Annotated in this window: 27 protein-coding genes and 1 tRNA gene; 11 read left to right on the top strand and 17 right to left on the bottom strand. The window is 64.8% G+C overall.

What is annotated here, in order from left to right:
- Positions 1-98: 98 nt before the first annotated feature.
- The 6 genes from EX88_RS0110230 to EX88_RS0110250 form a co-directional block, all read right to left on the bottom strand.
- Positions 99-761: a hypothetical protein gene (locus tag EX88_RS0110230; protein ID WP_031371899.1), complete on the bottom strand. Its 663-nt coding sequence runs from the start codon at positions 759-761 to the stop codon at positions 99-101.
- 371 nt (positions 762-1,132) lie between these two features.
- Entirely contained in the window at positions 1,133-11,077 is a 9,945-nt protein-coding gene (locus EX88_RS27100) for a calcium-binding protein (RefSeq protein WP_031371900.1), read from the bottom strand.
- Between the two features lie 43 nt (positions 11,078-11,120).
- Complete coding sequence (locus EX88_RS25910) at positions 11,121-11,978, bottom strand: hypothetical protein (protein ID WP_152566212.1); 858 nt, start codon at positions 11,976-11,978, stop codon at positions 11,121-11,123.
- A 35-nt stretch (positions 11,979-12,013) separates the two neighbouring features.
- Positions 12,014-13,435, bottom strand: coding sequence for an HlyD family type I secretion periplasmic adaptor subunit (locus tag EX88_RS0110240; protein WP_031371901.1), 1,422 nt, complete (start codon positions 13,433-13,435; stop codon positions 12,014-12,016).
- A 4-nt stretch (positions 13,436-13,439) separates the two neighbouring features.
- Positions 13,440-15,599 (bottom strand): type I secretion system permease/ATPase, encoded by a 2,160-nt coding sequence (locus EX88_RS0110245; RefSeq protein ID WP_031371902.1) that lies wholly within the window; start codon positions 15,597-15,599, stop codon positions 13,440-13,442.
- A gap of 618 nt (positions 15,600-16,217) precedes the next feature.
- Positions 16,218-16,293: transfer RNA gene (locus tag EX88_RS0110250), tRNA-Thr, on the bottom strand.
- 212 nt (positions 16,294-16,505) lie between these two features.
- Between EX88_RS0110250 and EX88_RS0110255 the strand changes: the two genes are divergently transcribed.
- The gene (locus EX88_RS0110255; protein WP_031371903.1) at positions 16,506-17,753 is read left to right on the top strand and encodes a cation:proton antiporter; all 1,248 of its coding nucleotides are present in this window, start codon (positions 16,506-16,508) and stop codon (positions 17,751-17,753) included.
- 42 nt (positions 17,754-17,795) lie between these two features.
- Here EX88_RS0110255 and ispH read toward each other — a convergent pair whose 3' ends face one another.
- The 5 genes from ispH to murJ form a co-directional block, all read right to left on the bottom strand.
- Positions 17,796-18,746 (bottom strand): 4-hydroxy-3-methylbut-2-enyl diphosphate reductase, encoded by a 951-nt coding sequence (gene ispH / locus EX88_RS0110260; protein WP_031371904.1) that lies wholly within the window; start codon positions 18,744-18,746, stop codon positions 17,796-17,798.
- A gap of 259 nt (positions 18,747-19,005) precedes the next feature.
- Entirely contained in the window at positions 19,006-19,503 is a 498-nt protein-coding gene (gene lspA, locus EX88_RS0110265) for a signal peptidase II (RefSeq protein WP_031371905.1), read from the bottom strand.
- An 85-nt stretch (positions 19,504-19,588) separates the two neighbouring features.
- Positions 19,589-22,447, bottom strand: coding sequence for an isoleucine--tRNA ligase (gene ileS / locus EX88_RS0110270; protein WP_235186239.1), 2,859 nt, complete (start codon positions 22,445-22,447; stop codon positions 19,589-19,591).
- 89 nt (positions 22,448-22,536) lie between these two features.
- The gene (locus EX88_RS0110275) at positions 22,537-23,544 is read right to left on the bottom strand and encodes a bifunctional riboflavin kinase/FAD synthetase (RefSeq protein ID WP_051884900.1); all 1,008 of its coding nucleotides are present in this window, start codon (positions 23,542-23,544) and stop codon (positions 22,537-22,539) included.
- 166 nt (positions 23,545-23,710) lie between these two features.
- A complete protein-coding gene (gene murJ / locus EX88_RS0110280; RefSeq protein WP_031371908.1) occupies positions 23,711-25,345 on the bottom strand; it encodes a murein biosynthesis integral membrane protein MurJ in 1,635 nt (544 codons plus the stop codon).
- A 127-nt stretch (positions 25,346-25,472) separates the two neighbouring features.
- On the opposite strand from murJ, the gene rpsT reads away from it, so the two are divergent.
- Both rpsT and EX88_RS25915 read left to right on the top strand, forming a co-directional pair.
- On the top strand, positions 25,473-25,742 hold the full coding sequence (gene rpsT / locus EX88_RS0110285; protein WP_031371909.1) for a 30S ribosomal protein S20: 270 nt from the start codon (positions 25,473-25,475) through the stop codon (positions 25,740-25,742).
- Between the two features lie 76 nt (positions 25,743-25,818).
- Positions 25,819-26,004: a hypothetical protein gene (locus EX88_RS25915; protein ID WP_152566213.1), complete on the top strand. Its 186-nt coding sequence runs from the start codon at positions 25,819-25,821 to the stop codon at positions 26,002-26,004.
- A gap of 24 nt (positions 26,005-26,028) precedes the next feature.
- Here the strand turns inward: EX88_RS25915 and obgE are convergent, their stop codons facing one another.
- The 3 genes from obgE to rplU all read right to left on the bottom strand — a co-directional run bounded on the left by obgE (position 26,029) and on the right by rplU (position 27,877).
- Positions 26,029-27,096 carry an Obg family GTPase CgtA gene (obgE, locus tag EX88_RS0110290; protein WP_031371910.1) on the bottom strand — a complete coding sequence of 356 codons (1,068 nt, stop codon included), beginning with the start codon at positions 27,094-27,096 and terminating at the stop codon, positions 26,029-26,031.
- 187 nt (positions 27,097-27,283) lie between these two features.
- Positions 27,284-27,544, bottom strand: a complete 261-nt coding sequence (gene rpmA / locus EX88_RS0110295; protein ID WP_031371911.1) for a 50S ribosomal protein L27 — start codon at positions 27,542-27,544, stop codon at positions 27,284-27,286.
- A gap of 12 nt (positions 27,545-27,556) precedes the next feature.
- Positions 27,557-27,877 (bottom strand): 50S ribosomal protein L21, encoded by a 321-nt coding sequence (gene rplU / locus EX88_RS0110300; protein WP_031371912.1) that lies wholly within the window; start codon positions 27,875-27,877, stop codon positions 27,557-27,559.
- A 360-nt stretch (positions 27,878-28,237) separates the two neighbouring features.
- Between rplU and EX88_RS23690 the strand changes: the two genes are divergently transcribed.
- The 6 genes from EX88_RS23690 to EX88_RS0110330 all read left to right on the top strand — a co-directional run bounded on the left by EX88_RS23690 (position 28,238) and on the right by EX88_RS0110330 (position 37,623).
- Complete coding sequence (locus tag EX88_RS23690) at positions 28,238-29,704, top strand: OmpA family protein (RefSeq protein ID WP_036148534.1); 1,467 nt, start codon at positions 28,238-28,240, stop codon at positions 29,702-29,704.
- Between the two features lie 13 nt (positions 29,705-29,717).
- Positions 29,718-30,164, top strand: a complete 447-nt coding sequence (locus tag EX88_RS25920) for a hypothetical protein (RefSeq protein ID WP_152566214.1) — start codon at positions 29,718-29,720, stop codon at positions 30,162-30,164.
- A 445-nt stretch (positions 30,165-30,609) separates the two neighbouring features.
- Positions 30,610-32,685, top strand: coding sequence for a S8 family peptidase (locus EX88_RS0110310; protein ID WP_161786107.1), 2,076 nt, complete (start codon positions 30,610-30,612; stop codon positions 32,683-32,685).
- A gap of 278 nt (positions 32,686-32,963) precedes the next feature.
- Positions 32,964-33,860, top strand: coding sequence for an OmpA family protein (locus tag EX88_RS0110315; protein ID WP_081930857.1), 897 nt, complete (start codon positions 32,964-32,966; stop codon positions 33,858-33,860).
- 278 nt (positions 33,861-34,138) lie between these two features.
- A complete protein-coding gene (gene uvrA, locus EX88_RS0110320; RefSeq protein WP_051884905.1) occupies positions 34,139-37,060 on the top strand; it encodes an excinuclease ABC subunit UvrA in 2,922 nt (973 codons plus the stop codon).
- Between the two features lie 152 nt (positions 37,061-37,212).
- On the top strand, positions 37,213-37,623 hold the full coding sequence (locus EX88_RS0110330; RefSeq protein ID WP_031371916.1) for an acyl-CoA thioesterase: 411 nt from the start codon (positions 37,213-37,215) through the stop codon (positions 37,621-37,623).
- A 178-nt stretch (positions 37,624-37,801) separates the two neighbouring features.
- On the opposite strand, the gene EX88_RS0110335 is transcribed toward EX88_RS0110330, so the two are convergent.
- A complete protein-coding gene (locus EX88_RS0110335) occupies positions 37,802-38,251 on the bottom strand; it encodes a copper chaperone PCu(A)C (RefSeq protein ID WP_031371917.1) in 450 nt (149 codons plus the stop codon).
- A 79-nt stretch (positions 38,252-38,330) separates the two neighbouring features.
- Here EX88_RS0110335 and EX88_RS0110340 point away from each other — a divergent pair, with 79 nt between their 5' ends.
- Positions 38,331-39,914: a DUF4139 domain-containing protein gene (locus EX88_RS0110340; protein ID WP_152566215.1), complete on the top strand. Its 1,584-nt coding sequence runs from the start codon at positions 38,331-38,333 to the stop codon at positions 39,912-39,914.
- Entirely contained in the window at positions 39,911-40,669 is a 759-nt protein-coding gene (locus tag EX88_RS0110345; protein ID WP_031371919.1) for an enoyl-CoA hydratase/isomerase family protein, read from the top strand. Before EX88_RS0110340 ends, EX88_RS0110345 begins: the two co-directional genes overlap by 4 nt.
- A 93-nt stretch (positions 40,670-40,762) precedes the next feature.
- On the opposite strand, the gene EX88_RS0110350 is transcribed toward EX88_RS0110345, so the two are convergent.
- Together EX88_RS0110350 and EX88_RS26510 are read right to left on the bottom strand one after the other, a co-directional pair.
- Positions 40,763-42,142 carry a substrate-binding domain-containing protein gene (locus tag EX88_RS0110350; RefSeq protein ID WP_031371920.1) on the bottom strand — a complete coding sequence of 460 codons (1,380 nt, stop codon included), beginning with the start codon at positions 42,140-42,142 and terminating at the stop codon, positions 40,763-40,765.
- Between the two features lie 263 nt (positions 42,143-42,405).
- Positions 42,406-42,601, bottom strand: a 196-nt coding sequence (locus EX88_RS26510) for a hypothetical protein (RefSeq protein ID WP_235186238.1), incomplete at its 5' end; no start/stop codon positions are given.

Below are 42,601 nucleotides of genomic sequence, written 5' to 3' on the forward strand. Positions count from 1 at the left end.
GGTGCATTCGTAAGGGACCGCACAAAGCCCCGCTCCGGCGGGGCTTTGTTTTGGCGACCGTCGAACGATTCCGTTGCGCGATTCGCGAGTCCTCAACGCTAGGCGATATAGCTCTTGACCTGATCCCGGGTGATGCGCAGAAAACGCGCGATGGCATCGAGGTGCTCGTTGTTCTCGCGCAGACGCGATTCCTTCGGTGCGACCACCACCGGCTCGAATTCGTTGGGCTTCTTGGAGTTCTGTACCACGTGATAACCCCACACCATGCCCTGGTCGAACACCTTGCCGCTGGGCATGTCGACCACGTAATTGGCGAACTTGGTGGTGGTGTCGCCCTCGAAGCGGCCATTGACGAAGCGGTTGTTGAACTCGCGCGGCGTATCGATCAGCCAGCATTCGGTCGGCGACAGATGGCGGGTCGGCTGACCCGCGTAGTACTGCGAATGCGCGCCTATGAAGACGCCCGGCTCGCTATACAAGCAATTGCGCATCGGTTGCTGCCCCACAGTGGGGTCGCGCTTGTCGACGTTCCACTGACGGATCTGGGTATGCGGGAACACCGCCGTCTGCGGGAAGATCAGTTGGATCAACCCGATCTCGCTGTTCTGAGGCGCAGCGCGTGCAAAACGCGTCTTGAAGTCGCCGCCGTACTGCAAGGCAGCGTCCGGCGCGAACACGTTCTCGGGCGCAGCCAGGTAGGGATGCAACTGCAGGTGAAACTTACCCGCATCGAAATTCTGCTCGGGCCAGTAATTGCTCATGACGGTATTCCTCGTGTCGGAACGGCGAAATCTCCCCGCTCCGTCGCCGTCCCTGCGGTCCGCCCGCCAACGCCGCGCCGGCCGGGGGCCGCTATTACCAACGCGGTGCTCGAGCATCTGTGAAAGCGAGCCGCGCGTACAACAATAAAGCCCCCGTATTGGCCGGGGGCTTAAACTTATTTCTGCTGATATCTGCCGAGCCGGTGGCCAGGCAGCTCGCTCGCCTCCGGCGTTATTTGATTTGGGCAGAAGAGTCGAACCTGCGCCCTACCATCGACCCTGCGCGGCTTCCGCAACAAGGCGGAGCCGGTGCGGTGAACGATGCAGGAAAACGGAGCCGCCATTGGCGGCTCCATATCCAAAGTCCGGCCTCAGAGCAAGGCCGGCTCGTGCTGACGCCACTGCAGCCGTTCTTCCCGCAACGCGGCAACGACGAGCTCTCCAGCGGTCGGAAGCCTGTCGAGACCGTGGTCCACCGCGGTTGCGGCGGGATAGGCACTCATCGCACCGATCAGCGACTGAAGCTCGGCATTTCCTTGCGGAGCGGCAACCTCCATCTTCCTCATGCTCCACTGCTGCCAGGTGATACCTCGCAAGTCCGCCCCGCTATCGGCAGTCGGCGCGGAAAGCATCTGCTGCGCCGGCAACGATCCGCTCATCGTTGCAGAAGAACCGCTTCCGACCACGGCTTCGATATCGGATTGCGACCAGACGGTACCATCGGCGAAACGGATACGCTCGACCGCATTCGGCAGACTGGCGGACGAACGCGACAGGTAATAGGAAGCGACGACGATCGCATCCGCGCTCTCGTTCAACTCGACTCGCAGATCGTCGTTCACCCGAGACAAGCGCACATCGGAAGTCGAGATGCCGGCACCGAAAACGATCTCGTCGGTATCGGTCGGCAGCGCCGAATCGACGTAATCCGAGATCCGATCGAAGCCGAAACCCCGCTCGAACAGATAGCTGTCGCTACCCGCACCGCCGAACAAGGCATCGTTCCCGCTTCCGCCGATCAGGGTGTCGTTGCCGGCGTCGCCCGAAAGCAGATCGTGACCCTCGCCGCCTTCGATGCGGTCGTTCCCGTCCATACCGGACAGCACATCGTCACCGGCCAGGCCCGCGATGAGGTCGTCTCCGTTGAAACCGCCGATGGTGTCGTTGGCTGAGTCTCCGGTCAACAGTCGCTGCTTGATCTGGTCGTAGCCCCACTCGCTGCCGTCATGGAAACGGACGACATCGATCGAAAGATGATCGCGGTCGCCGTTGTCGTCGAAATACCCCTCGACGGTCAGCTGATCGGCAGTGCCGCGGATCTTCAGCAACAGATCCCGTCCCTGGCGCGAAACTTGCAGATCGCTTGCGACGATACCCGAACCGAGGCTGACCACGTCGGTGGTCGCATCGCCATTGCGAGTCGCCCCGGTGTCGCTTGCTTCGGAAAGGATGCGATCCCGACCGTAGCCGCGGGTAAAGAAGAAGGTATCGCTGCCGCTGCCGCCGAGCAGGGTATCGTCGCCTTCGTCGCCGCTGAGGTGATCCATGCCCTCGCCGCCGGCCAGACTGTCGTTGCCCTGACCGCCGAACAGCATGTCGCTGCCCTCGTCGCCAGCCAACGAGTCGTCGCCGAAACCGGCGTTAAGGACATCGACTCCCTTTCCGCCGCTGAGACTATCGCCCCCGCTTTCTCCGTTCAGGAAGTCGTTACCGGAGCCGCCTGAAAGCGAGTCGTCGCCGATATTGCCCAACAACCGATCGTGGCCCGATCCGCCAGACATGAAGCTTCCATGGATACTGGCCCACAGTTGATCGTCGCCGACCCCGCCAAACAATCCGTCATCAAAACCTCGGCCATAAAGCGTGTCGTTGCCTTGACCGCCCGAAACCGCGGACCGGTGGCCCCCATCGGTATACATGACATCGACGCCATCAAGGTCCTTGCGTATGGGCCAGAACGGCCCCGTATCGGAGCCCTGCGCGTAACCCGATGCGTCTTCTTCGGCTTCTTCGGGCGGGACATCGCTCGCAGATGCCAGATGCGCGGTGATCTGCGCGGTGCCCCAGACCGTACCGTCGGCAAAGCGGATCTGGCTGATGGCCCGAGCCGTTTCCCCGTCGGCGATGTAATGACCCTTCACGGTCAGCGACTCGGCGCCGCCGACGGTAGCGATGATCAGATCCAAACCGCTGCGGCTCAGAACGATGTCGGCCGGACCGATGTCCGCCTTGAGCTCGACGGAATCGACATCCTCCAGACGCCCCTCGCCATAGACGACCGTATCGTGTCCATCACCGCGGCCGAAACGAATCACGTCCCGGCCGAAACCGCCATCGATCTCATCGTTGCCGGCACCGCCGTCGAGGATGTCGGCATCCAGATCGCCCGCCAGAGTATCGTCGCCCGCCCCACCTTCCAGAAGATCCTGGCCATAGCCGCCAAGCAGCCTGTCCGACCCCGCATCGCCCGCGACGTGGTCGTCGCCGTTTCCGCCATCGATGACGTCGTTTCCTTCGCCGCCCACGATCTGGTCGGCCCCAACGAAGCCGTTGAGGACATCGTCGCCGCCTGTCGAAGCAAGCAATTTCGCCCGCACATCCGCTGCCAACCAACGCGTTCCATCGGCGAATACGATCTCGTACGGGGTTGCGTTGTCCTGCCCCTCGACAAACGCGTAATCCCAGATATACAGCAGATCTTCGGTGCCACCGATTCTCAGGGTCAGACCGCCCGTTTCGCGCGACAGGATTATGTCGGCGGATGCAATGTCCGCTCCCAACTCGATAGTGCCGATTTCGCCCGGTTCGCTACCGCTGTATCCGTTCTGGACGTTGTCCTCACCGGAGCCACGACCGAAGCGATATACATCGTTACCCGCTCCACCGAGCAGGAAATCCCGGCCGGCTCCGCCCTCGAGGGTATCGTTGCCCGCTCCGCCATCGATGCGGTCGTCGCCGCCCAGCCCGACAATCACGTCGTCGCTCTCGAAGCCGAGCACATCGCCACCCTCTGTGCTCGCAGACAAGAACTTGGTTCTGATTTGCTCGCGTCCCCACACCGTACCGTCGGCGAAACGGATCTCGGCGATACTCGAGCCCTCGAACCTCAGGAAGTCATCGGTGCCGAGGATGCGCAGCGCATGACCATCGCTGTAGTACTTCGATACCAGCGCCACGTCGTCCGGAGAAACGCCCGCGCCGAGTTGAATGATCGAATCGCCGCCGTGGTCGACGATCTCGTCCATGCCGTAACCGCGACCGAACACATAGGTGTCGGTGCCGCTTCCGCCGAACAGTTCGTCGTTGCCCTCACCGCCATTCAGGACATCGTTGCCCGCATAGCCCGCCAAATGATCCCGCCCGCCGCCGCCGGACAAATTATCGTCGCCCGAGCCACCCAGCAAAGTATCTGAGTCGTCGGTCGCCGATATGCGCATCAGCTCGCGGATCTTGTCCTCGCCGTAAACGGAGCCATCGGCGAAACGAATCTGAACAGGCGTCGAGCCGCTGATATCCAGGAACCCATCCATGCCGCGGAGACGCACGATAGCGCCTGGCTGGTCGTTGCTCTTTCCCTGCAGGATCAGGTTCGAGAGCGAAACCCCCTCGCCGAACTCGATAACGGCTCCACTACCGGCGTCCTCGGCATAGTCTTCGCCATAGCCGATGCCGAAACGGTAAACATTGCGGCCCTCGCCGCCGTAGAGCCGGTCGTCCCCGGTGCCGCCATCGAGCACGTCATCGCCCAGGCCTCCGTACAGGGAATCGCGACCAGCCTCACCGTAAAGACTGTCGTTACCCGTCTTTCCACGCACGGTATCGTCGCCGTCGCCTGCCCGAACTACATCATCGCCTCCGCGGCCCAGTAGGGTTTCGCCGTCGGCCGTTCCCTGCAGGTTCAAACCGGCGCCTACGGCCTGCTCGGCGATGTCGGTCGAGTACCACACCGCGCCGTCAGCGAAGCGGATCTCGTCTATCGCCTCAGCCGGGCGCGAGAAGTAGCCGCTGATCGTAAGCACCGAACCTTCGTACTCATTGCGTAGCAGCAGATCGTCGCCGACCCGCTGCAGCGACACGTCTTCTGCGTACTCATCGACTTCGACAACATCATAGCCGGCCTCCGAACCGCTCTCGACCGAGTTGTCGATGACGTCATTGCCCCGGTCGTAGCGATAGGTGTCGTCGCCAGTGCCGCCCTTAAGCACATCGTTGCCGTAGCCATCTTCACTCCAGGACTGGAACTGCCCGCCGTCGAGCGTGTCGTTACCGGAGCCGCCGTGAATGACGTCATCGCCCACCGTTCCGCGCAGCGAATCGTTTCCGCCTCGCCCAGACAGCACGGATGTGTCGGCGTCGCCGTCATCGCCATACAGCACGTCGTCGCCTTCCGTCGCCAGCTCACCGTTGGAACTGAAAAACGAGTGAATCCGTTCGCGATCCCAGACCACGCCGTTAGCGAAGCGGAAGAACTCGACCGCAAGATCCTGATGGCGTGCGACCGACTCGCCACCGTCGAATAGCGCGGCCGCAAATGCGGCACCGCCGCCGTCGCCGTCGCCTCCTCCAACCTGACTATCGTCCATCCAGCCGAAGTAGTGCGGAATACGCAGCACGTCGTCGGTGCCGCGAATAGACATCACCAGATCGTTGCCTTCGCGGCTGACGACGATGTCGCCGTCGGTAACATCGGCACCGAATTCGACCGCATCGATTCCTTCCGAAGCCTCGCGGAACAGAGCGATGTAATGTTCCTGCCCCCATTCGCCATGTGGCTCGGGAACGATGCGCAGCAAGGAATCCTGGCCCGAACCGCGACCAAAACGGTAGACATCATGACCCTTTCCGCCTGCGAGGACATCGGCGCCGGCGCCGCCATTCAACACATCGTTGCCGAGCTGGCCATGCAACTCGTCATTTCCCTGCCCGCCCGACAAGATATCGTCACTGTCGTAGCCGAATAGGCGGTCGTCGCCATCGCCGGACTGCAGCACGGTCGCCTTGACCGTTTCGATATCCCATACCGTACCGTCCGCAAAGCTGATTTTATCCACGGCGAACGCAGATCGGCCATCGTCGCGGAAGAAATTCTTCACGGTCAGCTCATCGTCGCTACCGGCGATGCTGAGCACCAGATGGTCGCCTTCGTAATCACGCAGATGACGCAAGGATACTTCAGCCGGAACGATGCTCGCCCCGAACCGGATCTCGTCCAGATAGCCGCCATTATCCCTATAGACGGAAACATTCTCGATCCTGTCGCGCCCGAAACCGCGCTCGAACCGATAGATATCGTTACCGCGGTCGCCCACCAGCTGATCGTCGCCGGCCTCACCGACGAGGACATCGTCGCCTTGACCACCGTTCAAGCTATCGTCGCCCGCCCCGCCGTACAGCGCATCATTATTCGGGCCGCCATCGATAATATCGTTGCCGGTTCCGCCATCCAGATAATCGTTCCCGAAGCGGCCATAGAGCTGATCGTCACCACCGCCGCCGTAGAGGCCTTCCGGTCCGTTCTGGCCATAAAACACATCCGAAGCCTCGCCGCCTTGATAAGTGTAGACGAGCTTCGAATCGACTGCGGTAATGCGCACACCATCGAGGAACTCGATCGTGTGGCTACGCCCCGGAGTCATGAACCCCTGCAAGCCCAGACTATTGATGCTGCCGAACTGCAGGAAGTTCAGCACCAGATCGTTGCTCCCTTCTCCAACCACGCCGAACGTCATGTTCGAGCCGACATAGTTGAAGTTGAGACGGATAATGTCGTTGCCGGAATCCGGCTCGCCCAAGCCGAGCACGGTATCGATACCGAAGCCTACGTCGAAGCGATAGATATCGTTGCCGGTCCCGCCATCGAGCTGATCGTTGCCGCTGCCGCCAATGAGCATGTCGCCATCGGCACCACCGCTCAGGTAGTCGTTTCCATCGAGGCCGTTCAAGATGTCGGCCCCGTCTGCGCCGTACACATTATCGTTGCCCGACGTTCCGTTCAGCACATCGTCACCCGAGGTTCCCGTAATCGGAGCGGTCACATTGAGATCTTGCTCCAATCTCAAGCGATCTATTACCGTTCCATCGATCAGCACCAACGTCGCGTTGGCTCCTGGAGAGAAGTATCCAGTGACGGTAACAGCGTCACCGCCTGCCACATCGACTACCAGATCCTGGCCGACGACTCTGTAGCTCAAGTCGGATTCCAGGATACCGGAACCGAATTTGATGGCGTCAGCCCCATCGTTTCCGTCCTCCCGGATGACGACGCGGTCGTGACCGAAGCCACGTTCGAAGATGAAAATGTCATCGCCTCTTCCGCCGACAAGAAGATCGTCGCCCACGCCGCCGGTCAGAACGTCGTTGCCGACTCCACCTTCCAGGGTGTCTGCGCCTTCCTCTCCCAGAAGAATATCGTCGCCGGCGCCACCGTCGACGTAGTCCGAACCGGTTCCGCCGGAAACAGTGTCGTTACCGGAGAACAAACGTTCGAAGTCGTCGCCGAACAGAACGTCGTTTCCGTCCCCGCCGCGGATCGTGTCGTCACCGCCCTGCCCGTGTACGAGATCGTCGCCGGCGCCACCGTCGATGACGTCACGCCCGTGCTCTGAGGCGCTAACAGCCGAATCGTCTCCGAGTATCTGATCGTTGCCGTCTCCGCCGGAGAGGCGGTCGTCGCCCGCACCGCCCCACACAGCGTCGTTATCCGCTCCGCCGTCGATGACGTCCTGCCCGTCGTTGCCGCTCAGTTCATCGGCCCCGCTTCCTCCATCGATCTGATCGTTACCGGCCTCACCCCAGACGATGTCCTTGCCCGCGCCACCGACTATCCTATCGGCGCCGTCACCGCCGGTTACGCGGTCGTCGCCCTCGCCGCCGGCGATATGATCGTCACCCGCGCCTCCGTGCAGCAGGTCCGCTCCCGTTCCTCCATCAAGTTCGTCGGAGCCTTCTCCGCCCTGCAATTCGTCGTCGCCGGCGGCACCGAATAGTCGATCGTTACCGTTCTGGCCGACGAGCAAGTCGATGCCGTCGCCGCCATTCAGATAATCGGCGCCGTCGCCGCCCTGCAGCTCGTCGTTGCCGCGCCCACCAAGCAGGTTGTCGTCGCCCGCTTCGCCGGCCAGCAAATCGTCGTCGTCGCCACCGTCGAGCGCGTCGTTACCGCCTCCGCCCAGCAGTTCATCCTCACCGGCACCACCACTGAGGCGATCATCGCCATGGGCGGAAAGCGCGAGATCGACGACGGCCGCGTCGCCGACAAGCTTGTCGTCGCCATCGCCGCCGACGATCGAGTCCGAGCCGCCCCCACCCCAAATAATGTCGTTGCCGGCCCCGCCGTCGATGTCGTCGTCGCCGTGTTGAGCGCTGGGCGTGACACCATCGTCGCCTTCGATATAGTCGCTGCCGCCGCCGCCACGCAGAGTATCGCTGCCCGCATTGCCGAAGATACGATCGTCGCCCTCTCCGCCATCGATGAAATCGTCGCCGGGAGCCTCGCGCACGACATCGGTCGAGCTGGCGTCATTGCCCAGTCGATCTCCGAATAAATTGTCGTTGCCCTCGCCCCCCCAGATGAAATCGCCACCGCCTTGGCCGAAGACCTGATCGTTCCCGGAACCTCCGAACAAGAGGTCGCTGCCGGTCACCGCTTCTTCCGGTGCGTACTTATCGAGCGTTCCGCGGATACGATCGCCGTAGATGATGTCGTCGCCATCGTCGCCGCTGATGTGATCGCCTTCGTGATCGCCGGCGAGGACATCGTTACCCGTACCGCCGTTGACGATATCCACACCGCGACCGGATATGACGATATCGGAACCGGCGCCGGCGTCGATAACATCGCCTTCGTCGCGATAGAGATCCGGGTTGCTGGTGTAGTTCTTGACGAAACTCGCCATCTCGGCGCTTCGATAGATCAAGCGCGCATCGTCCCTGACCGCAGCTCCGCTGCGCAGCAACCAAGCGGAACCGTGCGTCACGTAAGTGTCCGGATGCTGGGCCGCAAGCTCGGCCATGTAGTCGGCCGTCGCTACGTTCTCGTATCCCCATTCGCGTTGAACGCGCACGGTTTCCGCCCAGCTGACGCTGAGATCGGATTCGCTGATGAAGTCGTTACCGCCACCGCCACGTATGACGTCGGACCCGGCGCCGCCTTGTATGAAGTCGTCACCCTCGCCGCCATCGAGTTCGTCGCTGAGATTGCCTCCAGAGATGCTGTCGTTGCCGCCAAGGCCTTCGATACGATGGCGAGTACCGAAGTGGTCGACCCACTGCGAATTCTCGATCGCATGTGTATCGAGAGAATTCGCTGCGTCGTCGCCGACCTTCTCGACGATGCCCGTCCCCGGCTCCGCCGATCCCGCGCCGAGACTGAAACCCAGCGCGCCTTCGACCCAGTCGTTGACGACAATATGAGCGCCGGTCGCGGCGATCGTGAGGACCAGGAAGGTACGGCCATCGTTCTCGATCTTGGCCAGACGGAATTTGCCGTCGCTGCGACGCCAGGACGTTTCTGTTACACGCTCGAAACCGCTGATCGAGAGCGTCTCGCCATCCACGATGATTCGACCAGCGCCGTCGGTATCGACGATAGTGTCGGTAGCCACGGTGTCGGCCGAAGAAAAGTAATAAGCATCGTCCCCGGCACCGCCATCGAGATAGTCCGCGCCTTCGCCGCCGCGCAACGTATCCGCACCGGCCTGGCCATACAGGCGGTCGCCGCCGCCGGCTCCCAGCAGTTCGTCGTCGCCACCGTTGCCGTAGACAGTGTCGTTTCTAGCGCCACCGACTATACGATCGGCATGAGCTGTGCCGCTGATGACTTCCGCGTTCTTGACCGTGAGGGCATACCCATTTGAGCCTGCACTTGTAAGCAAAATCGAGTCGTCCGCGGTTCGAGTTATATCCGCGGCTTCGGACATCCCGCTCAGATCGAGCGTGTCGCCCATCCGAGCGGAATTTCCACCCAAATCGATTGACTGCAAGCCCTGGAGCTTGCTCCCATCCAGACTGCTTAACTTAAGCGTATCGCTACCGTTGCCGAGAACAACTCGCTCGAATCCGAACAATTGGGAGTTGGATTGAGTAGCCAAGTACTCGTCGTAAGTTGGCTGCTCGCTTGCGACCTTTATCTTGTACTTGTAGTCGGCACTGGCAGCCAATGACGAATCGATCTCAATCAGTTGATCGACCCCCATACGCCCGAAATCCGCAGTATCAATGCCGCTTCCGCCGTCAAGAAGATCGACCCCCGCCGAGCCCATTACCGTATCGTCGCCGAGCCCCGCATGCACGACATCGGAGAATGGGGAAGTGGATTCGATGAGATCGTTTCCGTAGCTACCGATTGCATAATTCTCACCAAGCATGAACGTGGATCTAGCAAACAGCAATCGCTTACCGATCTCGAAGCCGCTATCTGCAGCAAGACCATAGTGCTTGCGGAAAAATGCAGTTGTTTCCTCGATTAAGTCGTCCTGCTTCTTCTCCGGCAGCTCCGCAAATAGACTAAGGAAAGCGTCGATCGGATTCGAGACGCCCGCCGCGAGGGTCGCAGATCTCGCTATCGATATAGCGGAAATCAGGTCATACGTACCCTCGATATGCTTGACCGTCTTGGTCCCATACTTGGTTCCGCCCCCCTCCTCGGTTTTCTCGTATATATTCGCTACAACCTGCTCGTCATTAAGCAGGAAATCCTTAAAGAAATCTTTGCTACCGAGGAACGGAAAAAGGAGAGTTCCCGCCCACGGAGCATAGTCCCCTTCGGCAATCGGCCCGATATTCCGAAAAACAGTGGATGCCGCTGCACCGGCATCGATCGCACCAAGCCCAGTTATGCCCGGCAGATCGCCCTCATGATTAAGGAGATCCGTCACCAGATTGAAGGCAATCAGATTGGACGCAATCTGATTTGCCGCCTCGGCATCACGATTCAACTGTTCTTCTTCGACTGCGTTACCGATTCTCTGGCGATACTGGATCTTGGTGTACTCGCGAATAAAATCGGCAAAGAACCCCACACCGCGATTGACATCGACCGCGCCCTTGACCCAGAACCAGACTCTTGGATCGACCCCAGCTTTCGGAACGAACTCTTCGGTAGTGGTCACGCCATGCGGACCGACCACCTTATTGATCTTGATATCGCTGATAAAACCAAGAATCATCTGATACAGCGGAGTGCCCAGACCAAGGCCGTCCTGGTGCTGACCAAACTTAATCTGTTGATCTATGAACAGCGAAGACAGCTGATCCCGCTGCTCTTTACTCAACTTAAGACCACCATAGCCGCGCTCGTAGGTAACATTGACAGTCACTTTTATCTTCCTTGTTGTTCAAGCAATAATTGAAATGCGCAAATCAGTGTTTCTCGACAACTGCTAATGCACTGACTTTTCTTCTCAAGGCAGCATCCACTTCGAGTATCTGATCGACGGGAAGCCTGGATTTATCGAATCCGTAGCTCAAACTGACACCCTTATACAGGCGGTAGTAAACGTGGCAGTCATCAGGAGAAATTGACGGCCCAAGGCCGCAAAGAACAATGTAACGACGACCCAGCGGCGCCGTGTAACCACTTGAATCACTGCGAAACGTCGAGACTTGCGCATGCTCGAAATCGCTGCCGACCGAGCATCCTCGAAGCCCGTTCGCCAACCTCTCGCAGACAGCTATATTGATGAAGCGATCCGAGGTTCGTTCGTTGACGTCTTGCATCGCGGACGGTCCATCGGGAGTTCCAATCAGACTTATCGAGGTGAGCAGACCAAACTGCTGCGCATAGGGCCCTTGATCTCCCTCAAGTACGTCTTTTAAGTCCAACACCTGGACGCGCGCGGGAACTTCTGCGCAGTAGCCCAAATCGTTCGCCCCCCCTTTTTCCGACTCATGCGTATTGCTTGGTGGACGCCCCAACGATTGAGTTGGATTCGAACGTGGGTACTTGAACAGCGTGGCACCAACCAACACATAAGCAGCAGCGATTTCTTTGCCATGAGGACAGCGGCGAGTATCGGAAACGGATTCGTCCGAGGACTCCGTTAAAGAGCTCTGCGATTGCGGTTGTGGCGACGATATCGAGCTCGGCCTCCGGGCCGGAGTCGGCGCCTGAAATGAACCATCGCAAGCGCTCATAAGAACCGATGCCAGCAACGCGCCGCCAACACTCAGGACCTCACGAAACCAAAGCCTGTTCTTCGCACGAACGCCCATCTTCACCCCATGGCAATTTTTGATTTTAGGGCGCGACAGAATTACCGCTCTCGCAACGCCTCACCCGTATGCTGCTGCAGCGGACTCAGCAAGTAGTCGATCACCCTGCGCTTGCCCGTGCTGATCTCGACGCTCAAGGCCATGCCCGGCGTCAGGCGAACCTGCACGCCGTCGATATCGAGTGCGGTCTGGGCCAGCCTGACCCGCGCGGGGAATACCAGCCCCAGCTTTTCGTCCTGTGCGGCGTCGTGCGAGACGCTTTCGACGGTGCCGGTCAGGTAGCCGTAGCGGGTATAGGGAAAGCTTTCGACTTTCACCGTCACCGGCTGGCCGGCGCGCACGAAGCCGATGTCCTTGTTCAACACCGTCGCCTCGACCTCGAGCGCCTCTTCGGCCGGCACTACCGCCAGTAGCGGCTGCGCCGGGGTGACCACGCCACCGACGGTATGCACGGCGAGCTGCTGGACCGTGCCCGCTACCGGCGCCCGCAACTGCATGAGCTTGTCGCGCTGACCGGTCTTGGCCACTTCGGGCGTGAACTGCTGGACTTGTTCGCGAGCCTTGCGCAGCCCGTCCAGGGTTTGCTGACGGGTATCGGCGACCAGCACCTTCAGTTGCTCCTGCGCACCGCTCAGAGCCGATCGAGTCTCGTGCAGCCGACTGCGTTGCGCGGCGAGGTCGCGTTCGGCGGCGATGCGTTCCTGCTCGCGCAGCAGGTATTCGTGCCGGCCGACATACTTGCCCTCGACCAGCTTGGCGTAATCGTCAGCGCGCCCTTTGGCGATCACGGCGCTCTGCTGCAAGGGGCCGATCAGGGACTGCACGGTCTGCAGCTCGGCCTTGCGCTGGCCGATCGCCGCTTCCAGGTTGTCGCGCTTGGCGCTGAAGGCCTGGAATTCGCTGTGCGCGAGCTGCTGCTCGGACTGGAAACGCACCGCCGGCAAGGCCGGGTCCGATGCCAGGATCGGCGCGCCGTGCCCATCGATCGCCGCCGCCAACGCACTCAGGCGCAATTCCGCAAGGCGCGCGTTGACCAGGGTTTCTCCGGCCTTCTCGTAATCGGCGGTGGTCGCGGTGGCGTCCAGCTCGATCAACAGCTGCCCCTGTTTCACCCGCTCGCCGTCGCGCACCAGGATGCGCCGCACCACCGCGGTTTCCGCCGGCTGCAGCACTTTGGTGCGCGAACCGACCACGGTCTTGCCTTGCGCCACCGCGACGATGTCCAGTTTGCCGATACAGGCCCACAACAGCGCCACGCAGAAGAACGCGACGATGATGCGCATCGCCCAGCGCGGCAGCGGCGCCAATGGCGTTTCGATCAGCTCCAGATGCGCGGGCAGGAATGCCAACTCGTCCTGGCTGCGTTTGGGCGGATCAAGCGTCTGGCGCACCGACCAGGCCGCCTTGAAGACACGGCCGTAGCGCGCGACGAAATCGCCGACGGCTTGAAAGACATGCTTCATCGACTTATCCCTGCTGCAGGCGATGCAGATATGCGTAATGGCCGTCCGGTCGCGCGAGCAACTCGGCATGCGAGCCGCTTTCGACGATGCGCCCTTTCTCGACCACCACGATGCGGTTGGCGTGACGCACGGTGGAGAGACGGTGGGCGATGATCAGCACGGTGCGCCCTTTGCAGATTGCACGCATGTTGGCCATCACCGCGTGCTCGGACTCGTAATCGAGCGCACTGGTGGCTTCGTCGAAGATCAGAATGCGCGGATCGGTGATCAACGCTCGCGCGATCGCGATGCGCTGGCGCTGGCCGCCGGATAGCCCCGCCCCTTGCTCGCCGACCTTGGTGTCGTAGCCTTCGGGCAGTTCGACGATGAAGTCGTGCGCGCCGGCCAGTTTCGCGGCGTGAATCACCCGCTCCAGAGGAATGCCCGGATCCGACAGGGCGATGTTCTCGCGCACGCTTCGGTTGAACAGGAAATTCTCCTGCAACACCACGCCGAGCTGACGCCGCAGCCAGGCCGGATCGGCCAGGGCCAGATCGTGGCCGTCGATAAGGACCCGCCCTCGCTCGGGCACGTACAAACGCTGAACCAGCTTGGTCAGAGTGCTCTTACCGGACCCGGAACGACCGACAATGCCGATCACCTCGCCCGCGGCGATGTTGAAATCGATGCCGCTGAGCACTTCGGCCGCGTCGGGCCGATAGCGGAAGGTCACGCTCTCGAAAGTCACCTGGCCGCGGATGGGCGGCAGGACCATGCGGCTACCCGGCAGCTCGGTGCGCGTGTTGAGAATGTCGCCGAGACGCTCGACGGAAATGCCAACTTGCTGGAAGTCTTGCCACAGCTGAGCCAGCCGGATGATCGGGGCAGCGACTTGCCCGGCGAGCATGTTGAACGCGATCAGCTGGCCGATCGACAGATCCCCTGCGATCACCAACTGGGCTCCCCAGAACAGGATCGCGATGCTGACCAGCTTCTGCACCAACTGCACGCCTTGCTGGCCGATCGTCGCCAGTCGGGTGACGCGGAACGCGGCACCGACATAGCCCGCGAGCTGGTTGTCCCAGGTGCGGGTAACGCGCGGATCGACCGCGGTGGCCTTGATGGTGCCGATGCCGGTTACCGTCTCGACCAGGAACGATTGATTGTCGGCGCTGCGGGCGAACTTTTCGTTGAGGCGCTTGCGCAATACCGGCGTGATCGACGCGGACCACAGGGCGTACACCGGTAGCGAAATCACCACGATCAGGGTGAGCCAGCCGCTGTAGTAGAACATCACCGCGAGAAACACCACGGTAAAGAACAGATCGAGTACCGAGGTCAGCGCCTGCCCGGTAAGGAAGGTACGGATGTTCTCGAGTTCGCGCACTCTCGCCATGGTGTCGCCGACGCGGCGCGACTCGAAGTACGCCAGCGGCAAGGCCAGGATGTGCCGGAACAGCCGCGCACCCAACTCGACATCGATCTTGCTGGTCGTGTGCGCGAACACATAGGTACGCAAACCCGACAAGACCACGTCGAATATCGCGATGGATACCAACCCGACCGCGATCACGTGCAGGGTGGTAAGGCCGTGATGCACCAGCACCTTATCCATCACCACCTGATAGAACAGCGGCGTGATCAGGGCGAACATCTGGATGAAGAACGATACCGCGAACACCTCCAGCAACAGCTTGCGGTACTTCACCACCGCCGGCACGAACCAGCTGAAGTCGAACTTGGCGAGTTCGCCCAGGACGGAAGCCCGCGATGCGACCTGCAGCAATCGCCCTGCATAGCGCGACTCGAACTCGGCCATCGACAGGCTGCGCGGCCGCTTCTGCACGAGATCGTGGATCAGTACCGTGTCGCCGCTGACTTTGGCGACGATGAACGACTCCCCGTTCTCGACCAATGCCAGGGCCGGCAGGCTCGCCATGCCGATACGCCCGGCAGGCTGCGCATTGATGCGCGCTTTCAGCCCGAGCTGTTTGGCGGCAAGCAAAAGTCGAGTGTCGTCGAACGCTTCGCTACCGGCACCGTGTTGGTGGCTGAGCTGAGCGGCATCGGCGGCGATACCGTGAAACTGGGCCAACAAGACCAGCCCGGCCAGAGCGAGATCCGGCGGATTACCAGGCGCAACGACGGTGTCTACGACCGCAAGCGCCGCACTTCCCTGTGACATTCGAACCGCCCTTCAAGTGATGCTATGGCACTGCAATGAATGCCTTCCCCAATACGATCAGCGTCACATCGGGAAGGTTCGACTGTCAAGAAATAATCGGCAGTTCGCATGCATATTCAGCTTGTTCATCAAGCGACCTGCCAGATGAATGTGCTTACTTGCGACCCCCCTGACCCCGATAAGTCTAAGGCGAGCTCGTGTCAGGACTTGAGATCGGGCGATGGAACAAACTGACCGAATCAAAATCGCCCGGACGAGTTTCTTTCATATAAATGCTTAAGAGGGCGTTCCGTTGAGAACTGCTTAAAAGCACAGATGACGATTGCTCTAAATCGGCCCTACACAATCTGCCACGAGCGTCATGCGAGTGGAGTAGGCGAAGACTGGGGCCGGGCTCCAAAATTCATGGAGCCGCCCCTCACAAAAAAAGTCCCTGCTGGACTATGGACTGTCTCAGGAAGGCCGGCTATCGGAACCTTTGGCTGGCAACTGTATCTTTCCAAGCCCGCATGCCGCTCCACAAAAAAGCCCCGCTTTGGGCGGGGCTTTGAAGCGCTTCCGGAAGGCGACCAGCCGTTGGATCGTTGGCCGGGCGGTTGGCTTGCCTTCTGGGTTACGTGGTGCCGGAAATAGGAATCGAACCTACGACCTACGCATTACGAATGCGCCGCTCTACCAACTGAGCTATTCCGGCTAAGACCGCAATTCTAGGCGGCGACGGTCTGCGCGGTCAATCGACCGGGGCCGGAACGGCCCTGGCGAGCGAATGGGAACCACCGAGGTACCTACCGCGGCGGCGCCGCGCATATCGACTTCGATGAGCTCGGCACGAGTCCCTGCACTGTGGAATGAGCCCAGCAACGACGCTGGCACAGCACATTCCGCGGCGCCGTTATCATCCGCGCCATGCAACCCATCCTCGCCGCGCTCGTCGATTCGTCGATCTTCATCCTGTTGTCCTGGGGCATCTGGCGCCTGTTGGGCCGCTCGATACCGCTGGCGGTAGTGCCGATCGCGATCGGCCTCGGGCTGGCAGCGATGGGCGGCCTGCCGGCGCAGGTCGGCGTGCCCTCGGCCGTCGGCGACCGGTTCGGCTGGGTCGGGGTGCTGGCGCTGGCCTTCACCGCCGGCCTGGAGACCCGCCACGGCGGAGATCCAGCCGCGCCCTCGCCGGCGGCCGCGCGTGCGCTCGGCTCGTCCCTGCCCCGTTTCGTGCTCAGTGCCGCGCTGGCGCTGGCGCTGCCGTTCCTGGTCGGCACGGTCGCCGCCCATGCTTATTTCACCGGCCTGCCCGGCTGGGCGGCGCCACGGGGCCAGGGCTGGCTCGGCGCGGTCGCGATCGGGCTTTGCGTCGCGGTCAGCGCCTTGCCGGTCCTGATCGGCATCGTGCGCGAACTCAAGGCCGAGCACCGCGCCTTGACCCAGGTAGCGGTCGGCATCGCGGTCGTCGACGACGCGGTGCTGTGGGTCGGCCTGGCGGCGTTACTGTTGATCGCCGACGGCGGCGCCGGTTTCGCCGGCTGGTCGGGGCTGGATGCGCTCGCGGTCGTGGTGCCGCTGGTTCTCGCCGCGGCCGCCGCGGTGGCCGAACGCAAGGCCTGGATGCCGCCGAAAATCGCGATCTGGCTGGCCATGCCGCTGTACCTCGGCGCCTGCTCATGGGCCAGTTCGCAACTGGGGCTGCACGCGCTGCTAGGCGCCTACTTCGGCGGCGCGATCATGGCGCCGAGCTGGATCCGGCGCTTGCCGGTCGAACGGATCGGCCAGTTCGCCCTGGTCGGCCTGGCGCCGCTGTTCTTCGGCCACAGCGGCCTGCGCATCGACGGCGACGCGCTCGGTTGGAGTTCGCTGCAGGCCACCGTGGCCCTGCTGGCCCTGTCGGTCGCGGCGAAGCTGGTCGCCTTGCTGATCTGCCCGCCGTCGACGCGGTTCTCACGCCGCGACGCGCTGGCGATCGGCGCGCTGCTGCAATGCAAGGGGCTGATGGAGATCGTCGCGGCGACCGTGCTGCGCGACAAGGGACTGTTGTCGGGACCGGCCTACGCCGCGCTGGTCATGCTGGCGGTGCTGTCGACCGTGCTGACCGGCCCGCTGTTCCGTTCGATCGTGGGGCGTCGCAGCGCCGCCCCGGATGCCGATCGCGAATACGTCTGAGCGAGCGGCCGAAGCAACCGCTCGAGCGACCGGGCCGAGCCCTCAACCGACCAATTGCAGGCGCAGTTCCTTGGGCAGGGCGAAGACCATGTTCTCGGGCTCGCCGTCGAGTTCGTTGACGCGCTCGGCGCCGAGTTCGCGCAGGCGTTCGATCACGCCGCGCACCAGCACCTCGGGCGCCGAAGCGCCGGCGGTGATGCCGATGTGCTTGCGGCCGCGCACCCAGTTCGGGTCGATCTCGATCGCGCCGTCGATCAGGTGGGCCTCGACGCCCTCGCGCTCGGACAGCTCACGCAGGCGGTTGGAATTGGAGCTGTTCGGCGAGCCGACCACCAGCACCAGGTCGCAACGCGCGGCCAGCGCGCGCACGGCGTCCTGGCGGTTCTGGGTGGCGTAGCAGATGTCGTCGTGGCGCGGGCCCTGGATCGCCGGGTACTTCGCGCGCATGGCCTCGATGACCGCGCGGGTGTCGTCGACCGACAAGGTGGTCTGGGTGGTGTAGGCCAGGTTTTCGGGTTGGTCGACTTCGAGCGCGGCGACGTCGTCGATGTCCTCGACCAGATAGATCCGGCCGGAACCGGCTTCGCGCCGCCATTGGCCCATCGTGCCTTCGACTTCCGGATGGCCTTCGTGGCCGATCAGGATCACGTCGCGGCCGGCGCGGCAGTGGCGCGAGACTTCGAGGTGGACCTTGGTCACCAGCGGGCAGGTCGCATCGAAGACCTTCAGGCCGCGACGATCGGCTTCCTCGCGCACGGCCTTGGACACGCCGTGGGCGCTGAAGATCACCGTCGCGCCGTCGGGCACTTCGTCGAGTTCTTCGACGAAGACCGCGCCGCGGTGTTTGAGGTCGTCGACGACGAAGCGGTTGTGCACGACTTCATGGCGCACGTAGATCGGCGCGCCGAGCGTCTCGATGGCGCGCTTGACGATCTCGATCGCGCGGTCGACGCCGGCGCAGAAGCCACGGGGGTTGGCGAGGATGACGTCCATGGGGGCATTGTACTCCTGGCTGAGGAGCTGAGGAGTGAGCTAGGAGGAGTGAGGAGTGAGCAAAAAGCGCTCCCGCTCACCTCTCGTTCCCGGATTCGCTGAACGAGCCGCAGGGACCGCGATCCCGATGGCGCCGGCAACGATGGTCGAGTCCGCGATGTTGAACGAGGGCCAGTGACAGTCGCGCCAGAACGACGGGATGAACTGAGTGGAAGAAATCAAGAGCCAAGGCTTCAACTCACTCCTCACTCCTCTCCGCTCACTTCTCGCTCTCGGGCTTGCTGAACAAGCCATAGACCGCGATCCCGATCGCGCCGGCGACGATGGCCGAGTCGGCGATGTTGAACGAGGGCCAATGATAGTCGCGCCAGTACCACTGGATGAAGTCGACGACGTGGCCGTGCAGCATGCGGTCGATCACATTGCCGATCGCCCCGCCGATCACCAGGGCGTACGGCAGCGCGGTCTTCCAGTCGCCGCGCGCGGCGCGCGACAGCCAGTAGGCGAGCAGGCCGCTGATGCCGACGGCGAGAATCGCGAAGAAATACTTCTGCCAGCCGCCGGCGTCGCTGAGGAAGCTGAAGGCCGCGCCAGTGTTGTAGCTGCGGTACCAGTTCCAGAAACCGTCGATGACCGGCACCGCGGTGTATTCGGGCAAGGAACTCAGCACCCAGGCCTTGCTGAGCTGGTCGAGCACGATCACGACCATCGAGACGATCAGCCAGGGCAATGCGTTCTTGCGGGGGGTATCGGTCATAAGCCTTCGGTTCTACGGATCGGTGCGAAACCGGTGGATTGAAGCGGCCGCGCGCGATGCCTCGCCGCGCGCGGCCGTGTTGCGGTCAGAACCAGTGCCGATCCTCGCCCTCGCCCGCCACGTTGTCGACGCAGCGGCCACAGAGCTCGGGATGCTCGGCGACGGCGCCGACATCGGCGCGGTAATGCCAGCAGCGCACGCACTTGCTCTTGGCGGTCGGTACGGCGAGCACCGCGATGTCCTTGATGCCGTCGTCGGCGACCACTTCGACATCGCCGCTGATGAACAGGAAGCGCAGCTCCTCGGCCAGCGGCGCCAACCAGTTCTGGTCGGACACACCGCAGCGCAGCGAGATCTCGGCCTCGAGCGCGGCGCCGATCTGGCCGGCGGCACGCATCGGTTCCAGGGTCTTGGCGACGCTGTCGCGCAGCGCGAGCAAGCGCTCGAACTCTTCGTTCGACAAGGCGGCGTCGGCCGGCAACAGGGCCAGGCCGTCGTACCAGGTGGTGAACAGGACGTTGTCTTCGCGCGCGCCGCGTTCGGTCTGCACCGGCAGGTGACGCCACATCTCGTCGGCGGTGAACGCCAGGATCGGCGCGATCCAGCGCACGAAGGCTTCGGAGATGCGGTACATCGCGCTCTGCGCCGAACGGCGGCCGCGCGAATCCTCCTGCATCGTGTACAGGCGGTCCTTGGTCACGTCGAGGTACAGCGAGCCCAGGTCGACGCTGCAGAAGTTCGACAGCAGTTGCACGATCTCGGCGAAGTCGTAACGGTCGTAGGCCGAGGCGATGCGGTCCTGCAGTTCGGCGGCGCGATGCACGATCCAGCGGTCCAGCGCGACCATGTCGGCCAACCCGACCAGATGCTGACCGGGGTCGAAGCCGGCCAGGTTGCCGAGCAGGAAGCGCGCGGTGTTGCGGATGCGCCGGTAGACGTCGCCGTTCTGCTTGAGGATGGCGTCGGACACCGTCATCTCATTGCGGAAATCGGTCGAGGCCACCCACAGGCGCAGCACGTCGGCGCCCATCGCGTCGGTGACTTTCTCCGGCGCGAGCGCGTTCTGCATCGACTTCGACATCTTCTTGCCTTCGGCGTCGACGGTGAAACCGTGCGTCAACACCTGCCGGTACGGCGCCGCCGCGTCCATCGCCACGCCGCTGAGCAGCGCGCTGTGGAACCAGCCGCGGTGCTGGTCGGAACCTTCCAGATACAGATCGGCCGGCTTGCGCAGCCCGTCTTGCGGACGCTGTGCCAGCACGCATTCGTGGCTGGTGCCGGAGTCGAACCAGACGTCGAGAATGTCGTTGACCTTCTCGTAGCCCTCGGCCTCGTCGCCGAGCAGTTCTTCGGCGGTCATCGAATACCAGGCGTCGACGCCTTCGCGCTCGACCCGGTCGGCGACCTGATGCATCACCTCGACCGTACGCGGATGCGGCTCGCCGGTTTCGCGGCTGAAGAACAGCGCGATCGGCACGCCCCAATAACGCTGGCGCGAGATGGTCCAGTCCGGACGCGCCTCGATCATGTTGTAGATGCGCGCCTCGCCCCAGCCCGGCACCCAGGACACGCCGCCGATCGCGGCCAACGCATCGCGGCGCAGGCCGGCCTGCTCCATCGAGATGAACCACTGCGGCGTGGCGCGGAACACCACCGGCGTCTTGTGACGCCAGCAATGCGGATAGCTGTGCTTGAGACGGCCGGTCGCGAGCAAGGCGCCGCGCTCGCGCAACACCTCCAGCAGGAGCGCGTCGATCTTGAAGATGTGCTGCCCGGCCAGTTCGTGCGCGCCCGCCGGCGGCGTCGACGGCAGGTAACGGCCGCGCGCATCGACCGGATTGATCTGCGCGGCGCTGTAGCGCTCGATCAGGCCGTACTTCAGCGAAACCACGTAGTCCTCCTGGCCGTGGCCGGGCGCGGTGTGCACCGCACCGGTACCGGCCTCGACGGTGACGTGGTCGCCGAGCAACACCGGGATTTCGCGGTCGTTATAGAACGGGTGCTGCAAGCGCAGGCCCTCGAAGGCCTCGCCCTTGTGCGAGGACCAGTCGCGGCTTTCCACGCTATGCCCTTGCTTGAGCGCATCGGCGGCGGTGATCGCGGCGAGCACGCCGCCGATCAGTTCGCTGGCGACCAGCAGGTATTCCGGGCGCTGGCCCGGCTCCTTGAACAGCGATTCTTCGCTCGGCTCGATCCGCACCAGCGAATACTCGACCTGCGGCCCCATCGACACCGCCAGGCTGGCCGGCAGCGTCCACGGCGTGGTCGTCCAGATCGGCACCGACAACGGCGCGCCGTCGTCCTCGATGCCGAAGGTGTCGAACACCTTCTTGCGCTCGATTACCGGATAACGCACGTAGATCTGGGTCGATTCCTTGTCCTGGTACTCGATCTCGGCCTCGGCCAGGGCCGAGCCGCAGTCGAAGCACCAATGCACCGGCTTGGAGCCGCGCACCAGATGACCGCGCTCGACGATCTTGGCGAGCGAACGGATGATGTCCGCCTCATAGCGGAAATCCATGGTGCGATAGGGGTTGTCCCAATCGCCGATCACGCCCAGGCGCTTGAAGCCGCGGCGTTGCAGATCGATCTGGGTGGCGGCGTACTCGCGGCACTTGGCGCGGAATTCGGCGGCGTCGAGCTTGTCGCCGACCTTGCCGAATTCCTTCTCGACCTTGTGCTCGATCGGCAGGCCGTGGCAATCCCAGCCCGGCACGTAGGGCGCGTCGAAGCCGGACAGCAGCTTGGACTTCACCACCACGTCCTTGAGCACCTTGTTGACCGCGTGACCGATGTGGATCTCGCCGTTCGCATAGGGCGGGCCGTCGTGCAGCACGAAGCTACGCTGGCGGTCCTTCACCTTCTCGCGAATTCGCCCGTACAAGCCTTCGCTTTCCCAGCGCGCCAGGGTTTCCGGTTCGCGCTTGGGCAGGTCGCCGCGCATCGGGAAATCGGTCGCCGGCAGCAACAAGGTGCTCTTGTAGGGATTGGCGGGAGCGGATTGGCTCGGGTCTTTGGCGGTCACAGCAGCTCTCATGCAGGTGTTTGGGTCGCTGCCGCAAGCGGAGCCGGCAACGGCGCGGCGGCGCGTTGCGAGTCCAGTCGCAGCAGACCGCGCGCCTGTTCGGCATCGCGGTGCATTTGCTCGGTCAGCGCCGGCAAGTCGGGGAATTTCAATTCGGGACGCAGGTGGGCGACGAATTCGACCTCGATGCGTCGACCGTACAGGTCGCCGTCGAAGTCGAACAGATGCGCTTCGAGCAAGGGCTCGACCCCGGCGACGGTCGGCCGCGTGCCCAGGCTGGACACCGACGGCCAGGGGCGGTCGCCGACACCGTGGACCCAGGTCGCATAGATCCCCGACAAAGCCGGGGTCTTGCCGCCGAAGCGCAGGTTGGCGGTCGGAAAGCCGAGCGTGCGGCCGAGTTGCTGGCCGCGCACGACGTGGCCGCCGATCGCATAGCGGCGCCCGAGCCAGCGCGCGGCGGCGGCGAAATCGCCGGCCAACAGCGCCTCGCGGATGCGCGTGCTGGACACGCGCTCGCCGTCCAGCAATACCGGTTCGATCTCGTGCGCGCTGAAGCCCTGGCCCTCGGCCCTGCCCTCTTCGCCCATGCGCCGCAGCAGGGCGATGTCGCCGCCGCGGGCCTTGCCGAAACGGAACTCCGGGCCGACCCAGACTTCGCGTGCGGACAGGCGTTGGACCAGCACACGGCGTACGAACTCCTCGGCGCTCAAGGCGCTGAGACGACCGTTGAAACGCAGCAGGCCGACCTGGTCGGCCTCCAGCGCCAGCAAGCCTTCGGCCTTGGCGCGGGGCAACAACAAACGCGGCGGCGGTGCGGCCGGAGCGAAGAACTCGCGCGGCAGCGGCTCGAAACTCAGCGCGACTGCCTCTACGCCCAAGGCGCGCGCGCGCGAAACCGTGTGGCGCACCAACGCCCGATGCCCGAGGTGCAGGCCATCGAAGGCGCCGATGCAGACCACACTGCCGTGCGGGCACCGCGGCCCGCCCTCGACGTCACGAAACAGCCTGCTCATTAGTGTCCGGCGTGGGGACCCGGACGAACCGGGACATTGCGTGAAGGATGAATCAGGAAGTATAGCCGCCGCCCGCCGCTCTCAACGGTGCCGCTGAACACGGCCGCCAATCTCAACGAGGCCGAGGCGGCGGGCGATTCGCGATGCCGGCCCTGGCGAAGCGCGTTCAATGGCCGCGCAGATCGCGCATGCGGATGCCCTGCAGCCACAGCGCGGCGCCGTAGAACGCCCCGCCCGCACCGACCACGACCGCGAGCTTCCAGGCGCGCTCCCACCACGGCCAACCGGTCCAGCCGGTCCAGAACCACAACAGCCCCAGCACCACGACCGTCATGGCCACGCTGGCCACCGCGATCTGGCGCAGGAAGCGGCCCCAGCCCGGCTGGCGCGCATAGACCTTCGAACGGCGCAGGTACCAGGCCAGTTGCAGGGCGTTGACCCAGCCGGCGATGGCGATCGCCAGGGCCAGGCAGGCATGCGCGCCGGGCACTTCGCCGAGCGCCCGGCGCAGGTCGCCGCCGCTGCTGTGCAGGGCGGCGCGGCCGGCTTCGGTCAGGTACAGCACCGCCAGCAACAGGCCCGCGGTCGAGACCAGGTTGACGATCACCGACACCACCGCCGACTTGACCGGGGTCTTGGTGTCCTGGCGCGAATAGAACGCCGGCGCCAGCACCTTCACCAGCAGGAAGGCCGGCACCGCGATCGACTGCGCCATCAGGCTCAGGCGGATCATCGCGGTGTCGTGGGCGGTCAGGCGACCGTACTGGAACAGCGACGCGACCAGGGGCTCGGCGCACAGCACCAGCCCGAGGCAGGCCGGCACGCCGATCAGCAGGCACAGGCGGAAGCCCCAGTCCAGACCCTTCGAGAAGCCCTGCGGGTCGGTCGCGGCATGACGCTTGGACAAATGCGGCAGGATCACCGTGCCGATGGCGACACCGAACATGCCCAGCGGGAATTCGAGCAGGCGGTCGGTCAGGTACAGCCAGGTCACGCTGCCGGCGATCAGGAACGAGGCCATCGCGGTGTTCAGCAACAGGTTGACCTGGGCCACCGACGAGCCGAACAGGGTCGGCACCATCAGCCGCATGATCTTGCGCACACCCTCGTGCGCCCCGCCCCAGCGCGGCCGCGGCAGCAGTCCCAGCTTGGCCAGCGCCGGCAACTGGAAGCCCAGCTGCAGCACGCCGGCGAGCAGGACGCCCCAGGCCAGGGCCAGCACCGGGTTCAGGCCCATCGGGCTGAACACCCGTTCGGCGCAGACCGCCGCGGCGATCATCGACAGGTTCAGCAACACCGGCGACAGCGCCGGGATGGCGAACTTCTCGTAGCTGTTCAGCACCCCGCCGACCAACGAGGCCAGGGAGATGAACAGGGCGTACGGGAAGGTGATCTGCAGCATCTGGGTCGCCATCCGGTACTGCTCGCTGCCGGGCTCGAAACCCGGGGCGAACAGCGCCATGACCCAGGGCGCGGCGAAGATCACCACCGCGGTCAGGACCAGCAGGAAGGCGCTGAGGGTGCCGCTGACCCGGTCGATCAGCTCCTTGACCGCGGCCTGGTCGTGTTTTTGCTTGTACTCGGCCAGGACCGGCACGAAGGCCATCGAAAACGAGCCCTCGGCCGACAGCCGGCGCATGAAATTGGGGATCCGGAAGGCCACGAAGAACGCGTCCATGGCCGGGCTGGCCCCGAACACCACCGCATAGACCTGGTCCCGGATCAGGCCGGAAACCCGCGAAATGAAGGTCATCGCGCTGAAAATGGCCGAAGAACGCAGCAAGCCGCTACCCTTGCTCATCGCCCCGCCCTCTTCCAGTTGACGCAACCCACTGAATCGCCCATACTTTTGGGTCTGATTTTCCGTAACTGCATTTCACCGCCCAGTTTCATTAACGCTTTTCACCAAATATTCCAGGAATCCACTCGTGGCAAACATCAAGTCCGCCAAGAAGCGCGCCAAGCAGACTGTCGTGCGTAACGCCCGTAACGCCAGCCAGCGTTCGATGCTGCGTACCGCCGTCAAGAAGGTGCTGAAGGCCCTCGGCGAGAACGACGCCGCCAGTGCCAAGTCCGCGTTCGACGTCGCTCAGCCGATCCTCGACCGTTTCAGTGCCCGTGGCCTGATTCACAAGAACAAAGCTGCCCGTCACAAGAGCCGCCTGTCGGCCCGCATCAAGGCACTGGCAGCCGCCTGATACGTCGCTCGCGACGTGACGCAAAAGCCCGGCTTCGGCCGGGCTTTTTCGTTTTGCGGCCGATGCCGCGACGGACATGTCGGCGGAGTTCTTCGCGCTGTGCACCGCACGCATCATCGGCGCCATCGGTGAAGCGAATTTGAAGTCGAGCAGGCCCACGGCAACGCCCGCGCTCGAACGCGCCGGACTCAGTACCTGCGCAACAGCGAACGCGTCGCCCACGGCAAGGCCGCGACGCATCGCGCGCCGCAGCCTGGATTGATTCGGGTTCCGGCGAGCCTGCGGCTCAGGGAACATGGTCGCCGGCAGCGCTCGCGGCTTCGAGGGCATCGGCGCGCTGACGGTCGAAGAACGCCATCACGTCGCGCATGATCGGCCAGGTGCCTTCGCGGCCGATGGCCGAGACCAGATACCAACGGTCCTTCCAGCCCAGCTCGTCGATGACCGCCTGCGCCGCCGCCTGCTGCTCTTCTTCAAGCAACAGGTCGGCCTTGTTGAGCACCAGCCAACGCGGCTTCTCGAGCAATTCGGGATCGTGCTTGCGCAACTCGTTCTCGATCGCGCGCACCTGCTCGGCCGGAGTCACGCCCTCGACACCGCCCTCCATCGGCGCGACATCGACCAGGTGCAGCAACAGGCGCGTGCGCTGCAGATGACGCAGGAACTGCGCACCCAGGCCGGCGCCGTCGGCCGCACCTTCGATCAGGCCCGGGATGTCGGCGATCACGAAGCTGCGGTGCGCTTCGACGCTGACCACGCCGAGATTCGGATACAGCGTGGTGAACGGATAGTCCGCGACCTTCGGCGTCGCCGCCGACACCGCGCGGATCAGGGTGCTCTTGCCGGCATTCGGGAAGCCGAGCAGGCCGACGTCGGCCAGCAGCTTCAGCTCCAGCTTGAGCTCGCGTTCCTCACCCGGCAGACCCGGCAGGGCCTTGCGCGGCGTGCGGTTGATCGAGCTCTTGAAATGCATGTTGCCCAGGCCGCCCTTGCCGCCGTGCGCCACCAGCAGACGATCGCCGTGCGCGACCAGGTCGCCGATGATCTCGTCGGTTTCGACATTGGTGACCACGGTGCCGACCGGCACCACGATGACCAGATCGTCGCCGCCCTTGCCGTAGGCCTGCCGCCCCATGCCGTTCTCGCCGCGCTGGGCGCGGAACTGCTTCTGGTGACGGAAATCGACCAGCGTATTGACGTTCTCGTTCGCCACCAGCCACACGCTGCCGCCGGCGCCGCCGTCGCCGCCGTCCGGCCCGCCGAGCGGAATGAACTTCTCGCGACGGAAGCCGATGCAGCCGTTGCCGCCGTTGCCGGCGATGACTTTGATTTCTGCTTCGTCTACGAGTTTCATAAGAGCCGGGAATGGGGAATGGGGATTCGGGAATCGTAAAAACAACAACGGGGATACCGGGGATTGTAGCGACAGTGGAAGTACCGGGTTCTCGCCTTTGCGAATCCCGAATCCCCACTCCCGAATCCCGGCTTACAAACGAAAAACCCCGCCGAAGCGGGGCTCCTCGCAGTGCGTCGCGCCAGAATTACTCGGCGGCGACGACACTGACGGTGCGGCGCTTCTTCAGGCCCTTAGTCGAAAACTCGACCTTACCGTCGACCAGCGCGAACAGCGTGTGGTCGCGACCGAGGCCGACGCCGGCGCCCGGATGGAACTGGGTGCCGCGCTGACGCACGATGATGTTGCCAGCTTCGATGGCCTGACCGCCGTAGATCTTCACGCCCAAGTACTTCGGGTTGGAGTCGCGGCCGTTGCGGGTGGAACCTACGCCCTTTTTATGTGCCATGGCGGCTTCTCCTTACTTGTTGTCGCCACCGGCAATGCCGGTGATCTCGATTTCGGTGTAGTGCTGACGGTGGCCCATCTGCTTGCGATGGTGCTTACGACGGCGGAACTTGACGATGCGCACCTTGTCGGCGCGGCCGTGGCCGACGACCTTGGCGGTGACGCTGGCGCCCTTGAGCGCGTCGCCGAGCGTGACGCCTTCGCCGTTGCCGAGCATCAGCACGGTGTCGAACTTGATTTCGCTGCCGGCTTCGACGTCGAGCAATTCGACGCGGAGCTTTTCGCCTTGCATCACGCGGTATTGCTTACCGCCGGTGACGAGAACTGCGTACATGACCAGGATTCCTCTGTAGTTATTTTGGTCGCTGCCGCGCCCAAGCGGGCGGACAGAAGCGGAATTGTAGCGGTGCCAAGGGCTTAGGGTCAAATCGCCCCAGCTTTGGTCCGCCGCCGCCCCAGCCGCGCCGGGCGGCCCCGGCCTGTCGCCCACTCGAAGGTGCCTTCTAGTGTGCTTTCAATGTGCTTTCTTGACCACTTGTGCCCGTTCGTGGCCGTACGGACGCCGTCCGTCCGCCGGGTCGCGTCCGTGCGCAAAAAAAGCCGGTTCGACTGTGCAAATCCTGGCGGGAACATGATAAATCGGCGGTGCGCGTCCATTTTTCGTGATGCGCATCACACAATCATGGAAAGCACTATGCGCATCGACCTGTTAGACAACCTCATCAGCGACGTCTCCGGCCGCTTCGGCCTGACTAACGACAAGGCCCGCCAATTGGTCGGCGTCCTGATCGCCCTGATCTTCGACGAGAAACGCGGCGGCTTCGCCGGCTTCGTCCGCTTGTTCGAGCAGAAGGGCCTGGGGCGTCTGATCCAGTCCTGGGTCGGCACCGGCCCGAACGAATCGATCAGCGCCGCCCAGGTCGACCACATCTTCGGCGCGCCGCTGATCGGCGCGATCGCCGGCAAGCTCGGCGCCCCGGTCTCGGCCACCGCCGGCGCCATCGGCGGCCTGCTGCCGAACCTGATCAACGAGCTGACCGAGGGCGGCAAGGAGCCGACCGGCATCCCCGAAACCCTGAAGTCCTGGGTCGCGGGCATCGCCGACTGGCTGGGCGACCTCGGCCGCTTCGGTTGGGGCGCACTGGCGGCCAGCGCCGCCGCGGTGGGCGGTGCCGTCGCCGGCGGCGCGCGTGCGGTCGGCCACGCCGCCGACGCCACCGTCGACGCCGCGGCCTATGCCGCCAAAAAGACCGGCAGCGGCCTCGGCAAGATCCTGCCCTGGCTGTTGCTTGGCGCCTTGCTGATCGCCGCCTTCCTGCTGTTCAAGGGCTGCAAGAAGGACGAGGCCGTCGTCGCCGCGCCCGGCACCGACAGTTCGGTCTCCTCGACCGCGCCGATCGCGGCGCCGGCCGCTCAGGCCAACCCGCGCTTCAGCTTCGAGAACGTCGACGGCAAGGCAAACGTCAGCGGCCAGGTCGCCAGCGACGCCGAGAAGACCAAGCTGCTCGATGCGATCAAGGCCACCTTCGGCGCGGACAACGTCAACGGCGACATCAGCGTCGACGCGGCGACCGCTCCGGCCGGCTGGATGGACAAGCTGATCGCTCTGCTGCCGGACCTGAAGGCCCGCGGCGTCAAGCTCGGCTTCGACGGCGACAAGATCGCCATCGACACCTCGTCCTTGCCGGAAGCGGAGCGTTTTGCGCTGTCGCAGAAGCTGCGCAGCGGTTTCGGCGGCTTCGAGATCAGCGGCCTGTGGGACAAGGCGATGGCGGCGTTGTCCTCGCTCAAGGCCGGCTTCAGCGCCGACGATCTGATCAAGGCGCTGAACCTGTCGGGCATCAACTTCGACACCGGTTCGGCCACGATCACCCGCGACAGCTACGAGACGCTCGCCAAAGCGGCCGAGGCCATCAAGGCCGCTCCGGCCGGCACCCGCATCGAAGTCGGCGGCCACACCGACAACACCGGCGACGCCGCGGCGAACCTGCAGCTCTCGTTGGATCGCGCCAATGCCGTCACCGCGAAACTGGTCGAACTCGGCGTGCCGGGCGAACAACTGCTCGGCAAGGGCTATGGTCAGGACAAGCCGGTAGCCGACAACGCCAGCGAAGAAGGCAAGGCGCAGAACCGTCGCATGGAATTCACCGTGCTCAAGTAAGCGGCGAGCGATCATGGATCGGAACAAAGGGCGCCTCGGCGCCCTTTGTTTTGCGATTGCGCCTCCGGTGCGGATCGTTGTTACGGCCGATCGGCGATGCGCGATGTTGCGCGCCTGCAACATCGCAACACTCGATATCGAACGTCGCGTCCGTAGCGTGCATTCACATCGCCTCTTCGCAGCGGAGCTTCGCAGCGCGCCTTCGCCCGTTGTCGCACGCCGCTTGAAGAACCGCGCATCCGATCAAGAAAAAACACGGCATCGCGACGCAAAGAGACCGACACAGTTCACAGTTCCGAAAGAAATTTTGCTCGAAGCGAAAATGCGCGCGAGCGCGCGCCCGCATCCGTTCGACGCAAAAAAACCCTTGATTTCCCGCATGGACGGATCGCCCTCACGATCGCGCCGTGCGCGCGCATCGGCGCCGTCTGTGAGCCCAGTCGCATTCATGCGGTCATGACGGCGTAAACGACACTTGCACGCACCCACCGGCCTCAATTAGCTTCGATCCCGAGCGACAGCTTGGGGTCGCGCGACAAGGAACAGCACTTCGTAGCGCAGCCTCTGCGACGCAGACGCGCCACGATGATGCCGTCGCGTTGAATTCCAGTATCCCGTGCATGCCGTTCGCAGTCGTCCGCCACACCGGTTTCCAGCGCTGGGGCTTCGCTCCTGCGCAACAGACGCATTCTCCCACCCACTCACGCCGCCTTGCGCGCGTGCAGGCAGACGAATGCGTCTTCGTCAGCAATCCCGCAGCCCGACCCGCTCCTGGATGGACGCCGGCCGGCTGCCCAAGGAAGTACCTCGGAGGTTTTCGGCACCGCCTCCGCGGACCAAGGCCCGACGCTCGACAGGGGATGCGAAGGGGATCATGCGCAACGAAAGGATCAAGGATGTTTGTCATGAATCGTAAAGAACGTTCATTGAAATGGACCGCACTGGCTATCGCGACCGCCGTACTCGTCGCTCCGGCTGCCTACTCGGGCAGCAAGCTGCAGACGTTCTCGAAGTTGCAGGGACCGAAAGCGACGACCTCGGCCAAGGCAGTGAAGAAGGCCGCCGCCCAGACCTACGACCGCTTCATCGTCACCCGCGCGCCCGGCGCGAACGCCAAGCTCAGCGCTGCCGCGGTCAATAAGCAGTACGCCAACGCCGCCGGCAAGCTCGGCATCGGCATCGCCCCGATGCGTACCCTGGCCACCGGCGCCAGCCTGATCCGCACCGACACCAAGCTCAATACCGCTGCCATGAAGGAGCTGGCGATCGAGCTGATGAAGGACCCGAGCGTGATCGCGGTCGAACCCGATCTGCTCAAGCAAAAGACGATGGTCCCGAGCGATCCGGGCTACGCGCAGCAGTGGCACTACAAGAACGGCCCGGGCGGCATCAACCTCGAACCGGCCTGGGACATCACCGACGGCGACGGCATCGTGGTCGCGGTGCTCGACACCGGCATCACCCCGCACACCGATCTCGACGCCAACATCCTGCCGGGCTACGACTTCATCATCGACCAGGAAGTCAGCGTCGACGGCGACGGCCGCGACGCCAACCCGAACGATCCGGGCGACTGGCACGCCGGCGAATGCAACATCTTCGGCATCCCGGAAGACAGCAGCTGGCACGGCACCCACGTCGCCGGCACCATCGCCGCGGCCACCAACAACGCCAGCGGCGTCGCCGGCGTGGCGCATGGCGCCAAAGTCCAGCCGGTGCGCGTGCTCGGCAAGTGCGGCGGCTACACCTCCGACATCATCGATGCCGTGACCTGGGCCTCGGGCGGCACCGTCACCGGCGTGCCGGACAACGCGACCCCGGCCGAAGTCATCAACCTCAGCCTCGGCGGCAGCGGCGCCTGCAGCGTGGCCGAACAGACCGCGTTCGACGCCGCGCGCGCGCGCGGCACCACCGTCGTCATCGCCGCCGGCAACTCGGGCGGCGACGTGGCCAACTTCTCGCCCGCCAACTGCGACAACGTCATCGCCGTGTCCGCGGTGGGCCCGACCGGCACCCTGGCCAGCTACTCCAACTTCGGCCCGAAGATCGACGTCGCCGCACCTGGCGGTTCCGGCGCGCAGCCGGCGGCCGACAACATCCTGTCGACGCTGAACCTCGGCCTGCAGGGCCAGGAAGGCCCGGGCTATGCCTGGATGGCCGGCACCTCGATGGCGGCGCCGCACGTCGCCGGCGTGGTCGCGCTGATGCAGTCCGCGGCGACCACGCCGAAGACCCCGGCCGAGATCGAGAAGATCCTGGTCAACACCGCTCATGTCGGCGGTCTGCCGGGCGGCTGCAGCTGGGCCAACCCCTGCGGTTCGGGCGTCGTCGACGCGCGTCACGCGGTCGCCGTGGCCAACGGCAGCGAGCCGCTGCCGCCGGATCCGCAGGCGCCGGAACCCGAGCCGCCGATCGAGCTGGAGAACGGCATCACCGTGACCAACATCGAAGTCGCGGCCAACGGCGTGATCAAGTACCAGTTGCTGGTACCGAACGGCGCGTCGAACCTGTTGTTCGCCATGTACGGCGGCACCGGCGATTCGGACATCTACGTCAAGTACGGCGCAGAACCGACCAACACGTCCTACGACTGCCGTCCGTTCACCGCGAGCAACAACGAGACCTGCTTCTTCCCGACCCCGAAGGGCGGCGTGTGGTACGTCAACGTCAAGGGCTATCGCGCCTCGGCGGGCATGTCGCTGTACCCGAGCTTCGTCGACGCCAATTGGCCGCGTCGGGTCGATGCCAAGGCCAGTGCGCTGCCGAACCACCGCACCTCGGTCAACCTGTCGTGGGAGAAGGGCAAGAAGAACATCGACATCTACCGCAACGGCGCGATCCTCAAGACCGTGCGCAACACCGGCGCCAACACCGATACCTTCCGCATCATCGGCAGCGGCACCATGAGCTACAAGCTGTGCAACAACCAGACGCAGGAATGCGCGGATCCGGTGGAGATCCAGTACAACTCCAGCAAGTGATCGCAGCGTAGGCAATCGCGAAGGGCCCGGATCGCTGGGCCCTTCGTTTTTTCCGGGGATGGATCGGCCCCGTTCGATCGACGGTCGTGGCCGCCGTCGCAGCGTTGCGGCGCAGCGAACGCCCGCGCCAGACGACTTCGGATGGACTAAGGCACTCCATCCCCATCCCGGTCGACGCGGCCTGCGGTCGCTCATCGTCCGGCCACATTCGGCACGCTTCGGCCATCGCACAAGCGCTCCATACTCACGAATCCCGGTTCCAGAACAGCGGAGACTTCATGCGCCATCCTTCATCCGCCCCACGCCGCCCCGCCCTCGCTCGCAGCGGCCTGTTGTTGGCCGTGCTGATCGCCGGCGCGGCCGGCTGCGACAAGCAGTCCCCCCCGGCCGACGAGAGCGCGACGGCGGCCACGCCGGCGCCGGTCGCCGCGCCGGTCGTGCGTTTCGACGCCAAGCTCAGCCTGGTCAACAACAACGGCGCGATCCGCTACGACGGCACCGTCGACAGCGAAACCACGCGCAAGGCGCTGAGCACGGCCCTGACCCAGGCCTACATGGGCCAGATCAGCGGCAGCCTCAACGTCGACAAGGCCGCCAAACCGGCCCCGTGGCAGGACAAACTGCCGCAATTCGCCGCGGCGCTGACCATGCCCGGCGCCGCGGTGAGCTTCCAGGGCACCACCATCGAGCTCAGCGGCCAGGCCTCCGACGCCGACCGCGTGACCTTGCTCGAGAAAGCCAAGGCCTTGTTCCCCGGCTACAACTACGCCGGCCTGTTCGAGGGCGTCGGCGGCGCGGCCGCCTCCTCGGACGCAGCGGCGCAGGCCCTGGCCGCGCTCGAACCCGGCAAGGCCGGCAGCGCCGAGATCGCCAAGGCGCTGAACCTGATGAACCTGCGCTTCGACGAGGGCAGCGCGCGCATCGCGCCGGCCAGCCTCGACATCCTCAGCCGCGCCGCCAAGGCCCTGCAGGCCGGCCCCAAGGACGCGCGCTTCGAGATCGTCGGGCCCGGCGGCGGCGCCGGCCAGCCGGCCGACAACGAAGCCCTGTCGCGCCAGCGCGCCGAGGCGGTCAAGGTCCAGCTGATCGTCGCCGGCGCCAACCCGGGCGCGCTCGACACCCGCGGCGAACCCGGCGCGGCGACCACGCCGCTGCGTTTCAATCCGGTCGAATGATCCGCCGGCCGCGGCCACCCGGCCCCGGTCTTGCAAGCTGAACCTGTCAGACGGGGGCCGACGGCCCCCGTCGTCTTTGCGCACTCGGCCGGCGCGCACACCGGTGCGCGCCGGCCGCCGCCGCGGCCGCCATCGGTGAACCCCAGGCCCCACGGGCCTCGCGCGGCGGGTCCCAAGGCTTCCGTTTTCCGGATTTGCCCCCACCTAGCCCACTCGATACGCTCCTCTGTTCGCCGTCGCGTTTCGCGCCGGCAGCCCTCCCCCCTTGCAGGCACCCGATGGCGCTGGACTACATCCGCATCCGCGGCGCGCGGACGCACAACCTCAAGAACATCGATCTCGATCTGCCGCGCGACAAGCTGATCGTGATCACCGGCTTGTCCGGTTCCGGTAAATCCTCGCTGGCCTTCGACACGATCTACGCCGAAGGCCAGCGACGCTACGTCGAATCGCTGTCGGCCTATGCCCGGCAGTTCCTGTCGGTGATGGAAAAGCCCGATGTCGACCACATCGAAGGCCTGTCGCCGGCGATCTCGATCGAGCAGAAATCGACCTCGCACAACCCGCGTTCGACCGTCGGCACGATCACCGAGGTCTACGACTACCTGCGTCTGCTGTACGCAAGAGTCGGCGCGCCGCGCTGCCCCGACCACCACTACCCGCTCGAAGCGCAGACCGTCAGCCAGATGGTCGACCAGGCGCTGGCGCTGGACCCGGAGCAGCGCTACATGCTGCTGGCACCGGTGATCCGCGAGCGCAAGGGCGAGCACGCCCAGGTGTTCGAGCAACTGCGCGCGCAGGGCTTCGTGCGCGTGCGCGTGGACGGCGAGCTGTACGAGATCGACGCGGTGCCGCCGCTGGCGCTGCGGGTCAAGCACACCATCGAAGCGGTGGTCGACCGCTTCCGTCCGCGCGATGACATCAAGCAACGCCTGGCCGAGTCGTTCGAGACCGCGCTCAAGCTCGGCGACGGCATGGCCCAGGTGTATTCGCTGGACAAGGCAGACGCCGCACCCCTGCTGTTCTCCTCGAAGTACAGCTGCCCGGTTTGCGATTACTCGCTGCCCGAGCTGGAACCGCGTTTGTTCTCGTTCAACTCGCCGGTCGGCGCCTGCCCGACCTGCGACGGCCTCGGCGTGGCCGAGTTCTTCGATCCGGCGCGCGTGGTCGTGCACCCGGAGCTGTCGCTCTCGGCCGGCGCGGTGCGCGGCTGGGACCGCCGCAATGCCTATTATTTCCAGTTGATCCAGTCGCTGGCCAAGCACTACAAATTCAACGTCGATGCGCCCTGGCAGTCGCTGTCGGCGACGGTGCAGAAGGCGGTGCTGTACGGCAGCGGCGATGAGCTGATCAGCTTCACCTACCTCACCGAGAACGGCGGCCGCAGCCAGCGCAAGCATCGCTTCGAAGGCATCGTGCCGAACCTGGAGCGCCGTTACCGCGAAACCGAGTCGGCCGCGGTGCGCGAGGAACTCGCCAAGTACATCAGCCAGCGCCCCTGCCCCGACTGCGGCGGCGCACGCCTCAACCGCGCCGCGCGCAACGTGTTCGTCGCCGAACGCCCCTTGCCGGAACTGGTGGTGTTGCCGGTCGACGAAGCCTTGCAGTTCTTCAAGACCCTGGAACTGCCGGGCTGGCGCGGCGAGATCGCGGTCAAGATCGTCAAAGAGATCGTCGACCGCCTGCGCTTCCTGGTCGACGTCGGCCTGGATTACCTGACCCTCGAACGCAAGGCCGATTCGCTGTCGGGCGGCGAGGCCCAGCGCATCCGCCTGGCCAGCCAGATCGGCGCCGGCCTGGTCGGCGTGATGTACGTGCTCGATGAGCCCTCTATCGGCCTGCACCAGCGCGACAACGAGCGCCTGCTCGGCACCCTGACCCGGCTGCGCGATCTCGGCAACACCGTGATCGTGGTCGAACACGACGAAGACGCGATCCGCCTGGCCGACTACATCGTCGACATCGGTCCCGGCGCCGGCGTGCACGGCGGCGAAGTCGTGGCCCAGGGCCAGTTCGCCGACGTGCTGAAGGCGCCGCGTTCGCTGACCGGCCAGTACCTCAGCGGCAAGCGCAAGATCGAGATCCCCAAGAACCGCCACAAGCCGAATCCGAAGGCGATGCTGCATCTGCGCGGCGCCACCGGCAACAACCTCAAGGATGTCGATCTCGACATCCCCTCGGGCCTGTTGACCTGCGTCACCGGCGTATCCGGCTCGGGCAAGTCGACCCTGATCAACGACACCTTGTACGTGCTCGCCGCCAACGAACTCAACGGCGCTTCGCAGACGCCGGCGCCGTATCGTTCGATCGAGAACATGGAGTTGTTCGACAAGGTCGTCGACATCGACCAGTCGCCGATCGGCCGCACGCCGCGTTCGAACCCGGCCACCTACACCGGCCTGTTCACGCCGCTGCGCGAGTTGTTCGCACAGGTGCCGGAAGCGCGCGCGCGCGGCTACTCGCCGGGCCGCTTCAGCTTCAACGTGCGCGGCGGACGCTGCGAGGCCTGCCAAGGCGACGGCCTGATCAAGGTCGAGATGCATTTTCTGCCCGATGTCTACGTGCCTTGCGACGTCTGCCACGGCAAGCGCTACAACCGCGAAACCCTGGAAGTCCTGTACAAGGGCTACAACATCAACGACGTGCTGTCGATGACGGTCGAAGCGGCGTTGAACCTGTTCGAGGCGGTGCCGACCATCGCGCGCAAACTCGAAACGCTGATGGACGTCGGCTTGAGCTACATCAAGCTCGGCCAGAGCGCGACCACCTTGTCGGGCGGCGAAGCGCAGCGCGTCAAGTTGTCGAAGGAACTGTCGCGGCGCGACACCGGCCGCACCCTGTACATCCTCGACGAGCCAACCACCGGCCTGCACTTCCACGACATCGAGCATCTGCTGGTGGTCCTGCACCGCCTGCGCGACGATGGCAACACCGTGGTGGTGATCGAACACAACCTCGACGTGATCAAGACCGCGGACTGGGTCATCGACCTGGGACCGGAAGGCGGCCATCGCGGCGGCACCATCCTCGCCACCGGCACGCCGGAGCAGATCGCCGCGCTGCCGCATTCGCACACCGGCCACTTCCTCGCCCCCCTGCTCGGCACGCCGAAAGCGGATGCGGCGAAGAAGAAGCCGGCGGCGAAAAAGCCCGCCCCCGCTGCGACCGCATCGCGCGCCAAGAAGAAATCCGCCGCATGACCGATACCCAGCAGCCGCCTTCGGGCGGCAAGAAAGCGGCGCCGCGCAAGCGTGCGCCGCGCAGCCGCAAGGCCGCCGCGGCTCCGGCCGCGGACCTCGCGACCGTTTCTAACAATACCGCCGAGGCTGCCGCAGCGCAGGTTGCGGTGACCGTGCCGGCAACGCCCCCGGCGCTGATCCGGGTGCCGCTGTCGGTGCGCTGGCGCGACCTGGACGCCTTCAACCACGTCAACAACTCGAAGTTCCTCAGCTACCTCGAGGAGGCGCGCCTGCGCTGGATGGTGACCCTGCCCGGCCACGGCATGGACGAACACGTCGCCCCGGTGGTCGCGGCGGCGCATCTCAACTATCGCCGCCCGATCGAATGGCCGAACGAACTCGACATCGAACTGTTCGTCGAGCGCCTCGGCAACACCAGCCTCAGTATCGGCCACCGCATCGTCGGCGCGACCGATACCTCGGCGGTGTATTGCGACGGCAACGTCGTGCTGGTGTGGATCCACCGCGAAACCGGCCAACCGGCCGCGTTGCCGGAGCCGGTGCGCGCGGCCTGCACGGCTTGACGATTATCTGATCGTCGTTCGAAGCGACGCCATTACGTCGTCGCATTCAGATCCTGCATGGGCCGTTGCTTCAGGGTAGGAGCGGCGCAAGCCGCGACATCGTCCTGGCGGCGCCGACGCAAGCGCGGTTTCGCGCTCGCGGCTTACGCCGCTCCTGCAGGGGAAAGACCGGAAGAACTCAGGGCGCGGCCTTACGCACCTCGAACTCGCCGAACAGCGAACCGCCGTCCTTGAGCGCGAACTCGACCGCGACGCGACTGCCTTCCTTGAGCGGCTTGTGCGGCTGCATCAACATCAAATGCAGGCCGCCCGGCTTGAGCTGGGCCGAACCGTCCGGGGCGATGCGCAGTTCGGGCACCGCGCGCATCTTGCTGACGCCGTCGACGATACGGGTCTCGTGCAGGGACACATCGGCGAACGCCGCGCTCTTGGCGGAGACGATGGTCACCGGCACCGAGCAGCGATTCTCGATGCGGCCGAAGCCGGCCATCATCGGCATCTGCATCGGCGGCATCCGCACCCAACCGTCGCGGACCTGCGCCGCGCAGGCCTTGCCCGCGGGTGCCTTGGCTTGTTGCACGGCGCGGCCTTGCGCGCCGGCCTGAAATACCGACGCCGCGGCCAGCATGGCGGCGAGCGTCAACCCCGTTCGGATGCCAGATACGTTCATCGGCCTATGATACCTCCCGCCTGTGGAGGAGTTGACCATGAAGGAGTTGACGATGAAGCATCCGCTCAGCCTGCTCGCCCTGGCCTGTTCATTGGCCGCCTGTTCCGGCGCACCGACCGGCGACGCCGACAAACCTTCGGCCGGCCCCGCCGCAGGGTCCGAGGCTCCTGCCGAAGCCCCCGCCAGCGATGCGCCCGGCGGCGAAAGCCGGCTCACCGTCTACAGCGGCGACTACGAGGCGCTGGCCAACGCGCGCGCACCCAATGTCGGCATGCCCGGTTACGCCCTGGTCGAACGCCCTCTGCGCTACGCGCTAAAGAGCGGCCGCAATGCGCTGTCCAGCAAGTCCCTGCCCCCGTCGATGGACACCGAGGCCGCGGTACTGCAGCCGCGCAGCAACGGCATCGCGATCGTCGGACAACGCTACATCGCCCCGGTCTCGGGTGCGCAGAACGTGGTCGGCGTGGCGATCGGCCGCAAGGTCACGGTCGAACACACCGCCGGCGGCGCCAAGCAGACCGACAGCGGCCTGCTGTTGTCGGCCGGCGACGGCCTGACCCTCGCGCTCGACGACGGCCGCATCAAGGTGATCCGCAGCTACGACAGCTTCAGTCTGGTCGACAACGACAACCTGCTGCCGCGCCAATCGGCCTTGCAGTGGACGGTCAACGCCGACAAGGCCGGCGACGCCGACTTCGTGCTGTCGTATCCGATGGGCGGCATGGCCTGGCGCGCCGAGTACCTCGCCACCTTGACCCCGGGCCAGGGCTGCAAGCTCGCGCTCGACGGCGCCGCGCTGGTCGCCAATCGTTCCGGCTCGGGCTTCAACCAGACCCGATTGAGTCTGGTCGCCGGCGAGCCCAATCGCACCCGTCGCGAGGAAATCGGCGTCATGGGCGGCCACGCCGAACGCTTCGCGGCCGCGCCGATCGCCCAGGCCGCCGATGCGGCGATGCCGGTCGAGCGCGCCGCCGGCGAGTACCACGCCTACGATCTGCCGCAGCCGGTCACCCTCGGCAGCGGCAGCACCGAACGCATCGCCCTGTTCCCGCGCAACGGCGCGGTCGCCTGCGAACGCATCTACGCGATCGAGGCCGGCGACAACGACTGGCACCCGCCGACGCCGTTGATCGATCCGAACTTCCAGGGCCAGACCGGCGACGTGCCGGTGATGTCCAAGGTCGAGTTCAAGAACGACAAGGCCTCCGGCCTCGGCCTGCCGCTGCCGGCCGGACGCGTGCGCGCCTTCGACGGCAAGGATTTCCTCGGCGAATCGCAACTCGCGCACACGCCGCAGGGCGCCGAGATCCGCCTGCAACTCGGCAAGGTCTTCGACCTCAGCAGCACCCGCGAAGCGAGCGGTTTCCAGCTCGACCGTACCGGACGCACCATCACCGAATCGTTCGCGGTGACGATCAAGAACGCAAAGAAGCACGAGGCCACGGTTCGGGTGATCGAACCCTTGCCGCGCTGGACCGATTGGGAGATTGTGTCGTCCAGCCTGCCGTCGAAGAAGAAGGACGCGCGCCACGCCCAGTTCGAAGTGGCCGTGCCCGCCGGCGGCGAAACCAAGCTGACCTACACCGTGCGCTATCGCTGGCCCCAGGACGTCAAACCATGAGCTTCGTAGAAACCCAGACCCGCGGCGACATCGTCGAAATCCGCCTGGCGCGCGCGCCGGTCAACGCCCTCAACCCGCAGTTGTGCAACGAAACGCGCGAAGCCATCGAACAGGCCGTGCACCACGGCGCCCACGGCATCGTCCTCAGCGGCGGGCCGAAGGTGTTCTCGGCCGGCCTCGACGTGCCGTATCTGCTCTCGCTCGGCGACCAGCGCGATCACCTGCTGCTGGCGTGGCAGGCCTTCTTCGGCCTCGCCCGCACCCTCGCCGCGGCGCCGCTGCCGGTGGTCGCGGCCTTGGGCGGCCATGCGCCGGCCGGCGGTTGCGTGCTCGCCCTGTGCTGCGACTACCGCATCATGGCCTCGGGCCCGTACCGCATCGGCCTCAACGAAACCCAGGTGGGCCTGGTCGCACCCGAAGGCATCCAGCGTCTGATGCGGCGCGTGGTCGGCGCTTATCGCGCCGAACGCCTGCTGGTCGGCGGCGAGATGGTCGATGCCGACACCGCCCTGCAGATCGGCCTGGTCGATGAATTGGTCGAGATCGAAAACGTCGCCCAGCGCGGCCGGGTTTGGCTGGAGCAGCTGCTGAGCCTGCCGCGCAGCGCGATGCTGCACACCCGCCAGCTCGCCCGCGCCGATCTGGTCGAAGCCCTGCGTCCGGAGCATATCGAGCTCGACCGTTTCGTCGATGCCTGGTATTCGCCGGACACGCAGAGCGCGCTCAAGGCGCTGGTGGCGAAGCTGGGCAAGTAAAACGAGTAGAGAGTAAGTAGTAGTGAGGAACGAGCAGGAGCCAAAGCCGGCTTCGCTCTTACTCACTACTCGCTCCTAGTAACTCACTGCTGCTCAGAGCAGCCATACCTCGACCCGCTCGTTGCGATAGCGCGAACCGGCATCGCGGGCGATCGGGTTGCGCGCACTGCCCGGCTGCGCAGCCGCCAGAGGCAGGGCCGTGCCCATGCCGCGCGCCTGCTCGACCCGCAGGCCGCGCGACATCAACTCCTGGGCGACCAGGTCGGCGCGGTCGTTGCTCATCATCATCGCCGCCATCGTCGAACCGGCGCTGGCATCGGCGAATCCGACCACCAGCAATCGCCGGCCGCGATTCGGCGGCAGCGCCATGAAGCTGCGCAGGCGATCCAGATCGCGCACCGCACGGCTGTCGAACACGTTCGCGGCGACGCCGCTTTCGCCGGGCCCACCGAAATTGAAGCGCAGGCTCAACGGCAGACGCACCGCGCGGCCGACCAGTTCGCGATACTCCGCCGGGCCGGCCGACACCGGCCGCTCGCGTCCCGGCACCAGGGTCACCGCGAGATGGCCGCTGCGCGCGACCGCGCGCTGACCGGCGCGGGTCATCGCATACAAGGCGAAGCTGCGGCTCAACGCGCCCATCATCTGGCCGCCGTAGAGATACAAGCGCCGGCTCAAGGGATAGTCCTCGCTCAGCACCTCGGTGCGGGTCGGCGCGACCGCGCGCCCGCCGTCGGCGATCGCCACCGGCTTGGTGTCGGCGCCGTAGTGCTCGCCGATCGGGATCAGGCCGATCGCCAAGGGATCGGCAGCGACCGCCGCGATCAATTCGCGTGCGTTGCGATGGCGCTGCGCTTCGCCGAACGCCGTGCCGAGCATGACCCGGTCGTTCATCAGGTCGCGCACTGCACCGGCGCCGGGATCGAGATGCAGCCGTACCTCGCCCTGGCCGCCGCCGAATTCGCGCCAGTCGCGCGACTGGCCGGCGAACAAGCGGCGCAACTGGGCGAAGTCGAGGCGCACGACCGGATTGCGGCGATTGACCACGACCGCGACGCCGTCGAGCGCGACCACGAACTCCTGGTCCTGCGAACCGAGGTCGCCGAGCTGCCAACCGGCATCGAGTTCGGCTGCGTTCGGCCGTCGCGCCATCATCGCGATCTGCGCCTGCCCTTCGACCAGATCGGTGAAGCCCTGCGCCGAATCGCTGCCGGCGATCTCGACGATCAGCGGCTGGCCGTCGCGACTGGCGTGGATTTCGGTCAAAGCCGGGCGCGGCCGGCGGGTGCGAATGCTGGAGTAGCCGATGTCGCGCAGCCAGGCCTCGGCCAGGCTCGGCACCAGCACATGACCGAGCGTTTGAGAACCGTGGATACGGACGCGTTCGGCGTCCTGGGCGCGGGCGGGAAACGCAATCGCGGACAACGATGCGGACAAGAACAACACGAACGGCAACACAACGGCACGCGACATGGCGCGCACTCCCCCTGTACGAACTGCGCGCAGGATGGGTGCGGCCTGTGACGCTGCGATTACGCGACGGCAAGCACAGTAATGACGAAGTGGAATGCCCTTATTTCGTCAAGCTGCAACAAGCGTGCGGCAAGCAGCCGCGAGTCGCAGAAGCGGGGCAATGTCCGCGATGCGCGCAGGCGCTTGCGGATCGCGACGCAACGGTTGGCTACGCGGTCGCGGCTTGTAACCGAAGGAAATCCAGTCGGACGCCGCTCCTACCCTTAAAGCCGCTGCGCGCCGTTGAGGTTGAGGTTGAGGTTGAGGTTGAGGTTGAGGTTGAGGTTGCCGTTGCCGTTGCCGTTGCCGTTGTCGTTGTCGCGAAGATTTTGCTGTTGCTGTTGCTGTTGCTGTGCGACGCCTAGCACTAGCGAAGGCAATAGAAGACCCGGAGGGCGGCGCGCAGGGATGCGCGCCGTT

The organism is Lysobacter antibioticus (assembly GCF_000731095.1).
GTDB lineage: Bacteria > Pseudomonadota > Gammaproteobacteria > Xanthomonadales > Xanthomonadaceae > Lysobacter > Lysobacter antibioticus_B.

Bases quoted from the DNA above. Each gene is read 5' to 3' on its own strand.
- EX88_RS0110230 (WP_031371899.1), bottom strand. From the start codon at position 761: ATGAGCAATTACTGGCCCGAGCAGAATTTCGATGCGGGTAAGTTTCAC.
- EX88_RS0110240 (WP_031371901.1), bottom strand. From the start codon at position 13,435: ATGAAGCATGTCTTTCAAGCCGTCGGCGATTTCGTCGCGCGCTACGGC.
- EX88_RS0110245 (WP_031371902.1), bottom strand. From the start codon at position 15,599: ATGTCACAGGGAAGTGCGGCGCTTGCGGTCGTAGACACCGTCGTTGCG.
- EX88_RS0110255 (WP_031371903.1), top strand. From the start codon at position 16,506: ATGCAACCCATCCTCGCCGCGCTCGTCGATTCGTCGATCTTCATCCTG.
- ispH (WP_031371904.1), bottom strand. From the start codon at position 18,746: ATGGACGTCATCCTCGCCAACCCCCGTGGCTTCTGCGCCGGCGTCGAC.
- lspA (WP_031371905.1), bottom strand. From the start codon at position 19,503: ATGACCGATACCCCCCGCAAGAACGCATTGCCCTGGCTGATCGTCTCG.
- ileS (WP_235186239.1), bottom strand. From the start codon at position 22,447: ATGCGCGGCGACCTGCCCAAGCGCGAACCGGAAACCCTGGCGCGCTGG.
- EX88_RS0110275 (WP_051884900.1), bottom strand. From the start codon at position 23,544: ATGAGCAGGCTGTTTCGTGACGTCGAGGGCGGGCCGCGGTGCCCGCAC.
- murJ (WP_031371908.1), bottom strand. From the start codon at position 25,345: ATGAGCAAGGGTAGCGGCTTGCTGCGTTCTTCGGCCATTTTCAGCGCG.
- EX88_RS25915 (WP_152566213.1), top strand. From the start codon at position 25,819: ATGTCGGCGGAGTTCTTCGCGCTGTGCACCGCACGCATCATCGGCGCC.
- obgE (WP_031371910.1), bottom strand. From the start codon at position 27,096: ATGAAACTCGTAGACGAAGCAGAAATCAAAGTCATCGCCGGCAACGGC.
- rpmA (WP_031371911.1), bottom strand. From the start codon at position 27,544: ATGGCACATAAAAAGGGCGTAGGTTCCACCCGCAACGGCCGCGACTCC.
- rplU (WP_031371912.1), bottom strand. From the start codon at position 27,877: ATGTACGCAGTTCTCGTCACCGGCGGTAAGCAATACCGCGTGATGCAA.
- EX88_RS23690 (WP_036148534.1), top strand. From the start codon at position 28,238: ATGCGCATCGACCTGTTAGACAACCTCATCAGCGACGTCTCCGGCCGC.
- EX88_RS25920 (WP_152566214.1), top strand. From the start codon at position 29,718: ATGGATCGGAACAAAGGGCGCCTCGGCGCCCTTTGTTTTGCGATTGCG.
- EX88_RS0110310 (WP_161786107.1), top strand. From the start codon at position 30,610: ATGAATCGTAAAGAACGTTCATTGAAATGGACCGCACTGGCTATCGCG.
- EX88_RS0110315 (WP_081930857.1), top strand. From the start codon at position 32,964: ATGCGCCATCCTTCATCCGCCCCACGCCGCCCCGCCCTCGCTCGCAGC.
- uvrA (WP_051884905.1), top strand. From the start codon at position 34,139: ATGGCGCTGGACTACATCCGCATCCGCGGCGCGCGGACGCACAACCTC.
- EX88_RS0110335 (WP_031371917.1), bottom strand. From the start codon at position 38,251: ATGCTGGCCGCGGCGTCGGTATTTCAGGCCGGCGCGCAAGGCCGCGCC.
- EX88_RS0110340 (WP_152566215.1), top strand. From the start codon at position 38,331: ATGAAGGAGTTGACGATGAAGCATCCGCTCAGCCTGCTCGCCCTGGCC.
- EX88_RS0110345 (WP_031371919.1), top strand. From the start codon at position 39,911: ATGAGCTTCGTAGAAACCCAGACCCGCGGCGACATCGTCGAAATCCGC.
- EX88_RS0110350 (WP_031371920.1), bottom strand. From the start codon at position 42,142: ATGTCGCGTGCCGTTGTGTTGCCGTTCGTGTTGTTCTTGTCCGCATCG.